Origin of the sequence: Sutcliffiella halmapala (genome assembly GCF_050107295.1) — a bacterium.
In the GTDB taxonomy this organism is placed as follows: Bacteria; Bacillota; Bacilli; order Bacillales; family Bacillaceae_I; genus Sutcliffiella_A; species Sutcliffiella_A halmapala_A.
In genome coordinates this window covers 1-56,794 of the sequence record NZ_JBNIKR010000001.1, presented here as the reverse complement: position 1 = coordinate 56,794, position 56,794 = coordinate 1, and the positions used below count along the sequence as shown (strand labels likewise).

At 47.4% G+C, this 56,794-nt stretch carries 57 protein-coding genes, 2 rRNA genes and 2 riboswitches; of the genes, 15 read left to right on the top strand and 44 right to left on the bottom strand.

Annotated elements, in window-relative coordinates:
• The first annotated feature begins 153 nt into the window (after positions 1–153).
• Complete coding sequence (locus tag ACQCT5_RS00295) at positions 154–606, top strand: DinB family protein (protein WP_499637608.1); 453 nt, start codon at positions 154–156, stop codon at positions 604–606.
• Positions 607–654: 48 nt separating this feature from the next.
• Positions 655–1,128: a hypothetical protein gene (locus tag ACQCT5_RS00290; protein WP_499637606.1), complete on the top strand. Its 474-nt coding sequence runs from the start codon at positions 655–657 to the stop codon at positions 1,126–1,128.
• Between the two features lie 26 nt (positions 1,129–1,154).
• Here the strand turns inward: ACQCT5_RS00290 and ACQCT5_RS00285 are convergent, their stop codons facing one another.
• The 13 genes from ACQCT5_RS00285 to ACQCT5_RS00225 all read right to left on the bottom strand — a co-directional run bounded on the left by ACQCT5_RS00285 (position 1,155) and on the right by ACQCT5_RS00225 (position 12,748).
• Positions 1,155–1,781 (bottom strand): NAD(P)-dependent oxidoreductase, encoded by a 627-nt coding sequence (locus ACQCT5_RS00285; protein WP_499637603.1) that lies wholly within the window; start codon positions 1,779–1,781, stop codon positions 1,155–1,157.
• Positions 1,762–2,517: a sirohydrochlorin chelatase gene (locus ACQCT5_RS00280; RefSeq protein ID WP_499637600.1), complete on the bottom strand. Its 756-nt coding sequence runs from the start codon at positions 2,515–2,517 to the stop codon at positions 1,762–1,764. The genes ACQCT5_RS00285 and ACQCT5_RS00280 overlap by 20 nt, the downstream gene beginning before the upstream one ends.
• Positions 2,518–2,535: 18 nt before the next feature.
• Positions 2,536–3,312, bottom strand: coding sequence for a uroporphyrinogen-III C-methyltransferase (cobA, locus tag ACQCT5_RS00275; protein ID WP_499637597.1), 777 nt, complete (start codon positions 3,310–3,312; stop codon positions 2,536–2,538).
• Between the two features lie 3 nt (positions 3,313–3,315).
• Complete coding sequence (locus tag ACQCT5_RS00270; protein ID WP_499637594.1) at positions 3,316–3,534, bottom strand: DUF3906 family protein; 219 nt, start codon at positions 3,532–3,534, stop codon at positions 3,316–3,318.
• Positions 3,512–5,149 carry a nitrite/sulfite reductase gene (locus ACQCT5_RS00265; RefSeq protein ID WP_499637591.1) on the bottom strand — a complete coding sequence of 546 codons (1,638 nt, stop codon included), beginning with the start codon at positions 5,147–5,149 and terminating at the stop codon, positions 3,512–3,514. Before ACQCT5_RS00265 ends, ACQCT5_RS00270 begins: the two co-directional genes overlap by 23 nt.
• A gap of 12 nt (positions 5,150–5,161) precedes the next feature.
• Positions 5,162–5,761, bottom strand: a complete 600-nt coding sequence (cysC, locus tag ACQCT5_RS00260; RefSeq protein WP_499637588.1) for an adenylyl-sulfate kinase — start codon at positions 5,759–5,761, stop codon at positions 5,162–5,164.
• A 14-nt stretch (positions 5,762–5,775) separates the two neighbouring features.
• Positions 5,776–6,921, bottom strand: coding sequence for a sulfate adenylyltransferase (gene sat / locus ACQCT5_RS00255; protein WP_499637585.1), 1,146 nt, complete (start codon positions 6,919–6,921; stop codon positions 5,776–5,778).
• Positions 6,922–6,946: 25 nt separating this feature from the next.
• The gene (cysP, locus tag ACQCT5_RS00250) at positions 6,947–8,008 is read right to left on the bottom strand and encodes a sulfate permease (protein WP_499637582.1); all 1,062 of its coding nucleotides are present in this window, start codon (positions 8,006–8,008) and stop codon (positions 6,947–6,949) included.
• Between the two features lie 30 nt (positions 8,009–8,038).
• Entirely contained in the window at positions 8,039–8,752 is a 714-nt protein-coding gene (locus tag ACQCT5_RS00245; protein ID WP_499639061.1) for a phosphoadenylyl-sulfate reductase, read from the bottom strand.
• 97 nt (positions 8,753–8,849) lie between these two features.
• Complete coding sequence (locus tag ACQCT5_RS00240) at positions 8,850–8,972, bottom strand: YezD family protein (protein ID WP_499637580.1); 123 nt, start codon at positions 8,970–8,972, stop codon at positions 8,850–8,852.
• A gap of 168 nt (positions 8,973–9,140) precedes the next feature.
• A riboswitch (SAM riboswitch) is annotated at positions 9,141–9,245 on the bottom strand.
• A 179-nt stretch (positions 9,246–9,424) separates the two neighbouring features.
• Entirely contained in the window at positions 9,425–10,345 is a 921-nt protein-coding gene (locus ACQCT5_RS00235) for a diacylglycerol kinase (RefSeq protein ID WP_499637577.1), read from the bottom strand.
• Positions 10,346–10,642: 297 nt separating this feature from the next.
• Entirely contained in the window at positions 10,643–12,196 is a 1,554-nt protein-coding gene (gene floT / locus ACQCT5_RS00230; RefSeq protein ID WP_499637574.1) for a flotillin lipid rafts scaffold protein FloT, read from the bottom strand.
• Positions 12,197–12,208: 12 nt separating this feature from the next.
• The gene (locus ACQCT5_RS00225; protein WP_499637571.1) at positions 12,209–12,748 is read right to left on the bottom strand and encodes an NfeD family membrane protein; all 540 of its coding nucleotides are present in this window, start codon (positions 12,746–12,748) and stop codon (positions 12,209–12,211) included.
• 284 nt (positions 12,749–13,032) lie between these two features.
• Here ACQCT5_RS00225 and ACQCT5_RS00220 point away from each other — a divergent pair, with 284 nt between their 5' ends.
• Positions 13,033–13,917: a M15 family metallopeptidase gene (locus ACQCT5_RS00220; protein ID WP_499637568.1), complete on the top strand. Its 885-nt coding sequence runs from the start codon at positions 13,033–13,035 to the stop codon at positions 13,915–13,917.
• A gap of 531 nt (positions 13,918–14,448) precedes the next feature.
• On the opposite strand, the gene gatB is transcribed toward ACQCT5_RS00220, so the two are convergent.
• Genes gatB through gatC form a run of 3 tightly spaced genes read right to left on the bottom strand, consistent with a single transcriptional unit; the run spans position 14,449 to position 17,653 of the window.
• Positions 14,449–15,879: an Asp-tRNA(Asn)/Glu-tRNA(Gln) amidotransferase subunit GatB gene (gene gatB / locus ACQCT5_RS00215; protein WP_499637565.1), complete on the bottom strand. Its 1,431-nt coding sequence runs from the start codon at positions 15,877–15,879 to the stop codon at positions 14,449–14,451.
• An 11-nt stretch (positions 15,880–15,890) separates the two neighbouring features.
• Positions 15,891–17,348, bottom strand: a complete 1,458-nt coding sequence (gene gatA, locus ACQCT5_RS00210; RefSeq protein WP_499637564.1) for an Asp-tRNA(Asn)/Glu-tRNA(Gln) amidotransferase subunit GatA — start codon at positions 17,346–17,348, stop codon at positions 15,891–15,893.
• A 14-nt stretch (positions 17,349–17,362) separates the two neighbouring features.
• Positions 17,363–17,653: an Asp-tRNA(Asn)/Glu-tRNA(Gln) amidotransferase subunit GatC gene (gene gatC, locus ACQCT5_RS00205; protein WP_499637561.1), complete on the bottom strand. Its 291-nt coding sequence runs from the start codon at positions 17,651–17,653 to the stop codon at positions 17,363–17,365.
• A gap of 435 nt (positions 17,654–18,088) precedes the next feature.
• Here gatC and putP point away from each other — a divergent pair, with 435 nt between their 5' ends.
• Positions 18,089–19,597, top strand: a complete 1,509-nt coding sequence (gene putP, locus ACQCT5_RS00200; RefSeq protein WP_499637558.1) for a sodium/proline symporter PutP — start codon at positions 18,089–18,091, stop codon at positions 19,595–19,597.
• Positions 19,598–19,963: 366 nt separating this feature from the next.
• On the opposite strand, the gene ACQCT5_RS00195 is transcribed toward putP, so the two are convergent.
• From ACQCT5_RS00195 to pcrB, 6 genes are all read right to left on the bottom strand, one after another.
• Positions 19,964–20,623 carry a DUF4397 domain-containing protein gene (locus tag ACQCT5_RS00195; RefSeq protein WP_499637555.1) on the bottom strand — a complete coding sequence of 220 codons (660 nt, stop codon included), beginning with the start codon at positions 20,621–20,623 and terminating at the stop codon, positions 19,964–19,966.
• Between the two features lie 178 nt (positions 20,624–20,801).
• Complete coding sequence (gene pruA, locus ACQCT5_RS00190; protein ID WP_499637552.1) at positions 20,802–22,349, bottom strand: L-glutamate gamma-semialdehyde dehydrogenase; 1,548 nt, start codon at positions 22,347–22,349, stop codon at positions 20,802–20,804.
• A gap of 257 nt (positions 22,350–22,606) precedes the next feature.
• Positions 22,607–23,797 carry a CamS family sex pheromone protein gene (locus ACQCT5_RS00185; RefSeq protein ID WP_499637549.1) on the bottom strand — a complete coding sequence of 397 codons (1,191 nt, stop codon included), beginning with the start codon at positions 23,795–23,797 and terminating at the stop codon, positions 22,607–22,609.
• Between the two features lie 13 nt (positions 23,798–23,810).
• A complete protein-coding gene (gene ligA, locus ACQCT5_RS00180) occupies positions 23,811–25,817 on the bottom strand; it encodes an NAD-dependent DNA ligase LigA (protein ID WP_499637546.1) in 2,007 nt (668 codons plus the stop codon).
• 19 nt (positions 25,818–25,836) lie between these two features.
• The gene (pcrA, locus tag ACQCT5_RS00175; RefSeq protein WP_499637544.1) at positions 25,837–28,095 is read right to left on the bottom strand and encodes a DNA helicase PcrA; all 2,259 of its coding nucleotides are present in this window, start codon (positions 28,093–28,095) and stop codon (positions 25,837–25,839) included.
• Positions 28,096–28,163: 68 nt separating this feature from the next.
• The gene (pcrB, locus tag ACQCT5_RS00170) at positions 28,164–28,856 is read right to left on the bottom strand and encodes a heptaprenylglyceryl phosphate synthase (RefSeq protein ID WP_499637541.1); all 693 of its coding nucleotides are present in this window, start codon (positions 28,854–28,856) and stop codon (positions 28,164–28,166) included.
• A 662-nt stretch (positions 28,857–29,518) separates the two neighbouring features.
• Between pcrB and ACQCT5_RS00165 the strand changes: the two genes are divergently transcribed.
• Positions 29,519–29,677, top strand: a complete 159-nt coding sequence (locus ACQCT5_RS00165; protein WP_499637538.1) for a hypothetical protein — start codon at positions 29,519–29,521, stop codon at positions 29,675–29,677.
• 59 nt (positions 29,678–29,736) lie between these two features.
• Here the strand turns inward: ACQCT5_RS00165 and ACQCT5_RS00160 are convergent, their stop codons facing one another.
• Genes ACQCT5_RS00160 through ACQCT5_RS00150 form a run of 3 tightly spaced genes read right to left on the bottom strand, consistent with a single transcriptional unit; the run spans position 29,737 to position 32,914 of the window.
• Positions 29,737–30,051, bottom strand: coding sequence for a YerC/YecD family TrpR-related protein (locus ACQCT5_RS00160; protein WP_204419089.1), 315 nt, complete (start codon positions 30,049–30,051; stop codon positions 29,737–29,739).
• A 16-nt stretch (positions 30,052–30,067) separates the two neighbouring features.
• The gene (locus tag ACQCT5_RS00155) at positions 30,068–31,123 is read right to left on the bottom strand and encodes a DUF3048 domain-containing protein (RefSeq protein WP_499637535.1); all 1,056 of its coding nucleotides are present in this window, start codon (positions 31,121–31,123) and stop codon (positions 30,068–30,070) included.
• 45 nt (positions 31,124–31,168) lie between these two features.
• Positions 31,169–32,914 carry an adenine deaminase C-terminal domain-containing protein gene (locus ACQCT5_RS00150; RefSeq protein WP_499637532.1) on the bottom strand — a complete coding sequence of 582 codons (1,746 nt, stop codon included), beginning with the start codon at positions 32,912–32,914 and terminating at the stop codon, positions 31,169–31,171.
• Between the two features lie 188 nt (positions 32,915–33,102).
• On the opposite strand from ACQCT5_RS00150, the gene ACQCT5_RS00145 reads away from it, so the two are divergent.
• Both ACQCT5_RS00145 and ACQCT5_RS00140 read left to right on the top strand, forming a co-directional pair.
• On the top strand, positions 33,103–33,489 hold the full coding sequence (locus tag ACQCT5_RS00145; RefSeq protein WP_499637529.1) for a YgaP family membrane protein: 387 nt from the start codon (positions 33,103–33,105) through the stop codon (positions 33,487–33,489).
• A 137-nt stretch (positions 33,490–33,626) separates the two neighbouring features.
• Complete coding sequence (locus ACQCT5_RS00140; protein ID WP_499637526.1) at positions 33,627–33,737, top strand: EYxxD motif small membrane protein; 111 nt, start codon at positions 33,627–33,629, stop codon at positions 33,735–33,737.
• Here ACQCT5_RS00140 and purD read toward each other — a convergent pair.
• The 14 genes from purD to ACQCT5_RS00070 form a co-directional block, all read right to left on the bottom strand.
• The gene (gene purD / locus ACQCT5_RS00135; RefSeq protein WP_499637523.1) at positions 33,709–34,983 is read right to left on the bottom strand and encodes a phosphoribosylamine--glycine ligase; all 1,275 of its coding nucleotides are present in this window, start codon (positions 34,981–34,983) and stop codon (positions 33,709–33,711) included. The two genes, ACQCT5_RS00140 and purD, sit on opposite strands and share 29 nt — an antisense overlap.
• Before the next feature lie 33 nt (positions 34,984–35,016).
• Positions 35,017–36,546 (bottom strand): bifunctional phosphoribosylaminoimidazolecarboxamide formyltransferase/IMP cyclohydrolase, encoded by a 1,530-nt coding sequence (gene purH, locus ACQCT5_RS00130; RefSeq protein WP_499637520.1) that lies wholly within the window; start codon positions 36,544–36,546, stop codon positions 35,017–35,019.
• A 195-nt stretch (positions 36,547–36,741) separates the two neighbouring features.
• On the bottom strand, positions 36,742–37,320 hold the full coding sequence (gene purN / locus ACQCT5_RS00125; protein ID WP_499637518.1) for a phosphoribosylglycinamide formyltransferase: 579 nt from the start codon (positions 37,318–37,320) through the stop codon (positions 36,742–36,744).
• Complete coding sequence (gene purM / locus ACQCT5_RS00120) at positions 37,317–38,357, bottom strand: phosphoribosylformylglycinamidine cyclo-ligase (RefSeq protein WP_499637515.1); 1,041 nt, start codon at positions 38,355–38,357, stop codon at positions 37,317–37,319. Before purM ends, purN begins: the two co-directional genes overlap by 4 nt.
• A 421-nt stretch (positions 38,358–38,778) precedes the next feature.
• Positions 38,779–40,191 carry an amidophosphoribosyltransferase gene (gene purF, locus ACQCT5_RS00115; RefSeq protein WP_499637512.1) on the bottom strand — a complete coding sequence of 471 codons (1,413 nt, stop codon included), beginning with the start codon at positions 40,189–40,191 and terminating at the stop codon, positions 38,779–38,781.
• A complete protein-coding gene (gene purL, locus ACQCT5_RS00110) occupies positions 40,176–42,395 on the bottom strand; it encodes a phosphoribosylformylglycinamidine synthase subunit PurL (protein ID WP_499637509.1) in 2,220 nt (739 codons plus the stop codon). Before purL ends, purF begins: the two co-directional genes overlap by 16 nt.
• A complete protein-coding gene (gene purQ, locus ACQCT5_RS00105; RefSeq protein WP_499637506.1) occupies positions 42,379–43,065 on the bottom strand; it encodes a phosphoribosylformylglycinamidine synthase subunit PurQ in 687 nt (228 codons plus the stop codon). The genes purL and purQ overlap by 17 nt, the downstream gene beginning before the upstream one ends.
• Complete coding sequence (purS, locus tag ACQCT5_RS00100) at positions 43,062–43,316, bottom strand: phosphoribosylformylglycinamidine synthase subunit PurS (protein WP_204419130.1); 255 nt, start codon at positions 43,314–43,316, stop codon at positions 43,062–43,064. Before purS ends, purQ begins: the two co-directional genes overlap by 4 nt.
• Positions 43,309–44,028: a phosphoribosylaminoimidazolesuccinocarboxamide synthase gene (gene purC, locus ACQCT5_RS00095; protein WP_499637502.1), complete on the bottom strand. Its 720-nt coding sequence runs from the start codon at positions 44,026–44,028 to the stop codon at positions 43,309–43,311. The genes purS and purC overlap by 8 nt, the downstream gene beginning before the upstream one ends.
• A gap of 243 nt (positions 44,029–44,271) precedes the next feature.
• A complete protein-coding gene (gene purB / locus ACQCT5_RS00090; protein WP_499637499.1) occupies positions 44,272–45,564 on the bottom strand; it encodes an adenylosuccinate lyase in 1,293 nt (430 codons plus the stop codon).
• Positions 45,561–46,706, bottom strand: a complete 1,146-nt coding sequence (purK, locus tag ACQCT5_RS00085) for a 5-(carboxyamino)imidazole ribonucleotide synthase (RefSeq protein ID WP_499639060.1) — start codon at positions 46,704–46,706, stop codon at positions 45,561–45,563. Before purK ends, purB begins: the two co-directional genes overlap by 4 nt.
• Positions 46,699–47,187 (bottom strand): 5-(carboxyamino)imidazole ribonucleotide mutase, encoded by a 489-nt coding sequence (gene purE, locus ACQCT5_RS00080; protein ID WP_499637496.1) that lies wholly within the window; start codon positions 47,185–47,187, stop codon positions 46,699–46,701. The genes purK and purE overlap by 8 nt, the downstream gene beginning before the upstream one ends.
• Before the next feature lie 133 nt (positions 47,188–47,320).
• A riboswitch (purine riboswitch) is annotated at positions 47,321–47,423 on the bottom strand.
• Positions 47,424–47,515: 92 nt separating this feature from the next.
• Positions 47,516–47,722 carry an NETI motif-containing protein gene (locus ACQCT5_RS00075; RefSeq protein ID WP_499637493.1) on the bottom strand — a complete coding sequence of 69 codons (207 nt, stop codon included), beginning with the start codon at positions 47,720–47,722 and terminating at the stop codon, positions 47,516–47,518.
• Positions 47,686–48,240, bottom strand: a complete 555-nt coding sequence (locus ACQCT5_RS00070) for a DUF2179 domain-containing protein (RefSeq protein WP_499639058.1) — start codon at positions 48,238–48,240, stop codon at positions 47,686–47,688. Before ACQCT5_RS00070 ends, ACQCT5_RS00075 begins: the two co-directional genes overlap by 37 nt.
• 206 nt (positions 48,241–48,446) lie before the next feature.
• On the opposite strand from ACQCT5_RS00070, the gene ACQCT5_RS00065 reads away from it, so the two are divergent.
• On the top strand, positions 48,447–49,979 hold the full coding sequence (locus tag ACQCT5_RS00065) for a glycine betaine uptake BCCT transporter (RefSeq protein WP_499637490.1): 1,533 nt from the start codon (positions 48,447–48,449) through the stop codon (positions 49,977–49,979).
• 65 nt (positions 49,980–50,044) lie between these two features.
• Here ACQCT5_RS00065 and ACQCT5_RS00060 read toward each other — a convergent pair whose 3' ends face one another.
• The gene (locus ACQCT5_RS00060) at positions 50,045–51,292 is read right to left on the bottom strand and encodes an MFS transporter (protein WP_499637487.1); all 1,248 of its coding nucleotides are present in this window, start codon (positions 51,290–51,292) and stop codon (positions 50,045–50,047) included.
• Positions 51,293–51,556: 264 nt separating this feature from the next.
• Here ACQCT5_RS00060 and ACQCT5_RS00055 point away from each other — a divergent pair, with 264 nt between their 5' ends.
• From ACQCT5_RS00055 to ACQCT5_RS00025, 7 genes are all read left to right on the top strand, one after another.
• On the top strand, positions 51,557–52,000 hold the full coding sequence (locus ACQCT5_RS00055; protein ID WP_204419178.1) for an Hsp20/alpha crystallin family protein: 444 nt from the start codon (positions 51,557–51,559) through the stop codon (positions 51,998–52,000).
• Between the two features lie 170 nt (positions 52,001–52,170).
• Positions 52,171–52,710, top strand: a complete 540-nt coding sequence (gene sigY / locus ACQCT5_RS00050) for an RNA polymerase sigma factor SigY (protein WP_499637484.1) — start codon at positions 52,171–52,173, stop codon at positions 52,708–52,710.
• Positions 52,703–53,032, top strand: coding sequence for a YxlC family protein (locus ACQCT5_RS00045; RefSeq protein WP_499637481.1), 330 nt, complete (start codon positions 52,703–52,705; stop codon positions 53,030–53,032). The genes sigY and ACQCT5_RS00045 overlap by 8 nt, the downstream gene beginning before the upstream one ends.
• Positions 53,029–53,238 (top strand): transcriptional regulator, encoded by a 210-nt coding sequence (locus ACQCT5_RS00040; protein WP_386644864.1) that lies wholly within the window; start codon positions 53,029–53,031, stop codon positions 53,236–53,238. The genes ACQCT5_RS00045 and ACQCT5_RS00040 overlap by 4 nt, the downstream gene beginning before the upstream one ends.
• Before the next feature lie 5 nt (positions 53,239–53,243).
• Positions 53,244–53,429 (top strand): PLD nuclease N-terminal domain-containing protein, encoded by a 186-nt coding sequence (locus tag ACQCT5_RS00035; protein ID WP_499637477.1) that lies wholly within the window; start codon positions 53,244–53,246, stop codon positions 53,427–53,429.
• A gap of 15 nt (positions 53,430–53,444) precedes the next feature.
• On the top strand, positions 53,445–54,341 hold the full coding sequence (locus ACQCT5_RS00030) for an ABC transporter ATP-binding protein (protein WP_499637474.1): 897 nt from the start codon (positions 53,445–53,447) through the stop codon (positions 54,339–54,341).
• Positions 54,338–55,114 carry an ABC transporter permease gene (locus ACQCT5_RS00025; protein WP_499637471.1) on the top strand — a complete coding sequence of 259 codons (777 nt, stop codon included), beginning with the start codon at positions 54,338–54,340 and terminating at the stop codon, positions 55,112–55,114. The genes ACQCT5_RS00030 and ACQCT5_RS00025 overlap by 4 nt, the downstream gene beginning before the upstream one ends.
• 15 nt (positions 55,115–55,129) lie before the next feature.
• Here the strand turns inward: ACQCT5_RS00025 and ACQCT5_RS00020 are convergent, their stop codons facing one another.
• The 4 genes from ACQCT5_RS00020 to ACQCT5_RS00005 form a co-directional block, all read right to left on the bottom strand.
• On the bottom strand, positions 55,130–55,666 hold the full coding sequence (locus tag ACQCT5_RS00020; protein ID WP_499639056.1) for a P-loop NTPase family protein: 537 nt from the start codon (positions 55,664–55,666) through the stop codon (positions 55,130–55,132).
• Between the two features lie 424 nt (positions 55,667–56,090).
• A complete protein-coding gene (locus ACQCT5_RS00015) occupies positions 56,091–56,213 on the bottom strand; it encodes a hypothetical protein (RefSeq protein ID WP_499637467.1) in 123 nt (40 codons plus the stop codon).
• Between the two features lie 149 nt (positions 56,214–56,362).
• Positions 56,363–56,479, bottom strand: a 5S ribosomal RNA gene (gene rrf, locus ACQCT5_RS00010).
• A gap of 81 nt (positions 56,480–56,560) precedes the next feature.
• Positions 56,561–56,794: ribosomal RNA gene (locus ACQCT5_RS00005) — 23S ribosomal RNA — on the bottom strand; the annotation flags it as partial.

Below are 56,794 nucleotides of genomic sequence, written 5' to 3'. Positions count from 1 at the left end.
CGTTTAAAATCTTAACATAATTTCCTGAAAATGGAGAGGGATAGCTTCCCTATTTTCAGATTTTTTGAAACTTTACATTTATAGTTCCGTATAACTAGAATAATAGGGAGGCGAGGCATTCCTCCAATCTGAAAAAGGAAGTAGGGAACGCACATGACCAAAGCACAAATCATCCAACACCATCAACAATTCATGAAGTGGGTACAAACACTCGGCGACCTCTCAGAGTCACAATGGAGAGCCCCCATTTCACAAGAAAAATGGACCGTCGCAGAAGTGATCGGCCATCTGATTCCATGGGATGAATTTGTCCTACATAAAAGAATACCTTATTTTCTGACTGGCGAAACATTACCGGCAGCACCCAACCCGAAGGTCGTGAACGAACTCGGGGCCAAGGATGCGAGAATGGAAGATAGTCAGGTGACCCTCCGGCGCTTTCTCTCTACCAGAAGGCAGCTGTTGGAGGAGATTGAGCAAATCGAGGAGTACTATTGGGAAAAGGAAATTATAATCGGTACCACTACGATTAGACTATCGGATTATTTTACGGACCTGGCTCAGCATGATCACCATCACGCAGACCAGATCAAAGCCATCGTTTGAAACTTTTTCTGCCAGTTGCCGTCTAGTTTTTTAAAAGGGGGATTACCTATGAAATCAAGATTTATTTTGCCAGCATTCTTTCTTTTATTACTACTCGCATTAGCAGGTTGTGGCAAAACAGGAGAAACGGATGCTGAAGGGAATAAAATATACCCGCCTGATGAACAGGGGTATGTGGTGATTGACGGTGAAGAGAAAAAAATAGAAAAAGGGAATTACTCTTGGGAAGTGAAAAAAGGATCAACCACGGAGGTTACGGAGACAGACGCTCCTTCTCCCAACCAGATAGCAGAAAACGTTGAAGCAATTTCGGCTCCGCCTGACACGGAAATGTCCTTTAAGCTTGTCGGCGATCCTACATTCACGGTCTACCTCTGGAATGAGCAGGAACGCGAAAAAGAAATAGTATTGCAGGAAGGGAAATTCCGCACCCCAACTGAAAAAGGCCGGTACATTTATGAAGTATTGGCTGAGTGGGAGAATGGTGAGATTTCCTATACCTATGTCATCGAGCTGGAATAGCCGGGGCGGGACCACCGTCCCTCCCTCTAACCACCTATCACCCTTCCGGCCTGTAGCTCCAATTCGGCGAGCTTTTCATTACGGGCATGTTCATCCAGCCTGTACTTCTCCTCCAATACTTCCCACAAAAGCTCTCCCTTCTCCTCAAAGGACAAAGCCAGCTGCTTCACAACCGCCCGATACGCAGAAAGAAATTCCGTATATGAAATCCAAGAGGAATCGAACTGCTCCTCGAGCTCCCTTTTCAACTTGCGGGTCAGCTTGGGACTGGCACCATTGGATGTGACCGCCACCTGCAGATGGCCCCGCCTCACGGTTGCAGGGAAGGTGACATTTCCTTCCCCAGATTCATCCACCACACATACGAGCTGTGAAGGAGGCAAGGCACGAACCAAATCTGCGTTCACTTTCCGATTATTGGTCGCCAGAATAACAAGAAAAGCCTCGGCAAAATCAGAAGCCAATGCCCCCCTTTCCACCAGCTTATATCCCTTCAACACGGAAAGCTCCAGCACCTCCTGCGAAAATTCAGGGGCAATAAAGGTGATATCCGCCAGCTCCGCATCCAGCACCTTCGCCTTGCGCGCAGCAATTCTGCCGCCACCCGCAATCACTACCATCTTTCCTCTCAAATCAATGACCAGCGGCTGCATATTCCGCCTCCTTTCCTGACGCCTGTTCCACGACTATATCTTGTATAGTCTGATGACGGCTAAGCGGCTCGATGAGTACGATTTCCTGACCGGCACGTCGCCTCTTTTTCACTTCGCGTGTCACTTCACTCAATAATAGTCCGGCAAAAAGCAGGTACGGAACGACGATCACTCTAGCCGCAGCCACTCTGCTGATTTCCTCGATTCCCTCTGCAAACAAAGGCGTGGTTGCCGCCAAATAGCACACCTCCACCCGGACGTTTCCAAGCTTTTCACCTATGCCTTCTTTTATAGAAGCAAAGGCTTCATGGATGGCAGGATCACTGCTTCCCCTCCCCACCAGCAGAATGGAGTCGGCAGCCTTAACCTCCCCGGCACTACCCCTCACCAGCTCACAGATTCCCTCGACGATCCGCTCCTGCACACCGAATGCTTCAGCCACCTCGACGCTCACTTGAGGGAACCTTTCACGCAAAGGCGCCAACGCTTCCGGGATATCCTCTTTTATATGCCCTGCCTTTAAAAGAAAGATCGGGACTACCGTAATATACGTAGCGCCCTTTGCTATACAGCACTCAAAGCCTTCTTCTATAAACGGTTCGGTCAACTCCAGAAAACTGATTTCCTGAATGGGAACAAAGACTTTATCGATTACCTTCTGCAAAAATCCCTTCGCTTCCTCCGCCCCTTGCTTGGAACGGGTTCCATGTCCAATATACAGAATCGCTTTTGACATAGTCGGTCAACCTCCTTTCTATCCATGAACAACTGGTAGATGAGGGACAACCTCCTCCTCGAACCAGTGCAATCTTTCGTGAAGCTTCACCACTTCCCCGATGACAATCATGCTCGGATTGCTGATGCTCGCCTCCTTTACCTTGCGTTCAATGTCGGCGAGCGTACCTACTACTGTCCGTTGCTCATTCAATGTCCCCCAATGCACAAGCGCAATCGGAGTTTTCGGCGATTTGCCGTTCTCCAACAGGTGGCGGAGAATGTTCGGCAGCTGGGAGACGCCCATATATACACAGATTGTATCCACCGCATATGCAAGATTGGCCCATTGGTGCTCCGCTTCCTTATCCCCTGCCTGATGTCCTGTGACAAAGGCAAAGCTCTTGCTTAATGTACGGTGAGTGACAGGAATCCCCGCATACGCGGCAGCCCCGATTCCGGCTGTGATTCCTGGTACCACCTCGAATGGCACATCATTCTTTGCGCATTCCTCCGCTTCCTCCCCGCCGCGGCCGAACACGAAAGGGTCTCCCCCTTTCAATCGCACGACCTGCAGCCCTTTCTTTGCATATTTGATGAGAAAGTGGTTGATTGTCTCCTGCTTCATCGTGTGATAGTGCGGCAGCTTTCCGCAGTAGACGAGTTGGGCTTCTTTTTTTGCATAGTTTAATAGTTCATGATTTACAAGACGGTCGTACAGGATGACGTCCGCCTTCTCAAGGCAGCGCAGCCCCTTCACCGTTATCAAATCGGGATCTCCTGGTCCTGCACCAACTAAATACACCTTTCCGGTCATCCACTACCACCCTTTCTCCTCTGGATCTAAAATATAGCCGCTCTTTTTTCCCAGGCGCTTTTTCTCTCGTAAAATAATTTCCTTCACTCTTGGCCCTTTCAGATAGAACTTCTCGAGTTCCACATCCAGATGCTGAAAAGCAGCTTCATCATTCTCTGCGAAAATAACGGATACAATTTCCCTGGCCTCAAGGGCGACATCAAACCGATATAGATATGCCATCGTTTTCTTTTCCTAAAATAGTATCGAGCACGTCTTGCAGGGCAGGCACACCGACCCGACCAACGAAGTCAAAGAAGGTTTCCCCTATTTCTTTTTGGTCCAGGAAGTAGAGCAGCAGCTCCTCTAGCACATCCGTCAAATCCTCAGCCTCCACCTTCCCCTTCAGCTTCTCATTGAACTTCCCACCTTTATTCAAAGTGCCTCCCACATAAATTTCATAGGCTTCGACCATTTCCTTCTTTTCATTGCGCACCTTCATCCCCTGCAGTCCGATATCAGCAATCTGGCGCTGTCCGCAGGAATTCGGGCAGCCGACCATATGCATGCGGATCGGCACATCAAGGCTGATCCGTGCATCGAGTTCCTCAGCGATAAGGCGCATCCGTTCTTTCGTTTCCACCAATGCCAGATTGCAATATTCAATTCCGGTGCATGACACCGCATGGCCGATGAAGGAATTCGGGTTGATCGAGATGCGCTCGAAAATTGGTTCTTTCAAAAGTGCCTCCACGTTTTCAGCAGGGATATTCGGGATGATCAGGTTCTGGGAGTTACAAGTGCGGATCTCCCCGTTCCCGTATTGTCCGGAAATTCTTGCAAGCTCGAACACCTCCTCGGCATCGAGGCGTCCGACTGGTACATTAAAGCCGAGGAACTTCAAGCCTTCCTGCTTCTGATCCTGGACGCCGTAGAAATAGCCGGCATTCCATTCTTCATTCGGCTCCTCGCCTTTGATAGGCAGCGGACCTGTGTATTCCAAGAGCTTTTCCTTGAACTTTTCCGGCCCCCAATCGGCGACTAGGAATTTCAGGCGGGCGAGATGGCGCTTCTCTCTGTAGCCGAAATCGCGGAATATCGTCGTAACCGCGATTGCCACCTCAAGCGTCCGGTCCGGTTCCACGAACACATCAATCGTCTCAGCCAGGAAAGGCCTTGAGGATAAGCCGCCGCCCACTTTCAGATGAAAGCCTTTCGTCTCCACGCCATCTATCACTTTTGTTGCCGGCGTAAAGGAGACACAGTTGATTTCCGCGTTCGATGCGTTCTTTTTGTTGGCGCTGATCGACATTTTGTATTTTCGCGGCAGGTTGGAGAAATCCTCGTTCTTCTGGAAAAAGTTATACACCTCTTTTACAATGGTGCTCGTTTCAAACAGCTCATCCGGATCAAGTCCAGTAATCGGATTCCCGACAATGGTCCGCGTGATGTCGCCGCACGCCCCGGCACTCGAAAGCCCCACCGCTTCGAGTCGATTGAAAATATCCGGAATCTGCTCGATCTCCAGCCAATGGAACTGGATCGCCTGCCTGGTTGTGATATCAAACACGCCCCGGCCGTAATCACGGGCAATCCCTGCAAGCGTTTCGACCTGCGGCTTGTTCAGGATCCCCGATGGCACACTCACCCGCATCATGAAATAGCCGTCCTCTTTCGGCCGCTGAAGATAAAGTCCCGCCCATTTGAATAGATCCCACTGATCCTCAGGGATGCTCGCAAAACCGTTTTGCGCGTAGTGGGGGATGTCATCGAGAATACGCAGTCCATCCTTTTCGAGCTTCGCCTTCTCCGTCTTGTTCAATTTTTCGTTATCCTGCCAATGCTTTACATATGCCAATTTGTTCGCCTCCTAGATAATTTTCTGTTGTCGCAGGTAGTCAAGGATGGTCGTTACCGACTCTTCCACACTCAATTGTTCAGAATGGATGGTGATCTCCGCCTTTTCCGGTGCCTCATAGGGGGAATCAATTCCTGTAAAATCCTTGATTTCCCCGCGGCGCGCTTTGGCGTACAGCTGTTTCGGATCTCTTTTTTCACATTCCTCAAGCGGACAGTCAACAAAGACTTCAATGAATTCCGCCTCTTCAAACAGCTTCCGGACCTGCTCCCTGTCTGCCCGAAATGGGGAAATGAAGGCGGTGGTGACAATCTTCCCGCTGTCGACAAATAGCTTTGCCACCTCCCCGATACGCCGGATGTTTTCATTGCGGTCCTTTTCCGAGAAACCAAGATCCCGATTCAATCCATGCCTGACATTGTCGCCATCAAGCACATACTCATTGATGCCCTGACGGTACAGCTCCTTGGATACGGCATTGGCGATCGTGGATTTTCCGGAGCCGGACAGACCGGTAAACCAGAGTACACTGCTCCCGTGGCCGTTTTGCACCCGGCGCTCCTCTTTTGTAATGGCAGTTTCATGCCAGGTGATGTTCGTTGCTTTTGTCATGGAAAAGTTCCTCCTTATACGGCCGCTGCTTTATTGAGTCCTTCAATCAATACCTCGATTACTTCCTTTCTGCTGAAGGTGGAAGGTGGCAACTCTCCTGAACGGAGCATCTCCCTCACCTTGGTCCCTGATAAAATGACCCTGTCAACATAACCATGCGGGCAGGTTTTATCCGATGCCATCCCCTCGCACTTATTGCAGTAGAAGCTGTGTTCAAAGAACAATGGCTTGATGCCAAGCTCCTCTTCGGTAAAATTGCTGAAGATATGCTGCGCATCATAGGTTCCGTAATAATCCCCTACACCCGCGTGGTCACGCCCGACAATAAAATGGGTGCAGCCGAAGTTTCTTCTGGCGATGGCGTGGAATATTGCCTCTCTCGGTCCTGCATAGCGCATCGCTGCAGGGTAGACCGCCAATTGAACCCGGTCTTTCGGGTAATAGTTTTCCAAGAGGACACGATAGCTTTTGAGCCGGACGTCTGCCGGGATGTCATCGGATTTTGTTTCACCTACAAGCGGGTTGAGGAAAAGTCCGTCGACAGTTTCAAGCGCCGCCTTCTGGATATACTCGTGCGCGCGGTGCACCGGATTTCTCGTCTGGAAGCCGACGACCGTTTTCCAGCCCTTCGCTTCAAAAAGTTCCCGCGTTTCTTTCGGCTCGAGCCAGACGTCTGCAGCCACGCCTTTTTCCGGCTTCTTGATCAGGGTGATCTTCCCTGCCACATAAATGTCGCCTCGATCGAACAGCCGCTTGACTCCCGGATGTGCAAGTTCATCGGTTTTGTATACTTCCCTCGCCTCCTTGAAAAGGTCGGGTTCGAACCATTCAGATACAGTGATCACGCCGTAAGTTTCTTTTTCATGGGTCAGTTTATAGATTTCGCCTTTTGATAGAGTTGCCGCTACTTCTTTTGTCACTGGCAGGGTCACAGGAACCGACCAGACCGTCCCGTTAGCGAGACGCAGCCTTTCCACGACCGATTCGTAATCCGCTTTTCCGAGAAAGCCTGTCAACGGGCTGAAGAGGCCGATACCGATCAGCTCCAGGTCGCTTAGGGCGATGGCGTCAATCCTAATCTCCCTTTCTATAAGACTCGTATCATAATTTGGATGATAGGCCTGCACGAGTGTGCCGCCATGTGGTGTTGGTAAGGACATTTTCTTCAACCTCTCTTTTTTAAAATTAATCTTTACTCGATACCGGGATTGCCTGCGCCGTAGTTCGAAGCATTAAAAATCTCACCCCGAACACGGAAACGAGCACTCCGAGCATCGCAATGACCGGATACATATTCTGTTCGATCAATAGCTGAATCAAGGTGTAGGAAAGCACCATCGATAGAACCGGGGAGACAACCCAGACGACCAGCAGCTGCACGACAATATCTTTTTTCAGCACCGCTCTTCCCTGTTTCACAAACCCGATGCCGATTATGGATGAAGTCGTAATCTGGGTGAGTGGGACAGGTATGCCAAAAAGGGACGCCGCCGTCACTATTCCTGCTCCTGTTCCTGAGATCACACAGCCTTCCTCCAGCCTGATCGCCGTAATTTTCTTGCCATTCGTCTCCAGCACCCGTTGCCCAAGCAGCAGTGCTCCCGCCGCCACGAACAACCCTCCCCACAGAATTCCTTGTTCTGTGTCCATGATGCCTGCTCCTACCAGCGGACCAACGGCATTTGCGACATTGTTCATGCCTGCCGAGAAGGCTTCGAACACGCCCATCACGACAACAAGGACCGATAAGACCGGGACCGCCCTTTTGGACTTCACCCATTTGTCTATGAATCTATGCTTCAGCATCCAGGCAGCCGCTATTGCGATGAAGAAAGCGACTACCGGTGTAAGGAGCCAAAACAGTACAATCCAGGCAAGCTTTCCGGCAAAAACAGATTGATAGACGATTCCTGCGCCGACTACCGCCCCGACCGCCACTTCACTTGTGGATAAGGGGATGCCGAATAGGTTGGCTAAAAATAAAGATAGGGCCGCAGACGTGATGACAATCAGTGCCACCGCGACGGTAAACGTACTTTGCGGCACAATCCCGCTCCCCATCGTTCTGACCACCTCGCCGCCGCCGAGCCACGCTCCAAAGAACACCGCGGTTCCACATAAAACCAAAGCTGCATTTCTTTTCACAACGCCTGATCCATAGGCAATTCCCATGGATGCTGCCGCACCGCTCGCTCCAATATTCATGGCGAAAAAGAGACCAACGATAACGGCTATGGTAACTAGCATGTTTTTTCCTCCTTTAACCTCTGACCATCCCTAATTTGTATGAAGGCCACATTCCGTTTTGCCGATGCCGACCCAGCGTCCTGCCCGGGAGTCGCCCCCGTCGTTGACCGCCTGCGTACAGGGAAAACAGCCGATGCTCGGATAGCCATGGTCATGCAGCTCGTTATAGGGCAGATTTTGTTCACGAATGTACGACCAGACTTCCTCCCACGACCAATGAATGAGGGGACAGATTTTGATGTTCTGGAACTTATCATCCCGATTCAGAAAGTTCGTCTCTGCACGAGTCGGCGACTGGTCCCTTCTAAGACCGGATATCCAAGCCTCTTTAGGGGTTAATGCTTCCCTTAGCGGCTCCACTTTCCTTATTTGACAGCACCGTCCCGGATCTCTTTTCCAAAGGGCGGTTCCGTGAATGGCTGCCTGTTCCTCCAATGTGAGCGCAGGCTTCCTTTTTTCGATTTGGAGATTTGGAAACCGGGCTTCTATTTTCGTGATCACCTGGTAGGTTTCCGGAAAGTGCAGCTCGGTGTCCAGGAACACAATCTGTGCATCCGGTTTCACCTCCTGAATCAGGTCAATCAGGACCATCGCTTCTGCCCCAAAGCTTGAGGCATATACGATATCGTTGTCCTTGTAGGTGTGATAGGCCCATTCCAGCACTTCCTTTGCACCTTTTGTTTTTGACTCCATCGGAATATCCGATAATTCTCTCCAATTCTTATACGTTATTTTCTCCGTCATTTTTTTAGCTGCTCCTTTCTTGTCCACGAAAAAAGGCAGCCCTCCTGCATGTGTGTATACATGCAGGAGGACCGCCTCTAGTTTGTCTAGTCAGCGCCTATTGTTTTTTCCGAAGGCGAACCTTCTCATTTTTCTCGATCTGAATGACCTTTCCATCCTGTACCACCAAGGTGATAGATCCGAACTTTACAGTTTGCAGCATTCTTTCCAAATGAACCATGACATCTTCCCATTCCGCCGATTTCAGATTGGCTCGCCTCCTCTATTCAAATGCTCCAACGCCTCTAAGGGGGGAAAGCGCAGGAGCTGACAGTAAGCAAACTTGAGTCTTGGAAAATAAAAAGCGCCTCTCCCATTTGGAAAAGGCGCATATACTTAAACATGCTGCACCTTATCTTCCAAAATGGGTATCCATTTTGCTGGAATTGGCACCTTGCTTTCAGCAGGTTGCCGGGCTTCATCGGGCCAGTCCCTCAGCCGCTCTAGATAAGCGTCTTTTATTGTTAGTTCGATGTTAGCTGTGTTTGTTACTGCTTGATATTAAAATTAATCCTACCATACACATATGAATTGTCAACATAGAAATTGCTAATTTTTTTGAATTTTTTATTTTCGGTAAAATGGTCCTAGAAAGCATTCCGAACGTAAAAAAGCAACAGGTCGCCCCGCTGCTTAGTTGCACTTATTCATTTCAATCTCTTTGCGTTTTTCCGTCACCAGTACATCCAGATGGCGATACAGGTTGACGAATTCGCCTGGCAGCAGACCGCCGTACTCTCCGTCCAGATTCAGCTGCATTTTTTCATCGGTATGGACTTTGACACGGTTGGCTTTTGTGTAGATTACATGCGGATCCTTCACGTGCTCACCGCGAAGAGCAAGCGTCGCGACACGAATAAAGTCGGCGATGTTTGCTTTCTTCAAAATGATCAAATCAAACATCCCGTCGTTCATGCAGGAGTCCGGTGCAAGCTTCTCGAATCCGCCGACAGAGTTGGACAGTGATACGAGGAACAGCATGATTTCGCCTTCAAAGATCTTTCCATCATATTCGATCTGTACATTGGTCGGTCTGATGGAAGGCAGCATTTCCATGCCCTTAAGGTAATAGGCCAGCTGTCCGATGATCGTTTTCAGCTTGCTTGGGACCTCGTAGGAAAGCTCGGTCATTTTCCCGCCGCCTGCGATGTTCATGAAATATTGATCATTGGCTTTCCCGATATCAACTGGCATCGGGACTCCGTTTGCAATGACATCAACACATGCGATGATGTCATCTCTCGGCAGGTCAAGGGCACGCGCAAAATCATTGGTCGTTCCAACCGGGATGATTCCAAGCTGTGGACGATAATCCTGTTCAGCAAGTCCATTGACCACTTCATTGATTGTTCCGTCTCCACCAGCAGCGACAACCAGGTCATATCTGCGTTCAACCGCAAGCCTTGCAGCCACCGTCGCATCTCCATGACCGGTAGTAGCATGACAGGAGGCTTCATATCCAGCCTGTTCCAACCTCACTAAAACCTCTGGCAAGTGTTTTTTAAACGCTTCACGCCCAGATGTTGGATTATATATTACTCTCGCTCGTTTCATTTTCCCATCATCCTATATTTATATTTAAATGCTTCTATATTAAATTCTCTCGATGTCTACTGCACTTATATTCGAAGTCACTCTAATTTAACTATAATTTCCAAACGAACCTGGGTCAACCTCAAATTGACCCCAGATAACATATTAGCCTATTCCCTGCATCAGATGCAATAAAAACGAAAATTGCGAGAACCGTAAACTTTGTAACAAAAAGGGCCAGACCCCAAGCAGTACTACATTCTGTAGCAAATTCCTGCCGGGGTCTGGCCCTCTTTACAAATTTTTTATCCCTCTTGCTTATTTCTGTTCTTCCACGTTTGTTTCTTTTTTGTCGGTGCTTTTTGGTGTGCTGATTTCGTTTGTCAGGCTGTCGATGCTGTTGCGGATGTTGCCTTTGCCTGAGAAGTTTTCGATCAGCTCTTTTACGTCGATGCCGGATGATGCTTTCAGGGATTCCTGAAGCGTGGACATCAGGTTCGTTGCGTAGCCTGTGATTTTGTTGGCACCGCCGTTTTCACCGCTGCTGCCAGTGTCAACAACCGTGATCTTGTCGATGTTACCAAGTGGAGCTGCTACCTGCTTCGCGTATTCAGGAAGCATTTTGATGATCATATCCAAGATAGCCGCTTGACCGAACTGTTCGAATGCTTCTGCGATTTTTTCCTTCGCTTCCGCTTCTGCAAGACCCTTCAGACGGATAACTTCCGCTTCGGATTCCCCTTGCGCTCTTTGTGCGTCGGCTTTTGCGATACCGTCGATACGGATCTTTTCCGCTTCCGCTTTTGCCATTGCCTCGATGCGGTATTTGTTTGCATCTGCTTCGGCCATTTGCTTCGCCTTGTCTGCTGCCGCTCCCTGTTCAACAGAGTAGCGGTCCGCATCGGCTTTCTTCTTCACTTCGGAATCATACTGGCGTTCACGACGCAGGATCTCTTTTTCCTCAAGCTCGATCTGCTTTTGACGCTCGATGATCTGGATCTGCATTTGCTGCTCGGTTACTTCCTGCTTCGCGCGGGCTTCTTCGAGGTGGTATGCCTGGTCGGCACGTGCTTTTGCGATATCTTGCTCTCTGCGGTACTCCGCAATTTTCATTTGGTTCTCTTTTTCCGCTTCCGCGATTTCCGTCGCACGCTCAAGTTCTGCACGCTGCGCATCCTTTGCAGCTTCTGCACGCTTGATACGTGTTTCTTTATCAGCTTCTGCAGTAGCAATATCCGCATCACGCTTGACTTGCGCGATACGTGGCTTTCCTAGAGATTCCAGGTAGCCGTTGCTGTCACGTACATCTTTGATTGTGAAGGAAACGATGATAAGACCCATCTTCGCCAAATCCTGAGACGCTACGCGCTGTACTTCCTGTGAGAATTTTTCACGATTTTTATAAATTTCTTCTACTGTCATGGATCCCAAAATAGAACGCAAGTGACCCTCTAGTACTTCACGAGCTTCGTTTTCCATGTCTTCTTTAGCTTTCCCTAAAAACTGCTCGGCAGCTGTAGCAATATCACCGATCGAGCTGCCGATCTTGATGATTGCCGTACCGTCTGCCATAACCGGTACACCTTGCTCTGTGTATACTTCCGGAGTTTTAACGTCCAGTTTAATAGATAGCAAGCTTAGTGGATCGGATTGCTGGAACACCGGCACGATAAACGCACCGCCGCCTCGTACAATCTTAATCTTGTTCCCTGATTCGTCCACGTGTACATTTTTTCCGCCTAGATAACTACCAGTGATAATGAGTGCTTCGTCCGGACCTGCCGTCTTATATCGTGCAACAAACACGACTATCAGTGCAAAAATCAAGATGGCGACGACTGCGATAATGATGGCGATTTCTCCAAATACCATGTGCGATTCCCCCTATTGATTATAAGATTCTAATACTTTTTCGTACGGGGTCACAAAAACTACCCCTTTTTGGACATCGATGATCAGTACTTCCGTTTCGTATGGGATTGCTTCATTTTCAAAGCTCTGCGCCGATTTTGAGACGGTACTGCCGCCAATGCTCAAGACCACTTCCCCAAAGCCGTCCTTCGGTATGGAAATAATGACCTTGGCAAGCTTCCCTTTCATGTCATCATCCGAATATCCAAGTGAAGCCTCGGCAGAACGGATCGGCACAAAAACGAATACATGCAGCAAAGTGACTAATATGCTGGAGATTACGGTGGATGTGCCCAACACAAACCAATCTGTCAGTGGTGAAAACTTATCCAGCAGATAGCCTGATGCACTAAACACCGTCAAAAATGATAAAATAAGTGCCGGATCCACAGGTATTGCATCAAAAATTCCATCCACAATATCAGACAACAGAATATAAATAAGTGTCAAGCTTCCAAAAACAATGAGGCCCCAAAAATAAAGCTGCATCATTTCCATTCCAAACATCGTCATAGGCAATCGGTCCTTTCTTTGGGACAGGTTCCTTGTCCCACCTTTTCCTTCAGAGCTTTCTGGCTTCTCCCAACTTTGCGTCGACTGATCCTCTCCCCCATTTGTACTTCCAGTAGTATATACGGAAGAAATCCCCACAGGTTTCAAAATTCGGCAAAGATTATTTACCAACTGTTTAAAAGCTTGTGAAAGGTGTAAAATAGAAAAGAGACTATTGTGAATATACGAAAAAATAATTACATCTCTTCCATAATAAACCAATCCAGAGAGGAAAACCATTGCAAATGATAAAAAAACTACTGATTGGAACATCCTGCGTTGCACTTCTTGCAGCATGCAATCCACTTGAAACCTTATCCAGAGAAGAACCTGTCCTGATGAGCAGTCGACATGCTTCGAAATCACCTGAGCTTCCCCCCGTAAAAGAGAAATGGGAAGGATTTTTCAACAAGGAGGTAGCGGTCGTGGAGGATGAGCCTGAAGAAGAAACACCAACAGAACCTACTGAAGAAGAAGAGGAGCCGAGCGAACCCGTGACAGGAGAACCGGATGCTCCCGCTGAAGAAGAGGCCATCCCGGTTGTCGCAAACCCGACAGCGATCAATGTGATGGTCAATAAATTCTGGGCCTTGCCGGATGGGTACCGCCCACCTGATTTGATCCGCCCGAATGTGCCTTTTTCTTTTGGCAACGAAAACAGCGACCGGTCCAAGCTACGCAAGGAGGCTGCCGAAGCATTGGAGATGATGTTTGCCGGCGCTTCTTCTGAAAGCATCGAGCTTTATGCCCGCTCCGGTTTCCGTTCCTACGAAACCCAGGAGTCCATTTTCAAAAATGAAATTGCAACCTTTGGCTACGAACAGGCCGTTCTGTATGTGGCCCGTCCCGGAACAAGTGAACACCAGACCGGACTCACAATGGACATCACCGCCAAAAGCGTAGGTCTTGAGCTTGTCGAGAGCTTCGAAAACACCACCGAGGGCAAATGGCTCGCATCCAACGCCCATCACTACGGTTTCATCCTGCGGTATCCGAAAGGAAAGACTAACATTACGGGCTATGCCTTTGAGCCTTGGCATTACCGCTATGTAGGAGTGGATATTGCGACGGATATCTTTAATAGAGGAATTACATTAGAAGAGTATATGGGTGATGTGCGGGAGTTTTAGGGTTTGAAAGTTTGGGAAGGTAAGGTGCTGCGGGGAATGCGGCGCCTTGCTTTTTTTGTGTAGGGTGCGGTTGGTGGATGTGGGGATTTCCGAAGGATGATTGGCTTTTTGCTCTGCTCGTTTGGTCGAAAAGCCCGTCACCGAACCCGACCACGCCCCTTTCTCCCAGGTAAAAAAATACCCGCCGTCCGCCCCACTGAACTAACAAATTGGATCTTTTCCGGGCAAGATTTGTAATTCTGTGAATGAAAATCCCTACACCGCGCTCCATTTCCATCCGCGTAACCACCATGCTTTACGGTTACGCCCGCTTTTTGGATTTTCCGCCCGATTTCTCGAATTTGCGCCCGATAAACAAAATTTACGCCCGATGTTGTGGGCTTTTCGCCCGATTACACCCTCTTTTCGCCCGAACGCCAAATTCCGACAAATTCCGGAACTCACTCCCTCGCCCCCCGCAACCTCTCAGCCTCGCCGCCCCACTAAAACAACAAAAAAGAACCCCAGCTAAAAGCCGGAGTCCCACTAAAATTATCTCAACTTAATCTCCTCAAGCAACAGCTTGTTGACCATCGGAGGGTTTGCCTGTCCTTTTGTCGCTTTCATGATCTGCCCTACAAGGAAGCCGATTGCGCGTTCCTTCCCACTTTTGAAGTCTTCGATGGATTGAGGGTTGGCGTCAAGCGTTTCGCCGACGATTTTGCGAAGGGTACTTTCGTCAGAGATTTGTACAAGACCTTGGTCTTTGACGATCTTCTCTGCGTCGCCGCCGTTTTCGATAAGCTCCTTGAATACCTTCTTCGCAATCTTGGAAGAGATCGTGCCTTTTTCCAGCAGCTTAATCATGCCAGCAAGGCCGGCTGGAGTCAACGCAACATCATCCAACTCTTTCCCCTCGGCGTTCAAGTACGCGGAAACCTCGCCCATCAACCAGTTGGAGGCAAGCTTCGCATCGGCTCCTTCGCTAATTGTCTCATCGAAGAAATCGGACATTTCTTTCGTCAGAGTCAATACTTGTGCGTCATACGCAGGCAAGCCAAGCTCTTCCACGTAGCGGCGCTTGCGCTCATCCGGAAGGGCAGGAATTTCTGCACGGACACGAGCCTTCCACTCATCATCGATGTGAAGGGCAACAAGGTCCGGCTCCGGGAAGTAACGGTAGTCATCCGATCCTTCTTTTACACGCATCAAGACAGTCTCTTTCGTTGCTTCATCATAACGGCGGGTCTCCTGCTCGATAACTCCGCCGGACAGAAGTACCTTCTCCTGACGAACCACTTCATGCTCCAAGCCCTTTTGGACAAAGTTGAAGGAGTTCAGGTTCTTAAGCTCCGCTTTTGTCCCGAATTTCTCTTGTCCAACAGGACGAAGGGAGATGTTCGCGTCACAGCGAAGGGAGCCTTCTTCCATTTTACAATCGGATACGCCTGTATATTGGATGATGCTTTTCAATTTTTCAAGATATGCGTAAGCCTCTTCCGGAGTTCTGATGTCCGGCTCGGATACGATTTCCACAAGAGGTGTTCCTTGACGGTTATAGTCCACCAGGGAGTAGCCGTCACCTGTGTGCATCAGTTTCCCTGCATCTTCCTCAAGGTGAAGGCGAGTGATACCGATGCGTTTCTTTTCACCGTTCACTTCAATATCGATCCAGCCGTTTTCGCCGATCGGCTTGTCATATTGGGAAATCTGGTAAGCCTTAGGGTTGTCCGGGTAGAAGTAGTTTTTTCGGTCGAATTTCGTGTCGGTCGCAACCTCACAGTTCAATGCCATCGCAGCTTTCATTGCATACTCCACCGCTTGTTTATTGAGCACAGGCAAGGTTCCAGGGTACCCCAGTTCCACTACGCTTGTATTGGAGTTCGGTTCTGCGCCGAATTCGTTCGGGCTAGCCGAGAAAATTTTGGATTTTGTTTTAAGCTCTACGTGTACCTCAAGTCCAATAATCGTTTCAAAGTTCATCGTCTCACCCCTTACAGTTGTGGTTTTTGTTTATGATGGTCGGTTGCCTGCTCGAACGCATGTGCAACACGGTAAATGGTGCTTTCATCGAAATGCTTCGCAATGATCTGCAAGCCGACAGGCAGTCCATCCACGAATCCTGCTGGTACAGAGATTCCTGGGACTCCCGCAAGGTTTACGGGGATGGTCAGGATATCGTTCGCATACATCGTTAATGGATCCTTCGTCTTTTCGCCCACTTTAAAAGCTGGAGTCGGAGTTGTCGGTCCAACAATGACATCATATTTTTCAAAGACCTTTTCAAAGTCCTGTTTGATCAAGGTACGAACCTTCTGCGCTTTGATATAGTATGCATCATAGTGACCTGCACTCAAGGCATATGTTCCAAGCATGATACGGCGTTTCACTTCCGGACCGAATCCCTCGCTTCGCGTCTGCTTGTACATCTCTAAAAGGTTTTTCGCATTGTCCGTGCGGTAGCCGTAGCGGACACCGTCAAAGCGAGCCAGGTTGGCGGACGCTTCTGATGAAGAAAGTAGATAGTAGGTAGCCAATGCGTATTTGGAGTGAGGCAAGGAAACCTCTTCCCAAGTTGCGCCTAGTCCTTCCAATACCTTCAATGCGTCCAGTACGGATTGCCGCACTTCTTCACTTACACCTTCACCAAGGTATTCTTTTGGCACACCGATTTTCAGCCCCTTCACATCACCAGTCATGCTGGAAAGGAAGTCTGGAACCTCCGCGTTCGCAGAAGTGGAGTCCATCTGGTCCATCCCGGAGATCGCTTGCAGAAGATATGCGTTGTCTTCCACAGTACGTGTGATCGGTCCGATCTGGTCCAGGGAGGATGCAAAAGCAACCAATCCGTAACGGGACACACGGCCATATGTAGGCTTTAATCCGACTACCCCACAAAATGCTGCCGGCTGGCGGATCGATCCACCTGTATCAGAACCAAGGGAGAAGAAAACCTCTCCTGCTGCTACTGCCGCTGCGGAACCGCCACTGGATCCACCTGGTACGCGATCCAGATTCCATGGATTGCGTGTTGCTGCATACGCAGAATTTTCATTAGAAGAACCCATCGCGAATTCATCCATGTTGATTTTACCGATTGTAATGGTTTCTGCCTTCTTCAGCTTTTCTACAACGGTAGCGTCATAGATAGGGTTGAAATCGCCAAGAATCTTACTCCCACACGTAGTACGGATTCCTTTTGTCACGATGTTATCCTTTACACCGACAGGAAGACCGAATAATAGGCCATGCTCCTTCTCTGTGCCAAGCGCTTCGTCGAGCTCACTCGCTTGTTTGCGGGCATTTTCTTCGTCAAGCGTTAGAAATGCCTGTACTTTTCCATCCACTTCGCCTATGCGTTTGTAGGATGTTTCCACTAAATCCGAAACTGAGATTTCTTTTTTATGTAAAAGGCTATGTAATTCCGATAGCTTCTTATCAAACAATGACATGGTTTCCCTCCTGACTATTCTATAATTGACGGTACGCGAATCTGGCCATTCTTATGGTCCGGCGCGTTTTTTAATACCTCATCAACCGGTAGGCCTTCTTTTGCTACATCCTCTCTCATGACGTTCTTCATAGGAAGTACATGAGTGGTCGGTTGAACATGATCTGTATCTAATTCATTCAGCTGCTCCGCGAATGAAATGATTGCATCCAATTGACTTGTGAACATTACCGCTTCCTCTTCGCTGATCGCAAGACGAGCCAAATGTGCCACATGTTTTACTTGATCCTCAGAAATACGGGACATCCTCTTTCACCTCCGCAAAATATCGAACCTTGCACAATATCCTTTTATCATACTAAACTTTACCCCGCTCAAGCAATAGCAAGGCCTCGCTACTTGTACGTTTGTTCACAAAGACTCAAAAATGTAAAACACTTACATGTATTTCATCCTTTTTGGGGGAAAATAACGCTGTAAAAATAGTTCTAAAAATGTCAGTCAAATTACAGGAATATTACGCGATTGAAAATTCAGAATAGTATTACTTTATTTTTTTTCTAATGTACTCCTATCCCCCAAGCCTCAAGGGATACAACTCTTTTCTACCTATTGAAAAAGGTTTCATTCGCTTGAATTAAGGGAAATACTTTGTTAGCTTAAATACTCGTAACCGGTATCAGAGCAATTTGGGGCGCCGAAATTGCCGAAAAAAGAGAGAAAACACAGGAGTTGATTTTGTTGGAATTTGGAACATTTATATCTTTAGGCTTGTATTTCATCGGGATGCTAGCGATTGGATACTATGCCTATAAAAAATCTACGGATAACATTTCCGAATATATGCTTGGGGGCCGCCAGCTAGGTCCTGGTGTTACTGCATTATCTGCAGGGGCATCCGACATGAGTGGCTGGATGCTGATGGGATTACCTGGAGCGATGTATGCATCTGGTATTTCGAGTATTTGGATAGCGGTAGGGTTAACCATCGGGGCATATTTGAACTATATACTTGTAGCACCTCGACTTCGTACCTATACGGAAGTAGCAAATGATTCTATTACTATCCCAGATTATTTCGAGAATCGTTTCTACGATGGCACTCGAATTCTTCGTTTTGTATCTGCAATCGTTATTATCATTTTCTTTACACTTTACACGTCTGCTGGTATGGTTTCCGGCGGTACACTTTTCGAAAGTGCCTTCGGATTGGATTATAGAACTGGACTATTCGTGACAGCCGGAGTTGTAGTGGCATACACTCTTTTCGGCGGATTTCTAGCAGTAAGCTTAACAGACTTTGCACAAGGTGTTATCATGCTGCTTGCATTGGTCCTTGTACCAATCGTTGCTTTTACAAGCCTAGGTGGAGTTGGTACCACGGTTGATGAAGTCCGTGCCATCGATCCTAGCTACTTGGACTTCTTTACAGGAACGACTGTCCTTGGAATCATCTCCTTGCTTGCATGGGGACTAGGCTACTTCGGACAGCCGCATATCATCGTCCGCTTTATGGCGATCAAATCGATTCGTGACTTCAAAGCTGCTCGCCGTATCGGAATGAGCTGGATGATCGTATCCATTATCGGTGCGATGGCTACAGGTCTTGTGGGTATCGCTTATGTAAACCGCACAGGAATGGATTTGGACAATTCCGAAACCATTTTCATTGCCTTTTCACAGGTATTGTTCCATCCATTAATCACAGGGTTCTTACTGGCAGCTATTCTTGCGGCTATCATGAGCACGATTTCATCTCAATTGCTGGTAACATCCAGTGCCTTAACGGAAGACTTCTATAAAACTTTCTTCCGTCGCCAAGCTACAGATAAGGAACTGGTACTAATCGGTCGTCTATCTGTGCTTCTGGTTGCCATAATCTCCATCTTCCTTTCCTACACTCCAAATGACACGATCCTTGATCTTGTTGGACAGGCTTGGGCAGGGTTTGGTGCCGCATTCGGACCAGTTGTTCTATTAAGTCTTTACTGGAAACGTATGAACCGTTGGGGTGCACTGGCAGGTATGATCGTCGGGGCATTGACAGTCCTGATCTGGATTTATGGTCCATTTAAAATCAATGGTATTGCGACAACCAAATACTTGTATGAGATGATTCCAGGGTTCTTCCTAAGCGCACTTGCAGTTATCATCGTAAGTTACTTGACGAACCTCCCTCGCAAGAAGGTCCGTGAGACATTTACGGAAATGGAAGAAACAATGGTTGAGGAACATAATAAAGAAGACTAAAGATTTATTCGAGGAGAGCCTATTTCAGGCTCTCCTTTTTGTTATATCAGAAATCCTTTTTTAAAAGTTAATTTGTTAAAAGAATTTCAATCCCTTGGGGCCGTTCAGATTATAAAAAATTTAATCAAACGTTTGTTTTAAAAATACTTTCCCGGGAAAGTATTTTCGACATCCCCTCCATAATCCAGGCAAAAAGCGACATAATTTCTACTATAATTTTTGAAAAAGCTTATTTGTAAACGAAGCGCCGAACCCTTTGTTTTTCCTAACTTTCTACCATTGCTTAATCAAACGTTTGTTTAAAAAAAGCTACTTTAATAAAAAAAAGCCTTACTCCGTCACGTCACGAAAGTAAGGCCATTCCTCTTATTTTTCAGAGTCAATCAGTACAATTACTTCCAATTGATTTGCAGTGTTCACAGCAAGAACTGTGTAAACCGTATCTGCCTCGAGCTTTGTTCCAGAAAGGTCCAATATCTTTTTATCTTCCGGTGTTCTTATTTCCAGGTCATACGTTCCTGGATCTACTTCCTTGTAATCGGTAATTCCTTTGAAGGAAGCTCCAGAGAATAGGGCATCCCCACCTTTTAGACCGACATCCACCGTAGGAGCGTCAGGGGAAAGATGGCCCACACGCACCTTCGCTTTTCCTTCTGTAGGTTCAGTGGAATCTTCCGCGATCACCAGTTCAAGGTTGGCGAGCTTGTTTGCTGCAGCAACCGTGTAGGCTTTCCCTGCTTCCACTCTTACCTTCTGCGATAACACTGCCTTGTCCTTTTTCCCTGCAGGATAGATTTCCACTTTGTATTCGCCTGCTTTTAGCGGAAGGTACTTTGTAGCATCCTTGAAAACTGCACCTTGCACAACAACCGTTCCATCGACATACACATCAACAGCAGGGGCATCTGGGGAAGCGTGGACAATTCTTACTTTTGCATCTGCTACTCTGTTCTCTGCTGCTGAGACACCATTGACTACCACAAACATGAGCAAGAGAGCCGTGAGCATAAACATTAATCTTTTCATTATAGTCCTCCTTCATTTTGACGGATGCAAACGAACTTTGCACAATGTTTAGTATGATGTTATCCATTGAATATATGTAAAATATATCCTCTTACTTATCGAGCGCAGTTTAAGCTTGCCATTAGGAGTTTAAAAAGAAAAAGCCCAAATCCACATGAGATTTGGGCCTTCACTTATATTATAAAGTTTCAGATGTTGTTTTCGCTTGAAGGTGAAGCAACAGGTAATCAGGTCCGCCCGCTTTGGAGTCTGTTCCTGACATGTTGAATCCGCCGAATGGCTGGTACCCAACGATTGCGCCTGTGCATCCACGGTTGAAGTATAGGTTCCCAACGTGGAAGTCTTCACGAGCTTTTTCGATTTTTTCACGGTTGTTTGTGATAACCGCACCAGTCAAACCGTATTCTGTGTTGTTGGCAATCTCAAGCGCATGATCGAAATCTTTTGCTTTGGAGAATGCTACAACTGGCCCGAAGATCTCCTCTTGCATTAAGCGGCCTTGTGGATCTACGTCTGCAACGATTGTCGGTTGTACGAAGAATCCTTTGGAGTTGTCTCCTTCTCCACCTGCAAGGATGCGTCCTTCTTCTTTACCGATGCCAACATATTTCATGACCTTATCGAATGCAGCTTGATCGATGACTGGTCCCATGAAGTGGGAGTTGTCAGTAGGATCTCCAACTGTTAATTCTTTTGTTAATTCAACTGCACGGTTCAACACTTGGTCATATACATCTTCCACGATTACCGCACGGGAGCACGCAGAACATTTTTGACCGGAGAATCCGAAAGCAGATTTTACGATGGATTGAGCAGCCAATTCAAGATCGCCTTCGCTGTCTACAACAATCGTATCTTTTCCGCCCATTTCAGCGATCACACGCTTCAGCCAGATTTGGCCAGGGTTCACTTTGGAAGCACGCTCATAGATGCGTAGACCTACATCACGAGATCCTGTGAAGGAAATGAAACGTGTACGAGGGTGGTCAACAAGATAGTCTCCCACTTCCGCACCACTACCTGGTACGAAGTTAAGAACGCCTGCAGGTAAACCTGCCTCTTCCATTACTTCCACAAATTTTGCCGCTACTATTGGAGTCGTAGATGCCGGTTTCAACAATACAGTGTTACCCGCTACAATTGCCGCTACTGCTGTACCAGCCATGATAGCAAATGGGAAGTTCCAAGGGGAGATGATGACACCTACTCCTAGTGGAATATAGTTATAACGGTTATATTCGCCTACGCGGCTTTCCACAGGCATACCGTCTTTTAATTTCAGCATTTGACGAGCATAGTACTCAAGGAAATCGATTGCTTCCGCTGTATCCGCATCCGCCTCATTCCAAGGTTTACCCGCTTCTTTTGTTAATAATGCAGAGAATTCATGCTTGCGACGGCGAATGATTGCAGCCGCACGGAACAGGATGTCCGCTCTTACTTCAGGCTTTACTTTGCGCCAAGTGTTGAACGTCTCATCAGCAGCCTGCATTGCCTTTTCCGCTAATTCGCGATCCGCTTTTGACACACGACCAATAACTTCCTCTTTATTTGCAGGGTTAACGGATACGATTTTATCTTCAGTCGTAACACGTTCTCCTCCAATTACCAGGTCATAATCTTGTCCTAAATAGGAGTTTACTAGCTTTAAGCCTTCTAAGTAGGCCTGCTTGTTCTCCTCATTAGTGAAATCTGTAAATGGTTCATGTTTGTAAGGTAATACCATTACATTCGCCTCCTTCGCATTCTAAAGCGCTTGCATACATTTCTCATTCTACCTTATCCTTACGGGTCTTTCAAATATTGTTTGATGGAAAATAATAAGGAGCAGTTTTGTTTTACTTTAACAGGCACTTGAAGGTCAACACTATCCCTTTAACACAGCCAATTAGAAAAGAATAGCAGTTTGTAAAAAGCATTGAAGTGTTGTTACTTTACCAGAAGACACAAAAAAAACCCGCATTTCATTGCGGGTTTTCTACTTTAATAAATATGAACAAACGGCTCATCTGCACCTGCATCTCGCACGATGAGGGCTTCTTCGCCATTTATGGAAGTGATGGAAACTTGCAGATTAATATAATTGGGGAAGTGCTCCATGACAAGTCCAGTTACATATTGGGTAAATCCGATGAGTTCAGATTTCCCGTAAAAGTCCATATTGACTTCGATATTGACCTGCTGTAGCTCCTGGTCACGATAGTAACCTTTTGCAATGACACCGGTATGATTTGGAAAATAATCATCGATGTCGAGCTTGAAGTTATCAAATCGGACCGCATCGTCCCGGTACTTTTCCGTTGCATCCTTTGATGGGAAAAGGTGATATTCCTCATTCAGATCTTCCCATTTGCTGACAGAGCCTTCACCTGAAGGGATGTTCGCTTTTGCGATGAAATGCCCAGGTACGATGGATGTTGCCGGGCTTTGTTTGAATAGCCCCACTACTATCGGTACATTGCCTAGCCCCTCGATTTTACGCATTCTGCGGACAACCTCTTCGGCTATTTCCTTTCCGGCCTTTTCAAGCTCGGCGTCGGGGATTGGATACTCCCTCGGAAAGCCTCCATCAGCTGCCGGCAGATTGTAATAGTGCACGGAGTTCAGCGCGATACCCACTGATACTCCGCCAAGTTCTACGGTGCCGTCATCTTTGCGGACGAGATAATTCTGCTCCATGATATGAGCCAGATAGATCGGGCTTTTTTCATTCGTTTCTTCGGTTGTTTTCCCCTTTACAAGTACAGGGTTAAGCCCATTAGTAGGGGTTTTATAGTCTTTATCAGCCGCTTTCTTTTCCTCAAGCTGAGCATCCGTCAATTTACGAGCGAGCCATTGACTCACAGTCGTGCGATCAATGTATTGCCCTTCCTGATACAGATACTTATCGGAAGGGAAAGGGTCCTGGGATAGACGCATGAGCCCGGTTTCGAACTGCTCGACGTCCACTCTGCTATTTAAGCGTGCCACTACCTGTCCACGGGTCTGACCCGCTTTGAAGGGGAGGATCGTCTGGTAGTAGTCATCTGAAATTTTGTATCTTGGCACAATCGCCTTTTCCATGGTTTCCTGTTCGCCTGGATCTTGAATCACTTCTTCTTCTTTCTCAAAGCCCGGAACACAGCCCGTTGCCGCGAGAGAAACAACAAGGAGAATCGCCAAAAACCTATTCACCTTACAACACCTCTTATGATTGTATTTCTTCAAGCATTTGCGCCTCGTTCCATACTTCAATGCCAAGTTCATTCGCCTTTGCCAGCTTCGAACCCGCATCTTCCCCCGCGATGACGAGGTGTGTATTTTTGCTTACACTGCCTGTCACCTTGCCACCGAGCTGCTCGATTGCCACTTTGGCATCATTACGGGACATCTCCTCAAGCTTACCTGTAAGGACGATGGTTTTTCCGGCAAAATAGGAATCCACATCTTCTGCACTGACCTTCTTCAGACCTTTGTATTCCATATTGACACCGGCACTTTTGAGCTCTTGCATCAATTCCAACGCTTCAGGCTGCTCGAAATATGCCACAATCGAATCTGCCATTTTATCGCCGATCTCATGAATTGCAGTGAGCTCCTCCTTTGTAAGGGACGCAAGGCGATCCATATCGCCAAATTCCTGGGACAACGTTTTCGCAGCCTTCGCTCCGACCAGGCGGATTCCAAGTCCGAATAGGAGGCGCTCCATGGAGTTCTCTTTCGTCTTTTCGATGGCGGAAATCAGGTTATCCGCAGATTTTTCACCCATTCGCTCGAGCCCAAGAAGCTGTTCTTTTGAGAGCTTGTATATGTCTGCAACATCTTCAATCAGATTTTCACGGAACAGCTGTGCAATCACCTTTTCGCCCAGTCCATCGATATTCATGGCGTTTCGTGAAACAAAGTGGATCAATCCTTCCCGGATCTGCGCCGGACATTTCGGGTTGATGCAGCGAAGTGCCACTTCCCCTTCAATGCGGACAAGCTCACTTTCACATTCCGGGCAATGCGTCGGCATGTGAAAGTCCTTTTCTTCCCCAGTGCGTTTTTCCACAAGGACGTTCACTACTTCAGGGATGATATCCCCTGCTTTTTTTACAATAACATAATCGCCAAGCTTTATGTCCTTTTCGCGGATCAGATCCTCATTATGTAAGGACGCACGCCCAACGGTCGTACCCGCTACTCGGACAGGCTCAAGGATGGCAGTCGGTGTGACGACTCCCGTTCTTCCGATATTCAGTTCGATGTCAAGCAGCTTTGTCGCGACCTCTTCCGCCGGAAACTTGTATGCCACTGCCCATCTAGGACTTTTTGCCGTGAATCCGAGCTGTTCCTGCTGCTCCGTCTCATCGACCTTGATCACAATTCCATCTATATCATACGACAAGTCCGGGCGTTTTGTGTGCCAAGCTGTGACATATTCGATCACTTCTTCGATGGATGAGCATTTTTGGCGCTCTTTATTTGTTTTAAATCCTATTTCCTCTAAATAATTCAAGGCTTCACTATGGGATTCGATACCTGTTTCACCGGCATCCGCCAAGCTGTATATATACACATCAAGGTTACGCTGTGCTGCAATTTTCGGATCCAATTGACGCAGGGAACCGGCTGCTGCGTTGCGAGGGTTTGCAAAAGGCTCCTCCTCGCGTTCAAGCTTTGCCTCGTTCAGCTTTTCAAACGACCTTTTCGGCATAAAAGCTTCCCCGCGCACTTCGATGGATACTGGATCCTTCAGGCGCAAAGGAATCGAACGGATCGTCTTCAGGTTCATTGTGATATCTTCCCCCGTTGTACCATCACCACGGGTCGCACCTTGGGCAAACACTCCATCCTCATAGCGGAGGGACACGGCCAATCCATCTATTTTCAACTCACATACATAAGTGACTTCATCGCCTACACCCTGTCTGACACGGCGGTCGAAGTCTCGCAGGTCGTCCTCGTTAAAGGCATTGCCAAGGCTGAGCATCGGCGTACGATGCTCTACCTTGTTGAACATTTCTAAAATGTTTCCACCTACACGCTGGGATGGGGAGTCGGAAGTCTGCAGCTCAGGAAAATCCTTTTCCAGTGTAAGAAGCTCATGCAAAAGGGAATCATATTCGGCGTCAGAAACCGATGGCTTGTCCAGTACATGATACTCATAGTTGTATCTATTCAAAATATCATGAAGCTCTCGAACCCGCTTTTCTGCTTTATCTCTTTCCATGCTTGTCGCCCTTTCTTTTCTAAACTTTCGTAACTGGTGCGAATTTCGCTAACAGCCTTTTGACACCGGTCGGACTCGGGAATGCGATATCAAGCTCCTTGTTGTCACCTTCACCTTTTACGCTAACAACGGTACCGATTCCCCACTTTTTGTGCTCCGCTTTGTCTCCTACACCCCAATCGAGGCTTTCGCCGCCTGTTGCTTTGAGTCCACGGTTGACCGCCGCGGACGTCGCACGTCGCTGTGCCGGGGCGGAAGGGGAACCGCCAAATGGAGAGCGGCTACTTCCGAATGGGGTCGGTCTTGATGCCGTTCTTGTTTCCTGTTTTGCATAGTTTTCTATAAGGTCTTCCGGAATTTCCTTGATGAAACGGGAAGGAGGATTCATGTTGGTACGTCCAAACAATGTTCTCATTTGGGCGCTTGTGATAAACAACTCCTGTTCCGCACGTGTAATTCCTACGTAGGCAAGGCGACGTTCCTCTTCCATCTCCATCTCTTCAAAAAGGGAACGGCTGTGAGGGAAGACGCCTTCCTCCAAGCCGATCAGGAATACAACCGGGAACTCCAATCCTTTTGCAGCATGCAGGGTCATCAAGATGACGGACTCCTGCTGCGCTTCATCCTCTTCATCCAATTTATCGATATCCGCTACAAGCGCAAGATCCGTCAAGAATGCTAGCAGACTCTTATCATCGTATTTTTCCTCGAAGTTCTTGGTAACGGAAAGAAACTCGTCGATATTCTCGAGACGGCTCTGGGACTCGATCGTCTTGTCCGCTTTCAGCATGTCGCGGTAGCCTGATTTGTCCAATATTTCCTCTACAAGCTCCGTTACGGAGATATATTCCTGCATTTGCACATAGTTGTTGATCAATGCATGGAATTCTTTTAAAGCTGCTGTTGCACGTCCGCTTACCCCGATCAGGTCGATCTCCGCCAATGCCTGGAAAAGGGATATGTCATGCAGGGCTGCATATTGTGCCACTTTATCCACGGTCGTAGCGCCGATGCCGCGTTTCGGGACATTGACGATACGCGCAAGGCTGATATCATCATCAGGATTTGCAATCAGACGCAAGTAGGCAAGGATGTCCTTGATCTCTTTTCTATCGTAGAACTTTGTGCCGCCTACGATGGAGTAGTTGATGTTGGACATCAACAGCATTTCCTCCATCACACGGGACTGTGCATTCGTACGGTAAAGAATCGCAAAGTCGGAAAGCTTTCGTTTCGGGTCTTTTTGAAGGATCTCCCTCATCTTCCCTACCACAAATTGCGCCTCTGATTTCTCTGAATCCGCCTGGTAGTAGAGGATTTTCTGGCCTTCCATATTTTCCGTCCAGAGATTCTTTTTCTTTCTGCCGATATTGTTTTCAATCACGCGGTTTGCCGCTTCAAGGATACGTTTCGTGGAACGGTAGTTCTGCTCCAACAGTACAACCTCGGCATTCGGGTAGTCTTTTTCAAAAGAAAGGATATTCGCGATATCCGCCCCGCGCCAGCGATAGATCGACTGGTCGGAATCCCCCACTACGCATAGGTTCTTCAAGCGGTCCGCAAGCAATTTGACCAATGTATATTGTGCACGGTTCGTATCCTGGTACTCATCCACGTGGATATACTGGAATTTGCGCTGGTAGTACTCCAATACTTCCGGTACGCGCTTGAACAGATGAATCGTCGTCATGATAAGATCATCAAAATCGACCGCCTGGTTTTTCTTAAGACGCTTCTGGTAGTCTGTGTAGATTTCCCCGATCTTTTGTTCATAAGGGCCCATCGGCTGCTTCGCATACTCCTCCGGTGTCATCAGTTCGTTCTTCGCTGAACTGATGGTTCCGAGAATGGTACGCGGTTCAAATTTCTTCGGATCGATATTTCGGTCCTTCAGGATATTTTTTATCACGGAAAGCTGATCGGTTGTATCGAGAATCGTAAAATTACGGTTCATCCCGATCCGGTCGATGTCACGGCGCAGGATACGCACACACATGGAGTGGAACGTCGATATCCAGATATCCTCCGCAGCCGGTCCAAGCAATACCTGCACACGCTCTTTCATCTCGCGGGCCGCTTTGTTCGTAAACGTGATCGCAAGGATATTCCACGGCGCCACTTCCTTTTCCGCCATGAGGTATGCGATACGATGCGTCAACACCTTCGTCTTCCCACTGCCCGCTCCTGCCATGATCAACAGGGGACCATCCGTTTTCTTTACCGCTTCCTGCTGCATCGGGTTCAACCCTTCAAGCAGTCTTTGACTTAAATATTGCATGTTTTCCCACCGCCTATACAAACATATGTTCTTATTTTTATTCTACTAGATTTTATTGGAAATGTCTCTTATTTATTTTTAACGGCCGCTACTGTTTTCAAGGCCTCTGATAGATTCTCATATACGATATTTCCTACTACGACGGTATCTGCGAATTGCGCCATCTCTGTTGCACGCTCAGCTGATGTGATTCCGCCCCCATAAAATAATTGTGTGGATTCGAGCGTTCTTTTCGCCGCTTGAACTATTTCCACGTCCCCGTAAGTCCCACTATATTCTAAGTAAAAGATAGGGAGATTAAACATTTTCTCAGCGAGCCTCGCATAGGCAATGACGTCGTCTTCTGTCAGGTCCGTTTTAGCCTCGGTCAATTGTGCAGCCTTGCAATCTGCATTCAAAATGCAGTAGCCCTCTGCGACAATTTCCTCCCAGCTCATGATATCCCCGTATTCCTTAAGCGCCTCGACATGCAGGTCCACAACCCAATCGGTCTTGCGGCTGTTCAATACGGTCGGAATGAAATAAAAGTCAAAGCCCGGTGTGACCGATTCTATGTTTGACACTTCCAGCACACATGGTAACGAATATCTGCGGACCCTGCTCATCAGGTGCAGGACATTGTCCAATGTCACGCCGTCCGTTCCGCCAACCAAAATGGCATCCGTCCCGGATTCGCACACAAGCTCCAAATCTTCATCCGTTATCTCTTTATTAGGATCTAATTTAAAAACGTGCTGCCATTCACGTATTTCCTGTAACACTGCAAACGTCCCCCATTCTAATTTTCCATTTGTCTATTATAACAAAATCAGAGCGAATACGAAAAAGATGTAGGAAGAATGTTTTCTGGAAGATGCGACCTATTTTTTGGTTGGTGTGCGGTGATGTGGTGTCGTTTAGGTTTAGCGGTTTTTACTTTATTTGGAAAGTTGACAAAATAAGTGAGGTTTTGGACAGAGTAGCAAGGGAAGTGGACAGATTGAGGCACGTTTTGGCTAGATTAATGGGGAAAGTGGATAGATTACCGTCGGTTTTGGATAGAATAGATTACCCCGGATTGCTGTTAGCAGTCTTACAGTTTGTTTACACGCGTTCGGTTTTTCCTATATTTGGAAAGTTGATCGATTAAATGTGATTTTGGACCGATTAACCTGGAAAGTGGACCTATTGAGGCACGTTTCCGCTCGATAAATCCGGAAAGTGGACCGATTATGGCCTATTTTGGACCGATAACCCACCTCCTTGCTCAGCTAACCCCGCCTCCCCGCTCATCAAAACACTCGAATCAGCCGCCAAAATTATTAAAATTACATTACAACGGCTATCCGTAGCACATAAACGGGTATATCCATTACTACAACGTGAAAAACAAATCATTTTCCAGCGACTTGTTTCATACCTTTTTCAAAAGGAGGTGTCCTAAATGCCTGTATGGCTTTGGTTCGTGATTGGATTTGCCATTCTGTTAGCGTTCGGTGCGTTGGTGGATTATATGGGAACTAGAAAACGGAGCACAGACCCAGCAAGTGTGCAAGAAGGCGTCGAGCGGGTAAAAACGAAGCAGGAGACTTTTTATAGGTAACAGAAAAAGGCGACCCATCATCCAAAGATGCGGGGCGCCTTCTTTATGTAGAGAGAAAATTACTCTCCCACTTCTTCCTTCTTCTCGTCACGAATACGGTCCAATGCCATTTCGTACGCATCGTTTCCGTAATTCAGGCAGCGCTTCACACGGGAGATCGTCGCTGTGCTTGCACCTGTTTCCGTTTCGATTTTATGGTACGTAAAGCCTTCCTTCAGCATTCTTGCCACTTCCAGGCGCTGAGCCAAGGATTGGATTTCGTTTACCGTACAGAGGTCATCAAAAAATCGATAGCACTCTTCCAGATCTTTCAGGGAGAGGACCGCTTCAAATAACTGATCCAGCTCTTTTCCTCGTAATTTATTTATTTGCATATGTTTGTCTCCTTTTCTAATAGCTCACGTTAGTTAAATCCGGAACGATCTGTATCCACGTTTTTCCGGGTGTGAACGGTACGGGACTTCCATTCAGGTATGGAAGGATTCGTCCTTCCGCTTCTTTCCATTCCACTTCGCGTCGGACACCGTTCTGAATGAGGATTGCCCGTCCTCCGGATGTGATATCTATTTCCCTGCGGCCGGCATCGTCCACAATCTGGTGGTCAGATTCTACAATGAGAATATTATGGGCCACGATATCTTCTGATGTGTCGAGGTCGATGTTTTTCTCCCCGCCACTGGAGCGTACATAGTGGTTATCACTTTCCTCATAGCTGTATTCCACATGGGTAGCCGCTCTTTTGGAATAGGTGACTTTCACATAATCTGTTTCCTCTCCTGCTGGCGTATCCTCTTTTTTGTGAAAGGATAGCGCAGGTACATCTTGCTCCAAGGAGTAGCCGAGCCTGTCCGAACCTTTTTCTATATTATCATACGTAATATAGGAATTGTGCGGCGCAACGCGGAAGCTCGCCCGCTTGAAGAGCGTTCCGTCATAGGTCAATCCGTTGATTCCGTCCACTTCCCCCGCTTCGATTTTATCGCGGGCTCCTGGGCTCCAGCCATGGAACACGAAAATCGGATCATAGCCTTTTGCCAAATCGATAAAATAGGACCGGGCACTTCTTACAGGTCCTATGGAATCAGGTGGCACTTGGCTTTGGAAAATTGCGAGTAACCGGGTGATATCGCCTTCCGCTAAAACTTCGTAGACAATATCCGCTTTATGCAGGCCCGATTGAGGTCTTGCTTTTACATCATTATTTATGACAACCGCAAAAGGTCTTTTATCTGTAGCTGTTTCTCCTGGTGTGCCTGTAAGTGGGAAGATTTCTTTCACTTCAACTTCTTCCTCTTCTTCTTGTTGTTGTCCGTTTCCTGTTTCTTCGGAAGGGTTTTCGCCTACTGGACTTTCACCTGCATTAGGACTTGATTCATTGTTGGAATTACATCCTATTAAAAGGATTGTCATCAAGGCTATCAATAGCATTACTTTTCTATTTAACATCTACTTACGCACAACCTTTACCTTTGTTCAAGTTACTTTTATATTTTAACGCATTATTGACGGAAAGAGTACCGTTTTATTCATCACATCGTATATTCCCCTTGGAGTTATCCTGATATAAGGAAGATGTGTGGATGACAGGAACAGCAAGGTGTAGATCGGATCGTTGAAGCTGTATCCTCTCGCAAATAGATGATTGCGAAGTGCGGTCTCCTGCTGTATTAGTTCCTCGAGTGGCTCTTTTGACATACCCCCGCCGATCGGTAATGGAATATCGCAAACTACCTGCTCATCCTCCACGAGCACCATGCCTCCGCCGATTTCCTTCATATGCTGGAAGGCCTTCATCATATCATCTTTTCTTTTGCCGATGAGGACAATGTCGCCTGTATTTGAGTAGGAGCTCGCAAAACCCTGAACATGTGAACCGAAGCCTTTGATGATGGTGTTGACACGCCAGTTTCCTGCCCGGTCGATCAGCATCAGGAAGGACTGGTCATGCTTCTCCGATAAGGTGTCACCCGATACATCACATGTAATGGAGTAAGGCTTGATGATCACTTCATTCATCATTTCCATTCCAAGCGCCATCGAAAACTGCAGATCATCAATTGTCAAGTCCCAATCTAGCTTCAATGGCTCCAAGCCTGCTTTTTCCCAGTTCATCGAAGGGAATGCATCCTGTATAGGCTCGCTGTCCTTTTTGATCCACTGACCTTTGGAAAGGACGGAGACAGGTACCGGATTTCCCACCTTATCGAGGAAGTTGATGTTGGCAATGCGTCCAGGTGCAATGCTTCCATGAAGATCCTCCATCTGAAAATGCTTCGCCACATTGTACGACGCCATTCGGTACGCTTCTATTTCAGGGACACCCTTATCAAGTGCGATAGCAAGCGTACGGTCAATGACACCGTTTTCATAAAAACTTGGCGTAGAGCCGTCCGTTGTGAAGAAGGTCTGGTCATAATAATGGATTCCCGACTTCTCCAGCTCCTCCAGCATGACTGGAAGGTCCGGTCGTATGGACGAATAGCGAAGCGCAGCAGTATAGCCTTGCTTGATGCGCTTTTCCACATCGGCACCCGTCATGGCCTCATGGTCGCTGTCGATGCCAAGCAACTTCATTTTCGTCAAGGTCTTTTCGGAAGCTCCAGGAAAATGACCCTCCACCGGCTTGTTTCTTACCTTCGCCTCTTGAACCCAGTGAAGCAGCAGATCGTCCCCCGCCATCAGCTTCGGCCAGGCTGTCAGCTCTCCCCCTTGCAGAACGGAAGGATGATTGAGCCAGTCCTTCATCGCTGGTGTCGTAAAAATGGCGTCCTCCTGCTGGATTTCCGTCTGGGCATCAAAGCGGCACCACCAATACATCGTAGCAGCGGTTTTGTTCATCTCTTCAATAAAAGAAAACGCTTTCTTTTTTGATAATTGTAAAATAAGCATCAAATTATCATTCACAAAGGTGGTTGTGCCTGATTTCGATGCATATTGGGCAAATGAAAGGGGATTATATAATTGAAATGGATGCACATGCGGCTCAATATAGCCTGGTACAAGATACTGGTTGGTGCAGTCCACCACTTCTGTATGCTGTGTGTGTTCGGGCATATTTTCCCCGACATAGATGATGCGATCCTCGTAGATCCATATATTTGCCTGCAACCAGGCCTTAAGATGAACATTCAGATAGGTGGCATTGGTTAGAACGATGCTTGGCTCCTTCTTCCCGTCTACCACTGCTACATGTTCTCTCAGTTTTTTACTTTTCCATCTATATTTCTGTTCGTGCACAATAATCACCTACTTTTGATTCATTAAAAAAATGGTCTATTATCGTATTCCGATCATTTATTATCGTGATATAACCTCTTTTTACCATGGTACCATATCACAGTCTTTACCGCATTAACGATTTTGGAAATTTTTCGAAATCTTTTAAGTAGAAAGTTCATGCTAAAACATAACTGGAGGGAATTATTATGAAACCGAATATCGGTATAATCAACGCGTTAATCCGTCTTACTGCAGGATTTACCATTCTTGCATGGATCATCAGCAAAATGGTGAGAAGGCCGTATCGTGATTCCTACATACTTGTTGCCCTGCTTGCAGCAATGAAAATTGGGGAAGGCATACTCAAATATTGCCCCATAACAGACCTGTTTGAACGCTATCAAGGGAACCGCGCCCACAAGGATGACTTTGATTTCGGAGACGATTCCGGAGACAGCCACAAGAACGAAAGCAGTAGCAACAAAGACTTCAAAAAAACAGCAGATGAATTCGACCTAGACTTTGACGACCTTCGCCAACAGCTAGAAGGCGACGGCGATGGCACTGGTGCAAGCTCCTATAACCCATCTTAGGGCTTATGGTAAGGCATCATATGGGTAAAAAAATTCCTTTGGGGGCCAGACCCCCAAAGGAATTTCATTCTCCATGTCGAACCTAATATAGTTTATGCTTTTCCATTCCATATCCCCATTAAAGGAGGTTGGTCCGTATGTTCTTGGAGTACTTGACGGATATGTCGTTTGTGTTGGCTTCGGTGATCGGTGGCATTGTTGCGATTCTGTTTGTGTTTGTCAAACGGAAGAGACGCCGGCCGCAATAGCTTTGTAGGCAATATCCTTTCGGTTGAAGAGGTTGTCGCTCTTTACCTTGCCGAGCTCTTCATATACCTTTTGCTGTGCGATCACCAAAGATGGATCCTTTGCTGCCACAAGCAGCACCCTGCCGCCGTTTGTGACGAGGCGCCCTGCCTCATCCCTGTTTGTGCCGGCGTGAAATACCATCGCCCCGTCTACCTCTTCGATACCTTCGATTACTCCACCATTCTCATATGCTTCCGGGTATCCCTTTGAAGCGGACACGACACCGACAACGGCTTCATCAGACCACTCAAGCTCCAATTCCTCCTGCTTGAGGACCTTCAGGAATACTTCGCCGAGATCTGACTCCAGCCGCGGCAATACCACCTGTGTTTCCGGATCACCGAAGCGCGCATTAAATTCGATCACTTTCGGGCCTTTCTTTGTCAGGATCAAGCCTGCATACAATATCCCCACAAATGGTGTCCCTTCACTGACCATTGCTTCAGCAGCAGGAATCAGGATTGTTTCCAACGCCTCGTCCACGATCTCTTTCGGGATATGGGGGACTGGTGAATAGGCACCCATTCCACCGGTATTCGGTCCCTGGTCCCCGTCAAACGCACGCTTATGATCCTGCGCAATGACCATCGGATACACCTTTTTTCCATTTACAAAAGCCATGAATGAAAATTCTTCTCCAGCAAGGAATTCCTCGACCACCACTTTGCTTGATGCTTCTCCGAATTTCGATTCTGCCATCATCTCATGGATCGCCTCAAGTGCTTCCTCATCCGTCATGGCAACGACGACTCCCTTTCCTGCCGCCAATCCATCCGCCTTCAGCACGATCGGAGCGCCCTTGCTTTCTATATAGACTCTTGCTTCCTCATACGAATCGAATGTCTCGTAGCCTGCAGTCGGGATGCCGTACTTTTTCATCAGGTCCTTTGCAAAGCTTTTGCTCCCTTCGATCAGGGCCGCGGCTTTGCTCGGGCCGAATATCTGCAGTCCCGATTCTACGAACGCATCGACTATCCCATTCAATAAAGGGACTTCCGGTCCAACGACTGTAAGATCGACCGCTTTTTCTTTTGCAAAAGAAATCAGGGCGGACGTGTCCGTTTCTTCGATTGGTACATTTGTGCCAAGGCCTTCCATTCCTACATTGCCTGGTGCGATGAAGATTTCTGTAACGGATGGGCTTTGAGAAAGCTTCCAGACGATCGCATGCTCTCTTCCACCTTTTCCAACTACCAATACTCTCATTGAAACTCCTCCAGTCGTAAAAGTAATATAGGATCAATGCTTGAAATGACGAACTCCCGTAAATACCATCGCGATTCCATATTCATCTGCTTTTTTGATGCTGTCCTCGTCGCGGATGGAGCCTCCCGGTTGGATGATTGCTGTGATGCCTGCTTTTGCGGCAGCTTCCACGGTGTCATCCATCGGGAAGAATGCGTCAGATCCGAGTGCAGATCCTACCGCTTTTTCCCCTGCTTGTTCCATGGCGATCCTAGCTGCTCCAACTCGGTTCATCTGGCCGGCACCGACACCTACTGTCTGGTTCCCTTTTGCAAGGACAATGGCATTGGACTTCACATGCTTCACCACTTTCCAGGCAAGCTTGAGATCCTCCCATTCCTTTTCTGTCGGCTCGCGTTTCGTCGGTACCGTGATATTCGCTTCATCAAGGCCTGCATAGTCCTCTTCCTGCACAAGCAATCCGCCGCGGATGGAAGCATAACGGGTCGCGGTGCCACCCTGATCGCCCATCTCGAGTGTCATCAGTCGAAGGTTTTTCTTCTGCTTCAGCACTGCCAATGCTTCCTCTGAGAAAGCTGGTGCCACAATGATTTCAAGGAACAGCTCATGTAAAAGCTCTGCAGTCGCTTTGTCCACTTCGGTATTGAATGCGACGATGCCGCCAAAGATGGATACCGGATCTGCTTCGTATGCACGCTGGTAGGCTTCAAGTGCAGTCGCCCCGACACCCACCCCACAAGGATTCATGTGCTTGACCGCAACAACGGCCGGCTCGGTGAATTCCTTCACGATCTGAATCGCAGTGTCGGCGTCATTGATGTTGTTGTAGGATAATTCCTTCCCGTGCAGCTGGGTTGCAGAAGCGATCGAGAACTTGGAAGCAAGTGGCGCTTCATAGAATGCCGCCTTCTGATGCGGATTCTCCCCGTAGCGCAGGTCCTGTTTCTTTTCAAACGTAACGGTCAGTGATTCAGGGTGTGCTTCTTCCACCGCTTCTGTCAGATAGCCGGCAATCATAGCGTCATACGCAGCTGTATGGCGGAAAACCTTTGCTGCTAGACGACGGCGTGTTTCCGCTGTCGTTTTGCCGGATTCCCTGATTTCGTTCAGGACTCCTTCATAATCGGCCGGGTCGACCATCACCGTAACATCCTGATGGTTTTTTGCCGAAGCTCTCAGCATTGTGGGGCCACCGATATCGATGTTTTCAATCGCATCTTCAAACGTAGTTCCCTCTTTGGAAATCGTCTCTTTAAAAGGATAAAGATTTACGACAACCAAATCGATTGGCGTGATGCCATGCTCCTGAAGCTGCTCTTGGTGGCTTGCGTCCTCTCTTCTCGCCAAAAGTCCCCCATGGATCATCGGGTGAAGCGTTTTGACACGTCCATCCAGAATTTCCGGAAAGCCTGTAACCGCAGAAATCCCCGTTACTTGAACCCCATTTTCTTCAAGAATTGATTTTGTCCCGCCTGTGGAAATAACCTCCACACCTAATTCAACAAGCTGCTGTACAAATGGTACGATTCCTGCTTTATTCGAAACACTGACTATTGCTCTCATTGGCTGATTTTCTCTCCTTTATTTAAAGGCTGTTTTCGCATACATTATTGCTTTTTCGTATACAATTATAGCCCGTAATATTACTCGTCTTCGTGCTCTTTTCCAATTTGGAACATTGGTTACCAAATAAATTTGACGTAGTTAATGCAGTAAAAAATCCAAATGCCGATTTTTTACGGACAAAAGCAACAAACTTTAAGAAAAGAGCTTATTTGAAAAAAGTTGGTGTAATGTCTTAGGGTAAAAAATATGCTCTATTGTTTGTATCTTCTTTTGTAAGGATTCTCTAGTCTCATCCTCAGCCACCTCAATCGGAACCTGGGCAATGATTGGTCCTGTGTCCATGCCTTCATCCACAAAATGAATGGTGATGCCTGTCACCTTCACCCCGTACTCAAACGCCTGCCCGATTGCATCCAGTCCTGGAAAAGCGGGAAGAAGCGAAGGATGAATGTTCACGATACGTCCCTTATAAGCGGAAAGCAGGGTCGGCCCAATCAGCCTCATATAGCCGGCAAGAACGATAAAATCTACCTTGTGCGCTTGAAGCTGCTGTAAAACGGCATTTTCATAGGCTGCCTTGTTCGGATACTCTTTTGGAACAAAGGCAACTGCCTGAATTCCTGTACGTTCCGCCCTCTCGATCGCATATGCGCCAGGCTTATCGCAGATTAATAGAGCCGGCTCTGCATCAAGCAATCCTTCCCGGCAGGCATCCAAAATCGCCTGGAAATTGGAGCCGCTCCCAGATGCAAAAATGGCGATTCGTTTCATCGGATTTCTCCCCCGCCAAAGGTGATGCCATCTCCCTCTTTTACACGGCCGATGAGGTAAGCTTTTTCTCCGTTCCCCTCTAGGATCTGGACCACTTCCGGTAAAATCTCTTCATTCACCGCAAGCACCATTCCGATTCCCATGTTGAAAATATTGAACATCTCCGTGCGGTTCAGCTCTCCCACTTCCTGCAGAAGATCGAATATCGGCGGGATCGGCCATGTACCATAATCGATTTCCGCCTGCATCCCCTCTGGTAGCATGCGTGGGACATTTTCGATGAAGCCACCGCCTGTAATGTGCGCCATGCCGTTGATATCATATTTTTTCAGCACTTCGAGGATCGGCTTCACATAGATTTTTGTCGGTGTTAAAAGCTCTTCTCCAAGCGTGCGGTTAAGTCCTTCATACTTTTGGTTCAAATCCAATTTGCCTTTTTCAAAGACAATTTTGCGCACCAGTGAATAGCCATTGCTATGGATCCCGCTTGACGAAAGGCCGATCAGTACATTACCCGGTTTGATATTTTCACCGGTGATGAGACGCTCCTTGTCTACAACGCCTACCGTAAAGCCGGCCAGGTCGTATTCCTGCTCATCATACATGCCAGGCATTTCCGCTGTCTCCCCGCCAACAAGTGCACAACCTGCCTGCTCGCAGCCATCGGCAATCCCTTTTACAATCATTTCGATTCTTTCGGGATCTGCCTTCCCGCATGCAATATAGTCCAGAAAATATAAAGGCTCCGCGCCTTGGACCACTACATCGTTGACACACATCGCAACTGCATCCAATCCTATTGTGTCATGTTTATCTAGATGAAAGGCAAGCATCAGCTTCGTTCCTACACCGTCTGTCCCTGATACGAGCACCGGGTTCTTCACGTTCACTGCTGATAGGTCAAAAAGGCCGCCAAACCCTCCGAGACCTCCCAAACATTCTGGTCTCATCGTTCTTGCCACATGCTTTTTCATTCGTGACACCGCTTCGTAGCCTGCTTCTATATCTACACCTGCTTGCTTGTATGCATTTGCCATATGTGTCTCCCTTCCATGGAAAAAAGTATTATTATTTGTTGGTTATGACGTGATGGCCGGTGGGCACGGGTGTGTTTTTGTGGATATGGTGCAAATTGTCTGCTGTGTGGATGGAGTTTTGCTTGGATTAGGGTCGGCAGCTCTCGGCCTTAAACTGCAATCTGTCCATTTCTGGGCAAAATCGATGCAACTATCGTGATAATCGATCCAAAAGTCCAGATAATCGATCCGGAATGGAGCATAATCAATCCAAAACCATCCATTATCAATCCGTTTTCGAAATTAACCCATCTATCCAAAGGCATTTGGCACAGACAAACATTATTACTCGGGAAGGCTCTCCTCTACTCAAAGCCTACCCAGACCTCAACACCCGATCACCAGAAAAGCGACGAATCTCCCCGCCGCTTTTATTTTCAAATCAGCACTTCTCATGAGGCAATACCGTGTCCGGGAATATCTCGGTCGGATATTTGCCTGTAAAGCACGCCATGCATGCTCCACCTGTTTCACCTTCATACGGTCTTGCGATTGCTTCCACCATGCCGCTTGGAGTCAAAAACGAAAGTGAATCCGCACCGATCAACTCTCTCATTTCCTCGATGGAATGGGACGAGGCGATCAGCTCTTCATGTGTGGAGGTATCGATGCCGTAGAAGCATGGGTTCTTGATTGGCGGTGAACTGATCCGGACATGGACCTCTGTTGCTCCCGCTTCACGAAGCATGCGGACAATCCGCTTGCTCGTGGTTCCACGAACGATGGAATCATCGACCATGACAACACGCTTGCCCTCGACCACTCCGCGTACCGGGGAAAGCTTCATCTTCACACCCTGCTCACGCAGAGATTGGGATGGCTGGATGAAGGTCCTGCCGACATATCTGTTTTTGATCAGGCCAAGCTCATACGGTATGCCAGAAAACTCTGCATAACCGATCGCTGCTGAAATGCTGGAATCAGGGACACCAGTCACGACATCCGCCTCGATCGGTGCTTCCATCGCCAGCTGCTTGCCAAGACTTTTGCGTGCTGTATGAACGTTGATGCCATCGATATTGCTGTCAGGTCTTGAAAAATAGATGTATTCCATGCTGCACATCGCACGCTGTGTATGCATCGTAAAGCGCTCAGAATGTAGGCCGCCGTTATCAATGATCAACAATTCTCCTGGCTCGATGTCACGGATGAAAGTCGCACCCACCACATCAAAAGCACAGGTTTCGGATGCCACCACATACGCATCATTCAATTTTCCAAGAGACAACGGACGCAATCCATTCGGATCCAATGCGACCATCATTTCCGTCTCCGTCATGATCAGGAAGGCATAGGCCCCTTTTAGCATCGACAGGGCATTTTTCACCCGATCCTTCAAAAGGGTATAACCGCTACGCTTGATCAGGTGCGCCAGCACTTCGGTGTCGGACGTAGTCTGTAAAATACTGCCCATGCTTTCAAGCTGATGCTTCAATGCGTTGGCATTTACCAGGTTTCCGTTATGCGCAAGTGCGAGACTGCCAGTTTGCGAGTGGAACAATAGCGGCTGAACGTTCTCGTAGCCGCCACCACCAGCCGTTGCATAGCGGACATGACCAATTGCCGCTTTGCCCTGCAGGTCATTCATTCTTCCATTTCCGAACACTTCGTTCACAAGGCCTTCCCCTTTTACTGCCGCAAGCTTCTCCCCATCCGTTGTAACGATTCCTGCTCCCTCTTGGCCACGGTGCTGCAGGCTGTGCAGCCCGTAATAGGTGATTTGGGAGGCTTCGGGATGTCCCCAGATCCCGAACACCCCGCACTCTTCGTTTAAGCCTTTTAGTTCAGCAAGCATGGAATTGCTCCTTTCCAAGCACTTATCATATCATCTACTAAAAGATGAACGGCAACCTCGCGCGACTTCGATTCGATATGCAAGGTGTTCGTCGACGTCACTTCCCCGATAAGGGTCGCCTTCACCATCTGTTCGAACTTCTCTTTGTTTTCCGGCTTTACGCTCAAGACAAAACGTGATTGCGTTTCACTGAATAAGGCTGAAGTCAGCTCGCCTTCCACTGTCACTCTTGCTCCAAGGCCTTTTGCACCCATCGCACTTTCAGCCAATGCTACACCGAGTCCGCCTTCTGAAATATCATGAGCCGATGCCACAAGGCCTGCACGGATTGCCGCCAGCACCTGCCCTTGACGGAATGCTTCCACCTGAAGGTCGATCGCAGGCGCTTTTCCGAAAATCTTGCCATAGGTCATTTTTTGCAGCTCACTGCCGCCAAAGTCCGCTCCGGTTTCCCCGATTACATAGATCAGGTCGCCTGCAGCTTTGAATTCCTGCGTTGTGATATGTGAAAGGTCATCGATCAATCCGACCATCCCTACGACAGGTGTCGGATATACCGCTACTCCGTTTGTTTCATTATATAAAGACACGTTTCCACCGATAACTGGTGCTTCGAGTGTTCTGCAAGCCTCGCTCATTCCGTCTGTCGCTTTCTCGATCTGCCAAAAGATCTCCGGCTTTTCCGGATTTCCGAAATTCAGGCAGTCCGTGATCGCCAAAGGCTTCGCGCCGGAGCAGACAACATTACGAGCCGCTTCGGCTACCGCGATTTTCCCGCCCACTTCAGGATCCAGGTAGAGATAGCGGGAATTACAGTCTGTTGTCATCGCGAGCGCTTTTTCTGTTCCACGGATGCGGACAACCGCTGCATCAGAGCCAGGCACTACCACTGTATTCGTGCGGACTTGATAATCATACTGGTCATATACCCATTCCTTGCTTGCGATGGTAGGCTGCTGCAATAAGGCAAGAAGCGTATCCTCGTAGCTTTCCACAACCGGTATGTCCGCTTCCATTTCCTGAAACTCCTTGTAGTAAAGAGGTTCAACGGAAGGCTTGTGGTAGACCGGTGCTTCCTCAGCAAGTGCATCCACCGGAACATCCGCGATTACCTCGCCTTTATGAATCAGGCGCAGCATTTTATCATCTGTCACTTTTCCAATTGATACTGCTTCTAAGCCGTATTTCGCTACAATCTCCTGTGCCTCATGCTCACGGCCCACTTCCACGACGATCAGCATGCGCTCTTGGGATTCGGAAAGCATCATTTCATAGCCTGTCATGCCTGTTTCACGCTGTGGTACGAGGTCAAGGTTCATTTCGATCCCGGATCCCGCTTTGGAAGCCATCTCTGCCGAGGAACTCGTCAGTCCTGCCGCTCCCATGTCCTGGATCCCGACCAAGCCGTCCCATTTAACAATCTCAAGGCATGCTTCAAGTAAAAGCTTCTCCATGAACGGATCGCCGACTTGAACTGCCGGACGCTTTTCTTCTGATGCATCGGATAGCTCCTCGGAAGCGAAAGTTGCACCGTGGATGCCGTCACGTCCTGTTTTTGCCCCAACATACATGACCGTATTGCCGACGCCCTTCGCCTGCCCTTTTTTGATATCTTCGTGGTTGATCAAACCGACACACATTGCGTTGACTAGCGGGTTGCCGTCGTAAGAAGGGTCGAACTGGATTTCCCCCCCTACCGTCGGGATCCCGACACAGTTCCCATAGCCAGCAATGCCTGCCACTACTTCTTCAAACAAATATTTTACACGCGGAGATGTCAGCTCTCCGAATCGAAGCGAGTTTAATAGTGCAATAGGACGCGCGCCCATCGAGAAGACGTCACGGATGATTCCGCCCACCCCTGTTGCCGCACCCTGGTACGGTTCAATTGCGGAAGGGTGGTTATGGCTCTCAATCTTGAACACTACCGCCTGATTGTCGCCGATGTCCACGATACCCGCACCCTCACCAGGACCTTGCAATACCTTTGGCCCCTCGGTTGGGAACTTGCGCAGAACTGGCTTTGAGTTCTTGTAGCTGCAGTGCTCCGACCACATAACAGAGAAAAGTCCTGTCTCCGTGTAGTTAGGCAAACGCCCAAGGATCTTTTCTACCATTAAAAACTCTTCATCGCTGAGGCCCATTTCTTTATAAATGCCCTCTTGCTTGATCATCTCTGGATTTGGTTCAAGAAGTAACGACATGTGATTCCCTCCAATTACGAACAATAGATTTAAAGAGTTTTAACCCATCATCACTGCCCAAAAGCTTGGAAACTGCTCTTTCAGGATGTGGCATCATACCAAGTACATTGCCCTTTTCATTTACAATCCCTGCGATATCCTGTAGACTACCATTTGGATTATCACCATAATAGGAGAAAGCAATTTGCCCATTGCTCTTTAACTTCCCAAAAGTTATCTCATCACAGTAATAATTTCCTTCCCCATGTGCGATGGGGATGGTGATAATTTCACCTTTATCGTAGCTTGATGTAAATAGCGTCTCATTGTTTTCCACTTTCAATTGAACAGGTCGGCACATGAACTTCAAGTCCTGATTTCTTCTCATTGCCCCTGGAAGAAGACCTGACTCTAGTAAAATCTGAAATCCGTTGCATACCCCTAAGATCGGCTTTCCAGCAACTGCCGCCTTTTGCACCTCAGGCATCACATTGGAAAAGCGTGCGATGGCGCCGGAGCGAAGGTAATCTCCGTATGAGAAACCGCCAGGAAGCAAGATCCCGTCAAATTCATCCAGGTTCGTGGCATCATGCCATACGTATTCCACTTCTTCACCTAGTTCGTCCTTGATTGCATGATACATATCTACATCACAGTTAGAGCCCGGAAACACGATGACTGCAAATTTCACGATCCCACTACCTCCTCCACCTCATAGCGGTAGTCCTCGATTACCGTATTCGCTAGTAATCTCTCACACATTTCTTTAACAAGCACATCAAGGTCACGGTCCGTTTTCTCAATCGTCAGCTCCAGGAACTTCCCGATGCGCACTTCCTCCACCTCTTTGTAGGAAAGACTATGAAGCGAATTTTTAACAGCTGTTCCCTGCGGATCTAGTACACTCTCTCTTAACGTTACAAATACCTTCACTTTATACATGCTGCTCTCCTCCGATACGCGCTAGAATTTTTTCGTATGCATCTGTCAAACTTCCTAAGTTCCTGCGGAAAACATCCTTATCCAATTTCTCGTTCGTGTCTTTATCCCAAAGGCGGCAAGTGTCAGGCGAAACCTCATCAGCCAGGATGATCTTGCCGCCAGCCGTTTTGCCGAATTCAAGCTTGAAATCGACGAGAGTCAGATCCTTTTTTACAAAAAATTCTGACAATAGAACATTAACCTTCTGCGCTAGATGCTTTAACACATCCACTTCTGCAGGTGTTGCCAGCTTTAAAAGCTCTATATGGTCTTCAGTTATCAATGGGTCTCCCAGGCTGTCATCCTTATAGTAGAATTCCACTATCGGTTGCTCCAATGCTATGCCTTCGTCGATGCCAAGGCGCTTTGCCATGCTGCCAGCAGTCACGTTGCGGACGACCACTTCCAAAGGAATGATGCTCACCTTCTGGACAAGCTGCTCAGTTTGGGACTTCTTTTCGATAAAATGATTTTCGATGCCGGCTTCATGAAGCATGGAAAATAGTAAACTTGTAATCTCGTTATTTAAACGGCCCTTGCCATCGATTGTTGCCTTCTTTTCCCCGTTAAAAGCGGTTGCAGAATTCTTGTACTCAATCCAGACCACGTTCTCATCTGTTGTTGCATACACCTTTTTCGCTTTGCCCTCATACATAAGGTCTGCTTTTTGCATTGGGGTTGCCTCCTTTTGATGTGGAAGATAATTTACTAGGTAAACACCGCTGTTGATTTCCGCACTAGGCGCAGCGACCCAATGGGCTTGCGAGAGCCTCCTCGGCTTCGCCTGTGGGGTCTCCACTAAACGCTACCTCCCGCAGGAGTCTTCGCCTATTGCTCCAATCAACAGCTAGCGACCCTAATAAATTTTTTTATAAGTGGTAGGGCTCAAGCTTTCCCTGAACCCCAGCACTCCTTTTTAAAGTCCTAGACGGGTGAAGATTGTCTCAACGTGCTGCAGGTGGTAGTTGTAGTCGAAGCAGTCTTCGATTTGTTCTACAGTGAGGCGGGATGTGATTTTCTCTTCGCCTTCCACTAGCTCGCGGAAGTGGACCTGCTTTTCCCATGCTTCCATCGCTTTCGGCTGAACTGTGTCGTACGCTTCCTCACGGGACATTCCTGTGTCGATCAGAGCCAGTAGTACACGCTGGGAGTAGATAAGACCTAGCGTGCGGTCCATATTGCGCTTCATATTCTCCGGGAATACCGTCAAGTTCTTGATGATGTTGCCGAAGCGATTCAGCATGTAGTTCAATGCAATCGTGGAATCCGGTAAAATGATGCGTTCCGCTGATGAGTGGGAGATATCTCTTTCATGCCATAGCGGCACATTCTCGTAAGCTGTCATCATGTACCCGCGGATCACACGCGCCAAGCCAGTCATATTCTCGGAACCGATCGGGTTGCGCTTATGCGGCATTGCCGATGAACCTTTTTGACCTTTGGCGAAGAACTCTTCTACTTCACGCGTTTCACTCTTCTGCAGGCCGCGAACCTCTACTGCAAACTTCTCGATGGACGTTGCGATCAAGGCAAGTGTTCCTAAGTAATGAGCGTGGCGGTCACGCTGCAGGGTCTGTGTAGAAATTGGCGCTCGCTGCAGTCCTAATTTTTCACACACATACTCTTCCACGAATGGATCGATATTGGCGTACGTTCCAACCGCTCCGGAAATCTTTCCGAACTCGATGCCTTCTGCTGCCTGCTTGAAGCGCTCGAGGTTACGTTTCATTTCCTCATACCAAAGGGCAAGCTTCAGACCAAATGTCGTCGGCTCCGCATGCACGCCATGTGTACGTCCCATCATGACGGTGTATTTATGGTCTTGCGCTTTTTCTTTTAAAATAGTGACAAAGCGCTCCAAGTCCGCCTGTAGGATGGCATTTGCTTGCTTCAGCTGATAGGACAATGCCGTGTCCACCACATCTGTTGAAGTCAATCCGTAGTGCACCCACTTCTTTTCTTCGCCAAGTGTTTCGGATACCGCTCTTGTAAAAGCAACCACGTCATGGCGCGTTTCCGCTTCGATTTCTTTAATGCGCTCGATATCAAATGACGCTTTCTCTCTAAGCACCTTTACATCTTCCTTCGGGATGTCCCCAAGCTCTGCCCATGCTTCACATGCCAGAATCTCTACTTCAAGCCATGCCTGGAATCGGTTTTCCTCTGTCCAGATAGCGCCCATTTCGGGTCTTGTATAACGTTCAATCATGTTAAAATCCTCCGTTCGTCTGTCTTCCATATCTGCAATGAAGCTTCTCGCTCCAAAGCCTGTTCCATTGTATCAGCTAGGATTGTGATATGTCCCATCTTGCGTTTTTCCTTGTTTTCCTTTTTCCCATAAAGATGAAGCTTCACGTCTTCGTATTCCGAAGTCTGCTCTAACGCACACTCGACATGCTCCCCTAATAGATTAACCATTACCACAGGCTTCCATAAGGTAGTTTTTCCAAGCGGCAGGCCACATATTGCGCGGATGTGCTGCTCGAACTGCGATGTTTCGCAGGCGTCTATCGTAAAATGACCTGAATTGTGGGGACGAGGTGCCAATTCGTTGATATAGATTGTGCCGTCTTCAAGGAGAAACATCTCTACTGCAAGCGTCCCGATCAGCCCAAGGCTATCTGCAATTGCTGTTGCGTATTCGATCGCTTTTACTTTTACTTCCTCATCAACTCTCGCAGGTACGATCGATTTATAGAGGATGTTTTCCCGGTGTTCGTTTTCCGCTACAGGGAAGGCTGCAATGTGCCCGTCCGTTCCTCTTGCCACCACAACCGAAATCTCTTTTTGAAAAGGTATCCATTTTTCCAGCACGCAATCCCCTTGTGCAAGGAGCGCTGCTGCCTGTTCAAGTGCCGTTTCATCCTTCAGGACAACCTGGCCTTTTCCGTCATAGCCGAAGCGGCAAGTTTTCAGTACCGCTGGATAACCAAGTTCCACGACCGCTTCCATAAGCTCTTCACGAGTGTGGACTTCCTTGTATGGTGCAACCTGAAGGCCTGCTGCCTCGATCGCCCTTTTTTCTGTCACGCGGTGCTGTGTAGCCTGGAGCACCCGGCTCCCTTGTGGAAGGTACGCGTTCTCCTCTAACCAGGTCAGCGCCTCGTAATCGATGTTTTCGAATTCATAGGTCACCACGTCCGATATCTCCGCAAGCTTCCTGATTGCGTCCTTGTCATCAAAGGCTGCCGTTATTTCCACATCGGCAAGCATACCGCATGGTGAATCTGGTGTCGGGTCCAATACTGCAATCCGGTAGCCCATCGCTCTTGCCGATATAGCCATCATCCTGCCAAGCTGTCCGCCGCCTATTATGCCAATCATTGATGGTGGTAGGATTTTTTTAAACAAGCTGCTCACTACTTTCCAACACCTGCAAGCGTGTTTTTTCTCGTCTTTCAGCGAGGCTATAGGCGATCTGTTCGTCAAACGCTCCAAGCATCTGTGCAGCTAAAAGCCCTGCATTCGTAGCACCCGCTTTTCCTATTGCCACTGTTGCAACCGGCACGCCGCCAGGCATCTGAACGATTGAAAGCAGGCTATCGAGACCGTTCAGGCTTTTGGATTGAACAGGTACCCCGATTACAGGCAAGGTGGTTTTGGCTGCGACCATCCCTGGCAGATGCGCCGCTCCACCGGCACCGGCAATGATCACCTTTAAGCCTCTTGTGCGAGCCTGCTCAGCATAGTCAAACATCAAATCCGGTGTGCGATGTGCCGAGACGACCTTCTTCTCGTATGGTATATGTAATTCATCCAGCACCTCGCAAGCATGCTTCATCGTTTCCCAATCTGAAGTGCTTCCCATGATAACTCCAACCAATGCGTTCATCCTGTTCCATCCTTTCAGGTGCTATTTTTTAAAAAATAGGAAAAGCCCAGCATAGACCGCCCCCTGCTAGAGGGAAAGCGATCCACCTGGGCTCCTGTCATAACAAAATAAGCCTTTGCCATAACAAACATAGATGATCGTAACTTCCCCTCATAGTCCGACCAATTTACGGCGGTCAGGTAGAGACTTATGGGCCATATTCCCAAAATTATATGAGGTTTCATTATTTCGTTGTTATCTACGTTTATCTTATCGGCAAATTCGGTTTTTGTCAACGGATATCATGAACAATAAGATCTGATTGTGAATTAATGTTCGTATTTTGGTGTTATTTTTCAACCAATTTACCTTCAAATATGATTTTTTTGCCAATTGGCAGTATTTCTTTATGTCCATCCTTTACCACCTCTTGGAAAATCGGTTCTTCCATTCTCCGTGATGGCTTGTACCCCTCTTTTTCCATACGGTCGAGGCACTGGCTGATGCTCTCATTTTCCATTACTTCAAAGCTTCGTTTTCGCGGCGTCTTTCCCATTCTTTGATTTTCCTTTCTTTCACTGCTTTCACCCAGAATCCTCCATGAATGGTTTTGGGTTCATATGCAATAATGAATGCCTTGGGATCATGTTCCTTTATTGCATGGTATAAGCCAACTTCATATTTTCTTGGCGTTAATATCTGCATCGCCATGCGGTCACCTTCCAGACCGTTAGCCTGCCAGTTTGTTACCCCATAGCCTTTTTCCCTTAAAAGCCTTGGCAGATCCTTGTCATATTCTTTTGTTATCACATTGACAGTTGTATAACCAAGTGCAAGCTTTTCCTCAATTTTCATGCCGACAATGACCCCAATCCCATACCCTAAGGCATAGGCGATCAGATTTTGTATTTCATCCAGGTTATCCAATACAAGCCCTAGACCGACCACATAGATCACGACTTCCACCATACTGATTCCTGCCGCCAAGTAGCGCTGCCCTTTTAGCGTGAGAATCATCCTTATAGTAAAAAACGACACATAGACAATATTTATTAAAATAATGATTGCTACCATAACCAAGCTGTTTTCTAGCAAAATTATCTACCCCCTCATTGCAAATTCAGTTACTAATTGTACGGGAACCTGCTAATGCATGTAAACACCAAATGCAAATTAATTGGACCAACGACCTATAAATGGTACGATTGTATAGTTGTCCATTTGGTAACAAATACTTAGAAGAGAGAAGTGATGAACATTTTTAAAGGAGTGAAGACAAGTTGAAGAAAACGACCCCTGTATTTATTGTTTCTATTATCGTTGCAGTCTTATTCATCATCTGGGGTGTCATGCCTTCCAGTGTACTTGGCAATGCAAGCCTTAACGCAGTGACAAGTGATATCCAGAGCTTCATTGTAGGAAAATTTGGATGGTTCTACTTATTGACCGCCACCTTTTTCCTATTATTCAGTGTTATTCTTATATTCACCAAGTACGGCCGCATTAAACTTGGCAAGGACACGGATGAACCGGAATACAGCTATCTGACCTGGTTCGCCATGTTATTCAGTGCCGGTATGGGTATCGGATTAGTATTTTGGGGTGCCTCAGAGCCGATGTATCATTTCTATGCCCCACCGACCGGTGAAGGGCAAACTGCTGAGTCAGCCCGGATAGCAATGCGCTATTCATTCTTCCATTGGGGGTTCCACCCATGGGCCATCTATTCGGTGATTGCCCTGGCGCTGGCCTACTTCCAATTCCGTAAAGGAACACCAGGTGTCATCAATCAGATCCTGCGTCCGATTTTTGGCGACAAGGTGGATGGAAAAGTCGGTGTATTCATCAACTTCATCGCAGTCTTTGCGACCATTTTCGGTGTAGCTACCTCACTTGGCCTTGGCGCCATTCAAATTAGTGGAGGACTTTCGAGCATAACGCCTGCTATCACGAACAATATCGCGACGCAGCTTGTGGTGATACTGGTCGTGACGGTTCTGTTCATGCTCTCTGCACAGACTGGCCTTAACAGAGGAATCAAATATTTGAGCAATCTGAATGTCGTCCTGGCGATAGGATTGATGCTGTTCTTGCTTTTCGCCGGTCCTACGAACTTTATCATGGACCTGTTTACAACGACAGTCGGAGGATATCTGCAAAGCCTTCCTTCCATGAGCTTCAGAATGTTTCCATTTGATCAGGACAACACATGGGTACAGGACTGGACCATTTTCTACTGGGCATGGTGGATTGCATGGGCGCCGTTTGTCGGCACCTTCATTGCCCGTATCTCCAAAGGCCGGACTATCCGCGAATTTTTACTTGGTGTACTTTTGGTCCCGACAATATTCGGTGGACTATGGTTCTCCGTATTCGGAGGATCTGCCATCTTCCTTGAGTATTTCAAGGACATTCCGGTCTACAGTGTCATTGAGTCACAAGGAATGGAAGTAGCACTGTTCTCTGTGCTACAAAATTATCCGCTTGGAATGGTCATGTCGGGACTTGCGATTTTCTTGATTTGTACGTTCTTTATCACGTCAGCCGACTCTGCGACCTTTGTCCTGGGAATGCAGACGACCAATGGAAGCCTGAACCCGCCTGGATCCGTGAAATTCACATGGGGTATCATCCAATCGGCGGCAGCAGCCATCCTGCTATGGACAGGCGGCCTCGAAGCGTTGCAAACCGCCTCCATCATCGCCGCCTTCCCATTCGCCATCATCATGATCCTGATGGTGTTCTCGCTGATCAAGGCATTCAAAGACGAAAGATTTACAGAAATAAAACCTGATGAACGGAAGATGAAATAACATTGAAAGGGGCCTGACCCTCAACGCTTTAAAGCGTTGAGGGTCAGGCCCCTATTTCTATTCTTCTATTTCATCTTCCGCACTTTCCCATACAGCATAGCCGCAGGAATGATCAGTACTCCACTGAGGACGATCGCGCTTCGGATATAGTATCTGGTTGCGATAACTCCGACAAATGGTCCCCCGAGTCCTTGGCCAACCGCGTTTCCCTGCCCCATGATGGAAAGGACCGTGGCCCTTGAGCCGCTTTCAAGCTGCTGATTTAACCATGTCTGATAGATCGGCGCTGTGATGGAACCGATGATACCCAACACCCAGAAGCTGAAAATTGCCCAATAGAAGGATGGAGCGAGACCAAAGATAATCGTGAAGACAACTTGCCCAAGTGTAAAATAGAATAAACTGTTTCGAATGACACGCGTCCTATTCACGTCAAATTTCCGTTGATACCATTCCATGGCGCCGATGCTTATCAAGGTACCCACGAAGTGGATGATGCCGAACCAGACAACTGGACTTAAGTTCCCGAGCTTCGGAAACGAATACGCCTCCAACAGATGCGCTTCCCATAGACGGTCAAACCCTTCCGAAGCGGCTCCCATCAATACCGTAACAAGAAGGAGCAACCACAGTATCGGCTTATTTTTAATAAAACCGATTCCCGAAACCAAAGTGGATTTCATGGCACGGAACGGCATTTCGACCGCTGCCGGTGTTCTGTCAAACCTTTCTTCTTTCATAAAGAAGCATAGGAATATCCCCAGTAACACGTAAATGCATCCACCAACCATATATGGAAGATTCAATGCGATGCCTGCCAATACGACACTTCCCACGATTCCGATAAGGCTAGCAATAAGACGAAGCTGATTAGCTCTCACAAAAATGGCAGCTATTGTCTCTTCTCCCGCTTCATCCGCAAGCCATGCCTGATCGGCTCCGCTTAGGAAAGTCTCACCTAGTCCCCGGATGATCTCCGCCACTAAAAGGGATACGAAAATAGCCAAAGCCCCAAATGCGAATGCATCCGTAAAATATGGGATCGCTCCCTCCAATATAAATGCACCGCCAAGTATAAAGGTCGCAGTGATGATCGAAAACCTTCTACTATAGGTGTCGGCCACCACGCCGGTTATCCCTTCAAAAAGGATGATCGTCACTTCAAGGACAGTCCCGATAAGAATGAGCTGAAGGGGATTCAGACCCAGCTCCTCTATATAGTAAATGGCATAGGTTGTAAACATAATAGCGCTTGCTAGTGAAATCAGAAAATGCATCGTGTAATAAATATGCTTTGTTTCAAGTGAATTCATTGTTACCTACCTTCCAATAAGTAACAACACTTCTTTATTTATGGTCCATGCTGTTACTTATTATTTGTCGTTCTCTCCGTGTTTTGTTTTCTTGCACATGTAAAGTTTTTTGACATGTTAAACACCTCCAATCTGAAATATATCAAAATTGGAAACCATTGTATTCTAAAAAATTTCGACAAATTGTATGTAGGCACATACCCAGTCCCCCTTGCATAGACTAATGGAAAGATGTTTATGGGTAGAAAGGAAGCGTGATGCGTGATGATGCCTTTTAATCAATTTAAGAACATGGGGGATTGGCGCAAGCAATGGGATCAGTTTTTTGGGGATGAATTCTGGAACGGATTTGAACCATATTTCCAGAATATGCAGACCCAGACGAACCTCTATAAAAAAGAAAATGAGCTCTTATGTGTGATGTGTCTCCCTGGACTCGTCAACCCGGAGCAGGTACAGCTCTACGTCCGTCCCCAGCAGCTCGAAGTAAAAGGACAAATCAACCTGGGGATTCAAGGCTATGAGCTGATCGAGGAGGGCATCGCCCAGGGCGACTTCCAGCGCAGCTTCGAACTGCCATTTCCAGTACGCGATGACAAAGTCGACGCCACCTACGAAAACGGCCTCCTCTTCATCCAGCTCCACCGCCACATCCCAAGCGACACCAAAAAACAAATCATCATCCAGCATGGAATAAAAAAAGGATAAAAAACCCTGTGGAGGGGCCAGACCCCCACAGGGTTTTTCTGTTCTATGTCGAATATCTACCAGGTTGGTCTTTTTTACCAATTAAATATTTTCATATTTTTTTTTTTGGTGTGAACGATATTAATTTTAGGAGCGTCTCATGGTTGACGCATGGAAAGGAGGCATCGAGTTTGGAGCAGGAAGATGATGTTTCTCTTATTAACAAAGCAATTACCGGGAACGATGATGCTTTTACGCTGCTGTTTCAGCGCTATTATACTTTCTTATATAAATATCTTTTAAAGCTAACCCTGAATGAAGATACTAGCAGCGAGCTGGCTCAGGAAACGATGGTCAAATGCTATCGAAACCTTGCCTCCTACAAAGGGGAGGGGAAATTCTCCACATGGATGATCTCCATTGCATCCCGGCTTTACATCGACACCATCCGAAAAAAAGAGCGGGAAAAGAAGAAAATCTCGAAAATCATGCACACCCTATCCAGACAGCTGAAATGGAATTCTCAAAACAGTGGGATGGAATGGAGCGATACCTTTACGGACTTCAATCAGCTGGAAGTAGAAGTCCGCACCCCCATACTCCTAAGGCACTATTACGGCTACACCTATGAGGAGATTGGAAACATGCTTGGAATCAAACCTGGAACGGTAAAGTCACGGGTCCACAATGGAATCAAAATGCTGCGAAAGGAGTGGGAAGTCGATGAGTAGACAGGATAATGAAAAAGACAACACAATATCAAAGCTCCAAAAAGACTGGAAACAGCTTGATGAACTTGGGACGCCTCCTATCCCCACTTTGGAAACATTGAACGAACAGCTATACGCCGCAAAAGTCGAAAGAAAAAGAGCATTTCACAAAGAACTGAGCATATTCATCTTAACGGCGCTTGTCATCCTGACTGCATTGACTGCGGCAGTCCTGCAAGCACCCACCTTATTTATCGTAACGCAAGTATCCGCACTGATCCTGGCACCAATCATTTTCTATGTGTTAACCAAAAGAAAACAGGAAGGCCGCATCCTATCATGACCGATAAAGAATTATACATTCTACTGCCGTTGCTCATTCCCGTTCTTTTGACTCAAAGTATCCTCCTATTCATCGATGCAAAAAAGAAAGGAAGCTACGCCTGGTTCTGGGGAATCTGGGGACTTATCCAATTTCCCATGCCAACCTTGTTTTACCTCTTGTTCGTCATACTGCCTTATCATAGAAAAAAGAAAAAGGAGCTGTAAATCTCATGGAATTAAACTGGGCAATCCTCACACCGATCATTATTCTGCAAGCAATCCTCACGCTTGCTGCACTTGTAAGTTGCATCAAGCAGGAAGAAACAAACGGACCTAAATGGTTGTGGATCATCCTCATCCTCTTCATCAACACCCTCGGTCCGATCCTATATTTCGTTGTTGGACGAAAAAACTAGTTAGGGGCGAAGTTCGTGTTAGCAGAAGTTAAACAATTAACCAAAACATATAAACAGCATCAAGCAGTGAAAAACATTTCCTTTCAAATTGAAAAAGGGCAATGTGTCGCTCTCCTCGGTCCCAATGGCGCAGGAAAGACGACCTCCCTCCAAATGCTCGCGGGACTCCTCACACCAACTTCCGGCACAATTCAATTTCCGGAGCATACAAAAAAGGACTATCGTGAGCTGATCGGCTTCCTTCCGCAGCATCCTTCCTTTTTTTCCTGGATGACTCCCAAGGAGTTTCTGCAATTTGCCGGCAAGCTTTCCCATTTGCCAAAAAAACAATTAACGGCCAAAATTGACGAAGTATTGGAGTTTGTCAGCCTTACAGATGTGAAAAATAAAAAGATCGGCGGCTTCTCCGGTGGGATGAAACAGCGTCTCGGATTGGCACAGGCCCTCCTGCATGACCCAGAGTTACTCATTCTCGACGAACCTGTATCCGCGCTTGATCCGAACGGGCGACGTGATGTACTAAGAATTCTGGAAGAATTGAAAAGTAAAATGACCATCCTGTTCTCCACCCATGTCCTGCACGATGCCGAACAGGTTTGCGACAGCGTCATCATGCTGAAAGATGGGGAAATCAAATGGCACGGCAGTCTGGCTTCCTTAAAGGAGAATCACTCCACTTCCGCCATCAGGATCAAAACGGCAGAATCACTTGAACAGACCTTTAATGGCATCCCGAACCTGACCCATATCGACTTTCAAGATACCCATACTGCGACCCTCTACTATGAAGAAACAGCCTTCAGCACCCATCATCTTTTAAGCAGATTAGTAGAAAATAGAATGACCCTATTACATTTTGAAAAACTACAAGATTCCCTAGAGGATGCGTATATGAAGGTGATGAACTCATGAAAAATTTCCTGACTTTATTACAAAAAGAACTTACAGAAAGCCTCCGTAACGGAAAATGGATATGGCTTCCGATCGCCATCATCCTGATCGGCATCAGCCAGCCGATCACTACCTATTACATGCCACAGATCCTGGAATCTGCCGGTAACCTACCTGAAGGGGCAGTCATTGAAATACCAACTCCTTCAGGGGAAGAAGTGCTGGTATCCACCTTAGGCCAATTCGGAACAATCGGGACACTATTATTCGTCCTCGGATCCATGAGCGCCATATCCATGGAGCGCCAAAACAGCTCCCTTACACTAGTGATGGTACGTCCAGTCAGCCCTTTTCAATACATCGCAAGCAAATGGGCTGCCCAGCTGCTCATTGCACTGGTCTCATTCATTGCAAGCTATGTACTTGTCTGGTATTATACGAATCTATTATTCAATCCCGTGGATTGGAACCTCATGCTCTCCAGTCTCGGCATATACAGCCTATGGATTGTATTTATCATATCAGTCACCACACTTGCAGGAACCTTACTTAAAGCATCCAGCGGAATCGCCGGAATCAGCATCAGCCTTCTAGCCGTCCTGTCCGTTTCATCCGGGCTGTTCACCAGGTTTATGGAATGGAGTCCCACAAACCTGAGATCCCATGCTTCTGCTGTACTTATGCAAGGTGAGCTGGTGGATAACGGCTTGCTGGTGATTTTCACAACAGTTGGATTGTCATTGATATTCGTTTTGTTTGCCACTTTTAATTTCAAGAGATTTGAACAGTTCTAAAAAAGGGGCGGTTGCTTAGTTGGCAACCACCCTTTTCTGCTTTTCTAGCCCACTTATGTACTCCTCTATCTCCCTTTTGTTCTTCAGGACAATGATCGTTTTCCCTTTTCCGTATTGGCGGAATCGCTCTCTCATCTTTTTTTTACGAGCATAATAGGTGCTATAAATGAATTTTATGAAAGTCCATTCCATCTTTTCCTCACAGCCTTCCCCCATGTCGGGCCTTGTCTTCCCCAGGTTTGTCAGCCACCGCTTGATCACCCGGTATAAGCATGTATACAGTGGAACCTCAAGGTATATCATCGTATCCGCATGCTTTGCCCTGATATCAAATGTGCTGGTATAGTTTCCTTCGATAATCCATTCCTTCTTGTGGTTCACTATCTCCTGCTGTGCTTGAGCAAATTCCTCTTTGCTCGCCTCCACCCAATTCGGCTTCCAAAAAAGTCGATCCAGATGATGCACCTCTATCGCTAATGCCTTACTCAATCTCCTGGCAAATGTAGACTTCCCGGCACCGGCAGATACCCCTATGACCATGATTCGTTTAATGGAAATCCCCCCCTTTGTTGTAGATTATTAGTATAGCTTACTTTTATGTTCGTGACGACAAGTATGAAATGTGAATAAATCTGTAAAGGAGAAATTCACTGGAAAGCTGTGATGGCTGAACTTGGAGAAGTGGGGGCTTAAATAGCTTGTATGATATCCTCACTACCTGTTTTTTTGCTGAGTGAGGGTATCATTCTGCTTGATTTATACCTTCACTACCTGGTATTTCGTTGGGTCAGGGTATCATTCTGCCTGTTTGGTACCCTCACTACCTGATTTTGAGCGGAGTCAAGGTATCATTCTGTCTGTTTAATACCCTCACTACCTGATTTTAAGCGGAGTCAAGGTATCATTCTGCCTGTTTAATACCCTCACTACCTGATTTTAAGCGGAGTCAAGGTATCATTCGATCTGTTTAATACCCTCACCACATGATTTTAAGTAGAGTCAGGGTATCATTTCTACTAAGCACTTCTATCCCCACCACTACACTCATCCAAAGAACAAAAACCAACTCCCCATCCACACCAGTGCCTGGCCCCTCCATCCACCACCCAACCTCTCTCTCCTCCAAACAAAAAAAGAGGGGCCTGGCACTAATAAGTACCATCCCCCACTACACCAATCCAAAAGACTAAACCAAAGACAAACACAAAAAAAGACCAGCACCTAAGCACTGATCTTTCCCCTAAATTTGCCTGGCAACGTCCTACTCTCACAGGGGGACAGCCCCCAACTACCATCGGCGCTGAAGAGCTTAACTTCCGTGTTCGGTATGGGAACGGGTGTGGCCTCTTCGCCATCATTACCAGACATATTCAGTTGAAGGATGTTCCTTCAAAACTAGATAACGTTTTTTCTTACCAAGATTCACAAAGTATCGTTCATTGTTTTTGGGTTAAGTCCTCGATCGATTAGTATTCGTCAGCTCCACATGTCGCCATGCTTCCACCTCGAACCTATCTACCTGATCATCTTTCAGGGATCTTACTTGCCGAAGCAAAAGGAAATCTCATCTTGAGGGGGGCTTCATGCTTAGATGCTTTCAGCACTTATCCCGTCCGCACGTAGCTACCCAGCTATGCCTTTGGCAAGACAACTGGTACACCAGCGGTGCGTCCATCCCGG

Coding starts and splice junctions, on each gene's coding strand:
- ACQCT5_RS00225 (WP_499637571.1), bottom strand. CDS start 12,748: ATGACGATGTTTGGAATGGAAATGATGCAGCTTTATTTTTGGGGCCTC.
- ACQCT5_RS00025 (WP_499637471.1), top strand. CDS start 54,338: ATGAAAAATTTCCTGACTTTATTACAAAAAGAACTTACAGAAAGCCTC.
- ACQCT5_RS00155 (WP_499637535.1), bottom strand. CDS start 31,123: ATGTTAAATAGAAAAGTAATGCTATTGATAGCCTTGATGACAATCCTT.
- purN (WP_499637518.1), bottom strand. CDS start 37,320: ATGAAACGAATCGCCATTTTTGCATCTGGGAGCGGCTCCAATTTCCAG.
- purB (WP_499637499.1), bottom strand. CDS start 45,564: ATGATTGAACGTTATACAAGACCCGAAATGGGCGCTATCTGGACAGAG.
- ACQCT5_RS00140 (WP_499637526.1), top strand. CDS start 33,627: ATGTTCTTGGAGTACTTGACGGATATGTCGTTTGTGTTGGCTTCGGTG.
- purC (WP_499637502.1), bottom strand. CDS start 44,028: ATGCAAAAAGCAGACCTTATGTATGAGGGCAAAGCGAAAAAGGTGTAT.
- gatC (WP_499637561.1), bottom strand. CDS start 17,653: ATGTCCCGTATTTCTGAGGATCAAGTAAAACATGTGGCACATTTGGCT.
- cysP (WP_499637582.1), bottom strand. CDS start 8,008: ATGCTAGTTACCATAGCCGTTATCGTTGGTCTCTTTTTCGCCATGAAT.
- ACQCT5_RS00165 (WP_499637538.1), top strand. CDS start 29,519: ATGCCTGTATGGCTTTGGTTCGTGATTGGATTTGCCATTCTGTTAGCG.
- sat (WP_499637585.1), bottom strand. CDS start 6,921: ATGTCCTTACCAACACCACATGGCGGCACACTCGTGCAGGCCTATCAT.
- ACQCT5_RS00075 (WP_499637493.1), bottom strand. CDS start 47,722: ATGGGAAAGACGCCGCGAAAACGAAGCTTTGAAGTAATGGAAAATGAG.
- ACQCT5_RS00160 (WP_204419089.1), bottom strand. CDS start 30,051: ATGCAAATAAATAAATTACGAGGAAAAGAGCTGGATCAGTTATTTGAA.
- purS (WP_204419130.1), bottom strand. CDS start 43,316: ATGTATAAAGTGAAGGTATTTGTAACGTTAAGAGAGAGTGTACTAGAT.
- ACQCT5_RS00270 (WP_499637594.1), bottom strand. CDS start 3,534: ATGGCATATCTATATCGGTTTGATGTCGCCCTTGAGGCCAGGGAAATT.
- ACQCT5_RS00040 (WP_386644864.1), top strand. CDS start 53,029: ATGACCGATAAAGAATTATACATTCTACTGCCGTTGCTCATTCCCGTT.
- ACQCT5_RS00070 (WP_499639058.1), bottom strand. CDS start 48,240: ATGGTAGCAATCATTATTTTAATAAATATTGTCTATGTGTCGTTTTTT.
- ACQCT5_RS00035 (WP_499637477.1), top strand. CDS start 53,244: ATGGAATTAAACTGGGCAATCCTCACACCGATCATTATTCTGCAAGCA.
- pruA (WP_499637552.1), bottom strand. CDS start 22,349: ATGGTATTACCTTACAAACATGAACCATTTACAGATTTCACTAATGAG.
- floT (WP_499637574.1), bottom strand. CDS start 12,196: ATGGTATTTGGAGAAATCGCCATCATTATCGCAGTCGTCGCCATCTTG.
- purD (WP_499637523.1), bottom strand. CDS start 34,983: ATGAGAGTATTGGTAGTTGGAAAAGGTGGAAGAGAGCATGCGATCGTC.
- purH (WP_499637520.1), bottom strand. CDS start 36,546: ATGAGAGCAATAGTCAGTGTTTCGAATAAAGCAGGAATCGTACCATTT.
- gatA (WP_499637564.1), bottom strand. CDS start 17,348: ATGTCATTGTTTGATAAGAAGCTATCGGAATTACATAGCCTTTTACAT.
- purM (WP_499637515.1), bottom strand. CDS start 38,357: ATGGCAAATGCATACAAGCAAGCAGGTGTAGATATAGAAGCAGGCTAC.
- cobA (WP_499637597.1), bottom strand. CDS start 3,312: ATGACCGGAAAGGTGTATTTAGTTGGTGCAGGACCAGGAGATCCCGAT.
- ACQCT5_RS00285 (WP_499637603.1), bottom strand. CDS start 1,781: ATGCAGCCGCTGGTCATTGATTTGAGAGGAAAGATGGTAGTGATTGCG.
- ligA (WP_499637546.1), bottom strand. CDS start 25,817: ATGGAAAGAGATAAAGCAGAAAAGCGGGTTCGAGAGCTTCATGATATT.
- gatB (WP_499637565.1), bottom strand. CDS start 15,879: ATGAACTTTGAAACGATTATTGGACTTGAGGTACACGTAGAGCTTAAA.
- ACQCT5_RS00240 (WP_499637580.1), bottom strand. CDS start 8,972: ATGGTTCATTTGGAAAGAATGCTGCAAACTGTAAAGTTCGGATCTATC.
- purE (WP_499637496.1), bottom strand. CDS start 47,187: ATGAACGCATTGGTTGGAGTTATCATGGGAAGCACTTCAGATTGGGAA.
- ACQCT5_RS00145 (WP_499637529.1), top strand. CDS start 33,103: ATGAAACCGAATATCGGTATAATCAACGCGTTAATCCGTCTTACTGCA.
- ACQCT5_RS00235 (WP_499637577.1), bottom strand. CDS start 10,345: ATGAAACGAGCGAGAGTAATATATAATCCAACATCTGGGCGTGAAGCG.
- pcrA (WP_499637544.1), bottom strand. CDS start 28,095: ATGCAATATTTAAGTCAAAGACTGCTTGAAGGGTTGAACCCGATGCAG.
- ACQCT5_RS00195 (WP_499637555.1), bottom strand. CDS start 20,623: ATGAAAAGATTAATGTTTATGCTCACGGCTCTCTTGCTCATGTTTGTG.
- purF (WP_499637512.1), bottom strand. CDS start 40,191: ATGCTTGCTGAACTAAAAGGCTTAAACGAAGAGTGCGGGGTGTTCGGG.
- ACQCT5_RS00045 (WP_499637481.1), top strand. CDS start 52,703: ATGAGTAGACAGGATAATGAAAAAGACAACACAATATCAAAGCTCCAA.
- ACQCT5_RS00280 (WP_499637600.1), bottom strand. CDS start 2,517: ATGTCAAAAGCGATTCTGTATATTGGACATGGAACCCGTTCCAAGCAA.
- ACQCT5_RS00055 (WP_204419178.1), top strand. CDS start 51,557: ATGATGCCTTTTAATCAATTTAAGAACATGGGGGATTGGCGCAAGCAA.
- ACQCT5_RS00220 (WP_499637568.1), top strand. CDS start 13,033: ATGATAAAAAAACTACTGATTGGAACATCCTGCGTTGCACTTCTTGCA.
- ACQCT5_RS00015 (WP_499637467.1), bottom strand. CDS start 56,213: ATGGAGGGGCCAGGCACTGGTGTGGATGGGGAGTTGGTTTTTGTTCTT.
- purL (WP_499637509.1), bottom strand. CDS start 42,395: ATGTCGTTACTTCTTGAACCAAATCCAGAGATGATCAAGCAAGAGGGC.
- ACQCT5_RS00295 (WP_499637608.1), top strand. CDS start 154: ATGACCAAAGCACAAATCATCCAACACCATCAACAATTCATGAAGTGG.
- cysC (WP_499637588.1), bottom strand. CDS start 5,761: ATGACAAAAGCAACGAACATCACCTGGCATGAAACTGCCATTACAAAA.
- ACQCT5_RS00290 (WP_499637606.1), top strand. CDS start 655: ATGAAATCAAGATTTATTTTGCCAGCATTCTTTCTTTTATTACTACTC.
- ACQCT5_RS00060 (WP_499637487.1), bottom strand. CDS start 51,292: ATGAATTCACTTGAAACAAAGCATATTTATTACACGATGCATTTTCTG.
- ACQCT5_RS00245 (WP_499639061.1), bottom strand. CDS start 8,752: ATGACGGAGAAAATAACGTATAAGAATTGGAGAGAATTATCGGATATT.